This window comes from Uliginosibacterium sediminicola, from assembly GCF_039631295.1.
Classification (GTDB): Bacteria; Pseudomonadota; Gammaproteobacteria; order Burkholderiales; family Rhodocyclaceae; genus Viridibacterium; species Viridibacterium sediminicola.
Map to the genome: position 1 here is coordinate 285,028 of NZ_JBDIVE010000002.1, position 55,809 is coordinate 340,836.

Consider the following 55,809-nt stretch of genomic DNA (forward strand, 5'->3'; position numbering starts at 1 on the left):
TAAGATCCGCCCACCCCCTTCCAACGGGGCGAGAGGAACCGAGCGGGTTGGAAGACCGGACCAAGGAACCGGCAGGGCTCGCGCCCTCCCACTCGGCTCCTCCCATTGAGGCACAGCCGAGCGCACACAAAAAAGCCGCGACGTAACAACGGGCGCGGCTTATGCGCCTTGGATGTACGGGCTTCCAAACCCGTGCCGTCTTTGTTTCGACAGCCATAACAGGCTAGCTCAAAAATTTAGCCGTCGTCAAGGCCTTCTGTGTGGAACGATATTCACACACAGGAGATCCCTTGGTCAATACACAAGGGTAATTTCGCAAGCCATACGTGAATAACGGCCTCACTGCTGTGTGAGAAGCACCTGCTATCGAGCAGCCGGCGCATCCTGCGCCGCTCCAGCAGCATCCGACTGCTGGCTCAAGCGCTCAGCCTTGATCGCGTCCTCTTTTTCTTTTATCTGACGCTGGTAATCGCGCTCTCTTGCTTCGGCCTCTTCTTCAAGTTGCTCTTGGCGCGGGGTTTTGGGGTTCAGTTCAAAATAGACTGCCTCGAAAACGGGCATCAATTTTTCCTGACCCAAAACGGTCTTGTACTCCTGATTGGCGACGTAGCGCCCCACAATGCCGATGATGCTACCGACCTGGGCATTCGCAAACGCTGCCTTAAATTGCTCCGGTATTTTCGCGCTGAAGTACTCGATTCCGGGCTTCCCGGTATCTGCCGAATCCAGCCGGCCGCGCAGCTCTAGCTCCCCGGTGGGGCGATCCAGATAGGCATACACGAAATACATCCCGCCGTCTGCCTTTGTTTTTGGGGAGCCGATCAAGAAGGCGCCATCGTTCGAGTTGTATGCGGTCCTCGCCTCTTTCATGCTGGCAGGAACTTTCTCGACAGGCGCTGGCACTGCCTGCGCAATACTTTCTGGAGCAGGCGCGCTGACCTCCTCGCGTCTTTCGGCGACTTTTCCAGCGCCGTACAGGACAGCCAAAACCGCGATGAGCAATATGCCGACTACTGAAAATAGCTTTCTCATGATCTGATTTTATTTAAATGGGATCACAATCCTACACCGCAATTTAGCCGCCAGAAATACCGCCTGTGACGGCATGCGCAATTCCGCGATCAGACAAGTCTTGCCCAACCTCGTTAGATACCACCACGACCGGGCCGCCCTTGCCATCCGCGCTCGACGCCAGCGGCACGACCACGCGCGGCGCGTCCGATGCCACCGAGACCTGGGGCAAGCGGGGCAATGACGAGACAGGAACGGATGCAGCTGCAATCTCCTGCTCGTTGCGCGCGAGAAGGGTTGAGCGCTCATTCGCAGCTCGCCGTGCGGTACCCGCTCGCACGGCCTCAGAAGATCTGGCAAAAAGCCTGTCGTTGTTCGCCAGCTTGTAGCCCTGGATCGCGTCAATGATCTGCGCATCGGTCATGCTGGCTGCGTTCTTGCCGAGCGCCTTGCTGATCAGATCAGAGCCAGGCCCGAACTGTACCGCAGTGCTCCAGATTGCATCCTGCACCGCCGATCCGCGCCCAGACAGATCCAGTCCGGACGCCTTCAGCTTGGCCATCATCGGATCGTAGTGCGTAGCCTTGATGTAGTCGTGCTGTTTGTCAGCAAAGCCCGGATCAGAGGCCGCGATTTCCTTCCACTTCGCGTCAAAGGCCGGGGTACCCGGCTGTAGCCCGGCGAACTGGGCCGCGTAACCAGAACGCGAAATGAAGTCCTGCACGACACCCTTTTTGCTCGACAGCTGGTATGTGCCGTAGCTGGCGCCGCCGTTATCCCCCTTCCCGCCGGATACCGCGCCGGCGCCGGCCTTGCCCGACTCAAAGCGCTTGCTGGTGTCACCGAGCTGCCACGCCTCATCCCAGCGCCGCTTGATTTCAGTGATGCCTTTGCCAATCGTCGTGTTCTTGCCGAGCCAGTCCAGTGCCTTGCTGCCGGTCTCGCCGGCGGCGTTAGCGGCTCTGCCGGCCGTTTCGGTTACGGACGCCCTAGCATTCTCGTAGGTAGCTCCAGCATCAATCCCGGTCTTGTCTTTGATCCACTGATTCACGGCGCCGAGCGCAGAATCGAAGGCCGCAGTGACGCTCCTCCATGTCTCACCGACCTCTTTGCCCACGTCCTCGAAAACGCCGACTGCGACCGTCCACGCCGTCTCGATGTTGCGCTTGATGTCTTCAAATGCTGCGCCGACCTTTTCGCCGATGATCTGCCCGCCCTGGTCGCCCAGAAAGCCGCCAATCACGGCGCCCAGGGCTGTCCCCACGCCCGGCAGGATGGTGGTGCCAATGGCGGCCCCGAGCGCGGCGCCACCAATCGTGCCGGAAGCTCCACCGATGGCCCGGCCGTTTCGCGCATTCTTCTGTTGTCGCGTGAGCGAGTCACCGTTTTCAGAGTCGGCAATATCCAAACCGGCGCCGACGCTTGCAAGCAATGCGCCGAGCAGAGGGAGCCGCCGCAGAATCCCACCTCCGCCCCGCAGGAGCCTGCCAGCCCCACCCGCGAGCAACGATGAGCCACCACCAAACAGGCGGCCAACAAGCGGCAACCCGGAGAGCATGCGCGCGCCAGGCAGGCTCGCAAGCGGCCCGCCCTCCGACCGAACGGCGGCAGACGGGCGCTCCTCGATGTTCTTCAGGCTCTTGTTCGCTGCCTTGTTGAAGAGACTTTCATCGCGCCGGAACAGCCTCAGCTCGCCGAAGATCTTGCGAAACCAGCTCGACTCCGACGCGAGACGATCCCCGAGCACCACGCCCAAGCCGCGCTTGACTGGCCCAGCGACTTCACCAAGCGCTCGTGCAGTCGGATCTACTTCCTCAACCCCGGCTGCCACGCCACTCAGCGCCCCAAAACGCAGGCCGCCGCCAGGCCTGCCCGTGCCGCCACCGCCGCCACCGCCGCTACCGCCGCCACCGCTGCCACCGCTGCCACCGCTGCCACTGCCAGCCACAAAGCGACCTCGCGCATCTCGCTGCAGTGTTGTGGCCGGCGAACCGTTCGGCATCGCCCGACGTGGCGCAGCAGCCATCCTGCGCGAAATCGCCTTATCGGCAATAGCTGCGACCCCGGCCGCCAAGTTGGCGGCTGATCGGGCCGCTCCAGGCGCTCGCTCGCCCCCGGCCGATGACGCCTGACGAGCGCGAGGAGTGGCAACCGAAGATGAGACGCCGGGCCGCCGCGCAGCTTCGCGCCCGCGCTTCACAACTGCGTTTCGGATCGCGCGGACATCGGCGCGAATCTCTCTCACGTCGGCTGGAGTGCGGCGCAGCTCTGGAATAGATTGCCCGACCAAAAAACCCAGATCATCTGACTGCAGGGCCATCGTCAAACCTTCATGAAGGTATCGAGCTGGGCAAAGGTCAGCTGCAGCTCTTGGAATGCATCTTCTCGTCTGGACAGGCTGATTTCTTCATTGGCTGTTCTGAAATAACCCGCATCGTAATAAGCGCCGCCCATCTTCGCCGTTGAGTTCGTCCCGTGCACAATTTTAATTTTGATTGCATAGCCATTGCTGCCGCCCGGGACGCCAAAGGTTCCGTCCTGGTGCACGGTGCGCTTGGCGTGCGCATCAAACCACTTCTTGAGCGACCCCTGCTCGTCATCGAATGTCGTGATCCGCATCTCGACAGGCTCCGACGACTGCAGTGCTTCGCTAACGACGCCACCAATGCGGCGCCTGTCACCGGTGATCGTGTTCGGCGCGTACTCGACCTCGGAGGCCAGCAGATTAAATCGCAACTCCGGCTGATCACTCCCCAGCACATTGCTGGAGACTTCGAGGATCCAGAGGTTCTTTTTCGCTCTTCGCACGCCCACGGTATCCATGAACATCGCGCGCGCCTCAGCCGGCGTGAGCCCCCCGAACATAGGCGTCGGCGTTTTCCAGTAGCGCTCCTGAATCGCGATTCCGCGCAGGCCTGGCACTACCGCGTCTAGGAATCCGGACTCCATCAGGCGCTGCCCGGCGCCCGAGAAATTCCCCGACAACACATCACCCAGGGCGCGCGAACCCACATCCAGAGCGGCCAAAGAGCCAGGGGGGATAAATCCGTCAACGGTATTCGCGATGGCGTTCTGCGCCATCGTCGTGCCGCCTCGCGCGAGGGTGCCGAGCACGCCACCGCCTACAGTGCTGACGACTGCATCGGCAGCGCTGCCGAGCGCCAGCGACAGCGCTCCGCGCGCGCCACTGCTGCTCAGTGAAGCAGCAGTAGCTTCCGACGCGAGACGCGCCGATACGTCGTTAAACAAGCTCACTCGCCACCTTCATTGCCGAAGCCAGAACCGCCAAATCCCCCGGTCCCAACGCCACCAGCGCCTTCCGGCGGCTTCATGTCCACGAGCTTCGCGTAGATCTTCGCCTCCTCCTCGTCCATGTGCATCTGATTGGTCAAGAACGAAGTCATGATCGCCTTGTCAGCCCCCAGATCCTTGAGCTGTTGCATCGCCTGCACAGTCAGCGCCGCCGCATTCGTAGCGTCTGCGCGTGTGCGCTGGCGCTCCGCTTCGAGAGCCGAAATGCTGCCGAAGAAATTGATCTTCCAGGGGCGCTCTTTTTTGTCAAAAACGAACCCGTACTTCTTGAGGCAGTGGATATCGATGATCGAGTCAAAGAACTCGGACAGCGACACGCGAATGATCCGGGCATTCTCGGCAACCTGCGTCGATGTCCTGACAAAGCCGCCTTCGCCCAGCCCCCCTGACAGCTGATCAGCGAACCCGATCATCGACATATCGACGCCGATGGCACCGGAAAACATCTTTGCGTGAAGCATCACGTCTTCAACCGAAATGGTTTGCGACGTGGGGTCTTGAGGCGTCAGGCCGGTGATGAGCTGCTTCTCGTCCCACATCGGCAGAACGCTGGTAAGCGTCTCAGCGACCGCTTCGCCATTCGCAATCGCCTTGGTGATTACGTCCTTCACCTGCTTGTACATGTCGACCACGGACTTGGTGAAAACCCGTTGCTGGTCCTTGTTCATGTTGCGCAGATTCAGGCCGACGATCCGGTGGACGACAGAGTTTTTCCACCGCTGCGACACCAGCCCCAGCAACGTCGCCTTCAGCTTGTCGTAGGCGTCCTCTGCGGGGTACAGCAGCGATCCGCCCACCATGCTAGGCATGATCGGCAGCTGATCAATTTCGCTGGTCTCCACCGCCATACGCATGCTTTTCTCGACGACGCCTTGCTGAGGAATCCATTGCGTGCGTGGCATTTTCATGCGCGCGAGCTGCGTTGCATCCAGGCGCGCGACGTTCTTCGGGCCGATGTAGACCGTATAGCCAACGGTGCGCGATGCGCGCTCAAATGGCTGCACGAGCGCCGGCCTGTACATCTCGCCGATATCCAGATCGGACACGCCTGTTGCGTCAGAGAAGACCCTCGCGTAGCTGTCGCCGAACGCGGCACCTACATAGGCAACAGGGAATGCGACGCGATTAAACAGATCGCCCAGATCCTGCTCGATTTCGGCCGCGAATTTCTGCAAACGCTTGTCGGTTTTCGCTTTAGCCGATTGCTCGATGAAAACAAGCTGTCCGCTGGTCTCATGGCCACCGAGCGCGGCCGAGACCAGGATCTTGATAGCTGCCGACCCAATCGGGTCTGACTCCATCTCCTGCAGCTTCTGATAAATCTGGATGCGCGGCCTGGCTGCTTTGCTGCCACAACCGAGCAGCCCGGCGGATACCGTAGTGGCCCCCGCGCCGTACATGTAATTCTCGGCTTCGGTGATTTCATTCACTGGGCTGACATGCTGCGCATACCAGCGCTTGGCCTTCATCCCGAGCGTAGCGAAAACGCCGGCTTTCTGTTGCTCAGCAGGGGATTTGAGGTTTGAAGGCATGAGTGGATGAAGGCGCCATGAGCCGATGATTTAGCTGATGTTATGCGCCGCCTGCCCCCTCTCTTTCGGCCGATTTCCGTGTAAAAGCCCCCCCCCAGCACCGAGAAAACAAACCCCCTTGCAAAGCCTGAATTGATTTGTATAATTCAATTAAATATGACAACGCAGAGGGCGCAAATCATGATCGCCACCATTCCGGACTGGATCAATAACCTCACACCACAAGAACTTTCAGACGCGGCGATCAGGCTGCAGCTGGACGCCTCCTACCTCTACCGCTGGGCAGGCATATATCGCGACGGCCGCGCGCACTCAGTCGCCGTACGCGCGCAAATGGCCGCTCGACGCAGCTACGACCTCTCCAAGCTGTGTATCTACGCCGCCAGACAGCGCGGCGGGGTATGCTTGCCGAGAAAAGGAGATGGATGATTTTATGAAGGAAAAGGCGAGCACAGAGAAGGTCGATGGGCGCAAGAACAACGGCGGCCAGCGCGCAGGCGCAGGATCTCCGGCGAAACTCAAGACAAAGACATCCGGGACCACTCAGCTGGACCTGAGCCCGGAAGAGAGAAGGATTGCAGCGGCGCTCGGCGGCGGCAGAATCGTTGCAGGCGTCAGAAAAGCCTTGTATATCGCAGCCGAACATGAAGGAATCGCGGCAAAGCCTGACAAGGAATGAAACAGCCTCAGCGCATAATTTCAAAAATCACGAAAGGCCTCAGCCATGAAGATCATCCTCTATACGCCTGAACAGCTCGACGCAACCGTCACTGCGGGCTCTGCTACCTTCACCTCGCAAGGTCAGTGGGTCAGCAAGATGCGCTCGACCTTTGCCGGCATGGTCGGTCGAAATCCGCAGATCTATCGCTCGTTCGGCCCCTTCTGGTGGCCGCTCAAGCGCATGATGGTTGAAGCCGGCGATCTGGACGCCTCGCTACCTGACCCAGACGTGGAGGAGCAGGTTTCCACAGGTAGCGCAGCGCGAAACATCGCAGCGGCATTCATGTATCACGACCGGGCCACCGACGACATGACGGCCACGAACACCTGGCACACCGTTGACACGGACGAAGGCGACACAATCGAGTACCTTGTGATCGACGATGAGATGGAAGGGCGTTCTGCGCTCTCTGCGTCGCTCTCCTAAGTAACGCGCCACCGTGAAAAGGCCCGGTACTTGCCGGGCCTTTTTTGTCACGCGAGGATGCTGTAGAGCGTTTCCAGATCGGTTGTAGCCGGAACCACCCAGGTTCCACCATACTTTTCTGCACTCTGACGCACCTCCGGGCACCACTTGGCGCCGAAGCGCGCCTTGAGGATTTCCTTCGTGCCGTACAGGCGCCCATTTTTCGCGTTGCGGTCCTTCAGAAACAGGCTGCCGAAACGCTCATAGGTCTTCACGCCATACTTGCCTGGGGCGACCACATCTTCGTTGTTGATAACCGCCTGCAGGCCGATGGCCGCGAACTTCTGCACCCATTCAGGCGAGACCTCGCGGTAGTTCGGATCGCTCTTCAGCGCGGCTTCCTTCGCGCGCTGTTCGTCAGCCTTCATGACCTCAAGGCGCGACTGCAGCACCGCTTGTGCGGCGGTCATGGCGGCCGACACAGCCCCGGCAATTTCGCTCATGTTGACGTAGCCCTGCGACTCCATCCATACCCGCACGATGCCGTTGGCTGCATCCCGCACGCCGGCACCGTAGAAGCTAGAACCGCAGGCGCGAACCACATCCGCCAGCTCCGCCGCCGTTGCCTGCGGCATGTCTTCGATGCGACTTTGTACCGCCGCGCTGGCAACCGCAGTCAGATCCTCGCGGCTGGCGCGGTTCAGGTGTGCGCCCAGCACATCGCGCCAGTCAGGGCCGTAGATTGCCTGCCCGATAGAGGCCAAGCGTGTTGCCCCCAAGCCAGAACGGTACTGTCCAGTCTCTTGGTCCTTCAGGTACTCGGCCAGCTCCTTCTCAAGCGCCTTGTCGTCACGGTCAGGGAAGATCACGGTCTCGGCCTGCATGCCGGACATGTACGAAGCATCAAGCAGCCCGTCGCTGTTTCGCGTCAGGTAGTAGTCACCTTCAAGCCGGATTTCAGCGCGGTGCGCCTTGAAGAAATCGAGACCCAGCGCCTGCAGGCCGTTGTAGCGATAGCCCACGGACAGCTTGCGCAACACTTCCAGCTCTTCGTCGGTCGCCTTGACTTCAGTCGTTCCCTCGGTGAAGAGGTCGTCGGCCTTGAATCCGTCGTAGCTGTTCACCCAGCCGATCACCGCCTCAACATCCACCGTGCGCGTGCCCACATCCAACGCCGTGACACGCACGACCGTCGTGCGGTCGCCCGGCCTGTCCTTCGGCAGTTGGTAGCAGTGGCCGACAGCGACAACCATGCGGCTGGTCGTCACAAGGCAACGCTCCGGTGCGGACAGGATCGCTGCATCAAACGGAAGTTCGCCCTTGCTTGCCATGCCGTTGAGCATGGAAGCAGCCTGCTTGCGCTGGCTCTCCATGTCGGTGCGCTTCTTCTCCCACTCGGCCGGCACCTTCGCGGCGCGGAACTCTGCGCCCTTTACGGCCATTTCACGGCGACCGATGGTCTCAGCATCCGCGCCCTCTGCCTTCGCCTTATCCAGCGCGCGCCGGGCGGCCTCGATAGCGTCCTGAGCGCTCTTCTTCGCCGCCGCCAGATCGGAATCAAACGACGCGAGCCGTGAAGTCAGGCTTGAGAGCTTGGTTAGATTGACCTTGGCCGCGCTGTCGCGCTTGGCGCGGGCTTCCGCTTCCTTCTTCTCGCGCTGTGCATTGACCATCGCGAGAAATTCTTCCCGGTTGTCGGCCAGCAGCGCCGCCTGTTCGAGCGCGCCCATGGCGGCGCTGTTTTCGGCCTTGTCGTTGGTGTTGTTCTTGTCCATCAGCGCGGCAATCCAATTGCCTTTCGCCTTCAGCAGATCAAGGCGGTATTCATCAAAGCTGCCATGCGCCTGGTAGTAGTAGACCCGAACCTGCGCCGAAGTGTTGCCCTGGCGCACACCGCGACCATTCCGCTGCTGAATGCTGGCCGGATTCCACGGCAGCGTCATGTGGTGAATCGCGCTCGTACCCTTCTGCAGATTGACGCCGACCTCTGCCTTTTTATTGGCGATGATGATGCGGATGTCGCCACGATTGTAGGCATCCGAAATTTCCTGCAGGCGCTCGCCGCCAGCTGTGTCAGCGTTGATGATCGCAACCTGATCGGCGCTCACCGGCAGGTTGTTGATGATCAGGCGCAGCAGTTTGCCATGCTGGCTTTTCTCTTCCGTGAACACGATCTGCTTGCCCTTGCTGTCCAGCTCGGCCTGCATATTGTCGATCAGCTTTGCATACTTCGGCGTGAGCGGATGGCTGGCGTACTCGATCTTGAACTTCTTGAAGCGCGAGACAATCGCGTCCTCGTACACCTCATGAGCGATGTAGGTAATCGTGTCGCCATTGACTGCGTAGCCGGCCCTCTTCGGCACCTTCTGGTCGGCCTTCTCTCCAGTGTCCTCATCCGTGACGCGGGCTGTGAGCTCTTCGGGCAGAGAGGCGATCAGCGCATCCAGCTTGTCCTTGTCGGCCGCCTTGAAGATGAACGTCATCGTGCGGTTGTAGAGATCGATGTCCGTTGTCACACGATCCATGTCGCGGATCACGGCGAACATCGGCCGTGCCTCGCCGGACTTCACCGCCTTCGGGTTACCGGCCTTCTTTGCCTCTTCGCGCAACGCCGCATACAGGTCGCGCTGCTCGACCGACATAGTGACAGGCGTCATCATTTCGACTGCCTCGGGCAGCTTGAGCACGTTGCCGTCCGGATCCACATCATCCGCGTTCTTCATGATCGCGAATCGGTGGAACAGGCTGCGCAGCGAGTTCAGGTTTTTGAAGCCGGCCAGGCCGTCGGTTGTCACCACCTCGCCAGAAACGCGCACCTTTTCAACCGACTGAATCATGCCGAACTGGCGCACAAAGTCATCCGGCGTGTAAATCCCTAGTCGCTCAAACTCGGACTGATCAATGATCAGGCTGAGCATGTTGAAAATCTCAATCGGGCTGTTAGCAACGGGGGTAGCGGTCAGTGCGATGACGCCCTTTCCGTCGTACTTCTCACGCAGCCAGGCGGCTTTCATCGCCATGTCGCGGGCGCGCTGACTCGGAGCCGGGTTCGACAGATACGCCAGGCGCTCGGAATCGGACCCCATCGTGAATGAGTTCTTGAAGGCATGGCACTCATCAACGATCACGCGATCAAAGCCCATGTCCTCGAAGTACGGCAGCTCTGCCTTCTTGCGCGTTCCATCATCGGAGAACTCGGCCTTGAGGCGGTCGGTTTGCTGGGCCTCTTGATACGAACGCCCCTCCTTCCCGTCCGCGCCGATCTTCTTCAGATCTGCCATGCTCATCATGGACTTTTCGGCCCAGCTCTCGGCGTACTTCACGCGATTTTCCTCGCGCATCGGAATCGTGGCGTATTTCTCATACGTCATCACGACCAGCCCTACGTTGGACTGCGGAATGCTATGCATCTTCGCGAAGACCTCTTCCGGCATGTCCTCGATCAGAACGTCTTGATATTCCAGTTCGCCGGTGTGGGGGTTCTTCTTGTGATTGCCGTTTTCGTCCCACACCGGTTCCTGCACAATGGCTGCGGACTTGTCGCGCTTGGGCTCAAAGCCCACAAACAGCACGCCATCGTGGTTGCCGATCAGCTTCTTTGATTCCTGATACCAGTTGGCCAGTACGGCCTTCGGGACCACGATCAGGTGCTTGTTGGATCGCCCCATCTGGCGGTCGTAAAGGCTGAACATGATCGCGGTGTATGTCTTGCCCAGGCCCACGTCGAAGCCCAGGATGCCGGCGCCTTCCTCAGAGAGCTGGCGCACGCCTTGATTCTGATACCAATGGCCCTTGACCAGCCCCGAAACCCCCTTCAGCCCCAGATCTGACGCGTCGCGCTCGGGCGCAACATAGTTGTTGAAAGTGACGTTGTAGGTCCGCTCGATTTCAAGGAAATCATCGTGGCTCTGCATGAAGATGATGAACTGCTCTTCGAGATTGTTCACCAGCTCGCGGTAGCCTTCGATGCGCTCATCGGCCGACACCCCTCCCTTGTCTTTGACGTTGAAGCCAATCGAGCGCCCCTGCATGTAGTGCTCAAGCTGCCGGCCAAATCCGCCGTTCGCCTCCGCGCGACTTACCAGTCTGAACTCGCCGATCTGGCTGTCTGAATCGTTGCTGACAATGGTTCCTGTATAGGTCTCACCGGTATCTGCGGATGTCTTTTCGCCCTGCACCGCATAGACAAACTGGTAACCATGCTGATTAAGGAAGTCGATCTTGTAGCGGGCTTTGATCCAGCGATCCCGTAGACCAAACGAGATGTCCTCGATGCCCGTCTTCTTGACCTTGCTCATCATCAGGTCAATCTGCGCCTGGAATTGGGCTTTCACGCGAGGATCGGTCTCGCGCTCCATGGCGGCCATGAACTCGCCGGCCTTTTCATAGACCTTGCCGGCGCAATATCTCGCGCTGGTCGTGATTTCGCCGTTGGTGGTGATGCTTACCCCATCGACGCCGCACACGTCGGCCAGAGACTTGATTTCGCCGCCTTCGTAGACCGCCTTCACCGTATCAATGGACAGCACGCCGTCCGGCTTAACCTTTGCCAGAAACTCGACCACCGAACGCATGTTCTTCGGGTCATAGCCAATGGCCTCCGAGACGCCTCCGGCCAGATGGTCGGAGACCTGGCCAGACTCACTGACTGCGGACAGGTAGGAGCCGAAGTAGCGGGCCGCTTCGCCCTCCAGGTAGAAGCCCTTGACGCTGCGCGGATGCCCAAAGAGGGCGTACTCGCGCTCGACAATCTCCCGCACATGCTTTCGATGGTCGTCATCCGATTCGCCGATGTTGCTCTGTGCGACGTAGCGCGCGACGATGGAGCCGATCAGCGACCCTCGGAATGCCTGCTCGCGGCACGCATCCAGCGGCTGCGACTGCGCAAACTCAACAGCCATGCGCTGCTGAGCGTTCAATAGGTTCGGGAAGTCCTTGAACACGCGGAACGCCTGCGCGCTGCTCAGGCTCAGCATGCCCTCAAGGTCATTCGTGATCAGCCGCAGGGCGTCCAGGGTACCCGCGCCATACAAGGCCGCGTCGATAGCTCCCTCGGGCGCGTCGTACTGCACTTCGTTCCAGCGCGTCCCGTCAAACTCCATGTCGCGCCCATTGATGGCGCGGCGGTCGCCAGCTGCGTATGCAGGAATGACAGGCTCGGCCAGGTCAAGCATCTTCCAGTCGATGCGCGAGTCAAAGTGCACCGCCAGTGCGCGCTTCAGCGTATCGGGCGTCGCGCCATCGTCAGGGATAACCTGATCCATGCTGCGAACCTTCGACTTGTCCGCCGGGATGTACTGCCCGTGAATGTACTTGCGGCCTTCGCCTAGCCAATAGCCGCCGGAGATGAACTCATCCCACAGCACATTTGCCACTTGCAGGGTCTGGGCCGGCAAGTGCTTGATCTTGCCGGCAAGATCGGCAGGGTGCTTGCGAAGCACGATGACATCCGTCACGGTATCGGTACCCTGCGCGCCGAATGTCTTGCTGGGCAGCTTGTGCGCGCCAAGAAACTCTGCCTTGCGGCTGATCATCGCCCTGAACTTGCACCACGGCCCCGCCTTGTTGCCAATGATTCCAGTCGGCACAATCAGGGCGATCAACCCGCCCGGCCTGGTCTTGTCGATCACGCGCGATACAAAGTAGCGCTCGATCCGCTTTTCATCCTTGTGCTCAGGATCGAACTGCATGCCTTCGTTACGCGTGCCGAACGGAACATTGCCGATCACCGCATCAAACGAATCATCCGGCGCGCTCACTGCCAGCTTCTCGAATGGCTGATGCAAGATCCTGTCTTCAGGGTGAAGCGCTGCATTGACCGTTGCCGAAATCTTGTCGATTTCCGTACCGGTGATCACCATGCCGGCCGGCTTCGTGGCGCTAAAAACCCCCGCGCCGGTCGACGGCTCCAACACATTGCCACTGGTAAAACCCATGGCTCCAAACAAGTCCCACACGCCCTGCGCAACCGGCGCCGGCGTGTAGTATTCATTCTGGCTGTTGTCTGTGAGACCGCCCCTGCCTGAATACTCCCGGAACAGTGCCAGTTCGTCAGGCGTGAGGCTCTTCACGTTCCGCCCTGCCGCGATCTGTTCGACCAGGGCGCCGACCTTCGCATTGATTTTCTCGCGGTACTTCTTGCCGCTTTTCTTCAGACCGAACTCCTCGGTCTTGCCCCCTGCGCGCGCCTTGATGATGTCGGCCATGATCGGCAGCTTGGCAAGCGCGCTGACGGCCAGGCCAAGCGCCATGCGCAGGCCGGGCAGGATGCCGCCCTGGGCAGAATCCAGAACGGCGCGGCCGTCGAGCACGGCGATTGCTTTGCGAAAGCTGGCTGCAGAAGCCGCTTCAAGATCGGCTTGTTCCACATCGCCACGAGCGCGATTGATGGGTTCGTTTGTCTCGACAACTTCGAGTGCTTTTTGCAGCTCAAAACGGGCCAGCCCCGTTTCGTCAGCATCATAGTCAGCCGGCGCCGTGATCGTTATTCCGTCCTTCTGGCAGCACAGCATCAGCGTTTTCGGGTCAAGGTTTTGAAGCGACACCGGAACCCCGTTTGCGTTCTCGCACGCGCCCAGCAGGTCAGTAAAGCAAGAGACGGCCGCAGGCTGGCCGGACAGCTCGGCTCTCAGGTCAGTGTCTGTCAGCGGGAATCCGATTTCCACCACACCAAACGGTGTGCTCGCAGTAAAAATGTCATGGGTCTCGGGCGTAATCATTTTGCGTACTCGCTCAGGAAGGATTCGGACTGCATCTGGTGTTGATTCGGCGCGGTGCCGCGCCGTGTGTAAATCGCATACGCGGCTTTCGCCAAATCGACGTTGCGGCCGGGGTAGGTGTCCAGAACCTGGAAGAAAACTCGCCCACTTTCATTCGTGCCGGCCAGTGCAAGGATCAGCCCGGCGGCGCGCCGCTTTGTGTCCCAGTTTCTGACCCAGCCGCTCAGCAGCAAGGTGCTCTGCGCCCCCTCGCTGAACATTCCGACAAGCTTGTATCCATGTCGCTGCACGCTGTAGCGAACCCACTCAGGGAGGGCGCTGTCGTCATTGGTTTGCCTGATCGAGACGCCAGCAGCAAGCTGCTCAATGAGCGCATCCACAGATGCGCCTGCCTGCTCTTTGTCCTGCTCGACCGCGCCTCTCAGGGTCTCGCGCAGCGCCAGGAGCGCTTTGAGCATTGGGCTCGGCGGCGCCTTCAGAAAACCCGCCACAAACTCCAGCGTTTCGGGGTCTTGAGCCATGCGCTTGGCCAGGCGCTCGGGGTCACTAAAAGACTCCACGCCCATGCTGAAAACCTCGGTCGTGCCGTCCTGGTAAACCTTGCCGACATAGGGCGAAAAAAATCCGTCCTTGTACGCAACCTCATCAGATCGATATGCCTTGTTGCCGGTCAGGCTGCGCAGCGTGTACGACCGGCCACCGTTCTCTGCGCGGCGCCGAATCAGCCGACCGGCCGCCAGCTTCGCTACGGGATCTGCCTCAATGTGATGCCCAAGCTCGTGCCATAGCGTTTTCTTGTCGAAGTCGCCATCCAGGTTGATCGTTCCAACCTCTTCCAGGCTGTAGATATTCGTCGCGTTCGCGCGCCGGTCGCCTCTGGAATGCACTCGAATCGACATCAGACGCCCACCGGTCAGCCGGTAAAACTCGGCCATGTCCTTGCGCACCTGATCTGCCGGGTACCCGATCTTTTTCAAACGAGCGATAGCCGTAGGGGTAATTTCTTGGGCGTTCGCCCACGCCGTTGCAGCGTCTTCTGCAATCAACGAGGCCGCCAGCAAGTCATTGATCGCCTGCCTGCCGACCTCCACCCTTAGCGCTCTCGCCTCAGCCACAGCGCTCCCACGACGGGCCTGAATGGCGTCCTCGGCCGGGATCTTTTCTTCCAGCACAATGCGCCGATATTCTGCAAAAAGAGCGCCCCACTCCTGGCCCTCTGCCTCCGCGAGGACACCGGCGCAGAATTCACGCGCCCACTCGTCGCCCTGCTGTGCATCGCGCGCGTACCTTGCCCACAGCTCCAGGTTCGTGCCCACCAAGGGGCCGTACTGGTCTCGAACCGCAAGGCGCATCTCCATGAGCCGCGCCGCGATTGCGTCGTTCGTCGCTTGCAATTCAGGATCTACCTGAACAGAAAAAGCTTCGGGCTGCTCTGCCGCGCTCTTTGCTCTCGCTTTGAATTCTTCGGCGAACGCCCCCCGCTCGATCTGGGCGTTGACCAGAGGATCTGCGTCTCCAATCCACTCAGCGCAGATCTTCAGCAGCTCAGCATCATCCAGCTCGGACTGAATGCCAACCCTGCTTTCGGCCGCCTGAAAAACTCGCATCAGACCGTGGATCGCTTGGGCGCGCGCCGCAACCTCGAATCGCTCATAGTCAGTGCCGCCCCTGGCCGCCTCAAGCAGCTCACGCAGCGCCGCCATACCACCGGACGGCGACAACAGAACATCGGACAGATCGGCCGAGCGCCCGCGCAATGCCTTCCGGATTGCAGCCAGTCGCGTGCCACAGAGAATGCGGGTCGCACGCTGAGCGCTGGCCGGGGCCGCCGCAATGCGTTCGCGGATCTTGAGCGCGTCGGCACACAAAGCCAGTCGCCGACCGACATCCGCCGGATTAAACATCGGTACGCTCTTCGACTTCAGCCCAGTGCGTGATTGCCGCATTTGCGACATCCTCGGCATCACCTGTCAGCAGGCCGGCATCATTCAGGGCATGCACAGCCGTGGCAATTCGCCCGTACATCGCGCTCAGAGAATCGCCGTCGAACTTCCCTGCAGTGATTTCGCGCAGCGTCGCAATGTGATCGCCACCCGGCGTCGGAGCCGGATCATCCAGCGCCCCCAGTTGAATGCGTGTTGTCGTGATGACTCGCGCCAGCTTGATGCGCTTGACTGCTACCAGCGGCCCGCCGCCGGCCAGCGAATTTATCTCCGCGCGCGTCTGAACAAGGATTTTTGTCAGCTTCAGTTTTTCAATCAGATTCACGCGACATCCTCAACGGTCTTCGGGCAGTGAGTTGAATTCTCGCCTGCCGCCAGCACACGACAGTGGTGCGTTTTCTGCCTCTCGAAACTCCTTCTCTCAAAAAAAATCACTTATATGTATTGCCGTAAGCATTACTTGCGGGTATTGTTCCGTCCACTGACTTTCGAGAGACATGCGATGCAGAAAAACACAGCGACTCCGCACGATGGCAACGCCAAAACACCACCACCGCAAGGAGTGACGGCTGTGCTTATTGATCCGCATGGAGCAGTAATCGCCAGCGCCGCCAGCTTTCATGTTGACGTGCCGCAGGGATGTTCCAAGCGCGAAATTCAGGAAATCCTTGCGCGTCGCGATCTGGCCATTGATGCCGTATCGCGCTTGTCATCCAAGACATTGAGCGCGCATCTGAGCATCAATACGACCGCGCAGATCATGCGCGAAATGTGCTCAGCCGGCGGCTGCAAAGTTCTCATCGTGAGCATTGGTTACAGCGACTAAAGCACATCCCTGTAGCACAAACACAAACCGGAGAAGTCCATGCAACAACTTCAAATTCCGCCGCTCTCTGATGGCGAAATCTACATCGGCGCCATCGGCGACCAGAACGGTTCCGTGCACCACATCATCCTGCTGCCAGGCGACAACGACGATGCCACCTTCGCTGCCGCGCTTGCGTGGGCAAAGAGCATTGGCGGCGACCTGCCTACGCGTGTCGAGCAGGCCATGCTGTGGGAACGCCATCGCGACCAGCTCCAGGGCGACTGGTACTGGAGCAGCGAAACACATCACAGAGATGACAGTTCCGCCTGGTACCAGGGTTTCACCAGCGGCACCCAGGGCAACGACCACAAGACCAACACGCTCCGCGCTCGTGCCGTCCGCAGACTGCCCTTTGCGTAATCGCACACCTCTGGACAAGACCCACACAAAGTCATACAGCATGAAACGCGACAACTACACGCTTCAGCTAGACCTTGGCCACGAGCTAGTCGTCGACAACTTCGCCGGCGGCGGTGGCGCCAGCACGGGCATTGAAGATGCACTTGGCCGCCCGGTCGACATCGCGATCAATCATGATCCGGAAGCGCTGGCGATGCACGCGATAAACCATCCGTACACGCGCCATCTACTGCAGAGTGTTTGGGACGTCGACCCCATTGCCGTCACCGGCAATCAACCGCTCGGCCTTGTCTGGCTCAGCCCGGACTGCAAGCACTTCAGCAAAGCCAAAGGTGGCACACCGGTGTCAAAGCACATTCGCGGCCTGGCCTGGATCGGCATGCGCTGGGTTGCACTAACTCGCCCCCGTATCCTCATGCTGGAAAACGTCGAAGAATTCACCTCCTGGGGGCCGCTGGTCGTTGATGCGGACGGCAATGCGCGGCCCGACCCCAAGCGCAAAGGCAAGACGTTTGAGAGCTTCGTTCGCCAGCTGCGCCAGCACGGGTACGCAGTGGAATGGAAGGAGCGCAGAGCCTGCAACTCTGGCGCACCGACAATCAGGAAGCGCCTTTTCCTGATCGCCCGGCGCGATGGTTTGCCTATCGTGTGGCCCAAGCCGACGCACGGCGATCCGAAATCAACGGACGTAATTCATCGGCGAATGAAGCCCTGGCGCACAGCCGCAGAATGCATCGACTTCGACCTACCGGCCGAGAGCATTTTCGGGCGCAAGAAAGCGCTAGCAGAGAACACGATGCGGCGCGTAGCCAAAGGACTGTGGAGCCACGTACTGACGAACGCAGAACCGTTCATTGTCAACACCAGAAACGGCGAGCGAGAGGGACAACAGCCTCGCGTGCGGAACATCCACGAGCCGTACTGGACATGCACGGCGCAAGGATCGCAAGGAGCCGTGATTCAGCCGACGCTGACCCCATTCATCACCGAGCACGCCAACAGTAGCAACCAACGCACGATGCCTGCGGACTCGCCGCTGCGCACAGTCTGCGCTCAAGTAAAGGGCGGCCACTTCTCTATCGTTGCCCCGATGATGGCACCGCTCAGAGGGACTGATGAATCACGCGGGGGCCACCCGGTACAGCACCCGCTATCGACCATCTCTGCCGGCGGCACACACCACGCGCTTGTTTCAGCTTTTCTTGAGCAGGCCAACGGCGGGTTCTACGACGGCGACGGTCGCGCATTAAGCGAGCCGATGTCGACAGTTACGTCCACCGGCAGCCAGCAGCGCCTAGTGACGGCGTACCTTGTCAAATACTACTCGTGCGGCGGCCAGCACCAGAAGATCAGCGATCCGATGCACACGCTACCGACGAAAGCGCGCATGGGGCTGGTGCAGGTGATACACATCCCATCCGGGTTCCTGGCGCCGGAATTGCTGGCCCGCGCGCAGGCATGCGCCGCGTTGCTGCATCGCTACCTTCCTGAGCACTTTCCTGATCCTGCTGACGTAGTTCTGGTCGGCGACTACGTGCTGATCGACATCACGCTACGCATGCTCAAGCCGCGCGAACTCTACCGCGCCCAAGGATTTCCTGAGCGTTACATCATCGACGAAATCCCAGACCCCGCCCTACTTTTCAAAGACGGCGTACAGGCGACAGACCCGCTCAGCGTGCCGCGCATAAAGCTTTCCGCGACAGCTCAAGTGCGGATGTGCGGCAACAGCGTTTCGCCGCCAGAAGCAGAAGAACTTGTAAGAGCGAATTTCCGCCACGAACAACGGATTGCGGCATGAGCGCCGCACACGAAAGGACGACGCACAGCCATGAATGACTGGGAGATGAGATTACGCGCCGGGGTGCAAAGCCAGTGCGCCGGACACAAAGACATCGCGACCGCGCTGTCGGAGCTGGACAAGTATCGAGCATTAGCGAACAAGTCAGAGACCGGCATGACGCATGAGCAATTCGACTCGATCAACTGGAAGTGCGGCATGTCCGGAACGTACAAGGGCAACACCTACCGGATTGCCCAAGTTGATTTTGAAGAGCGACTGATCGGGCTGGATGGCCTGACGCTGGGCGCCGACGCACCAACAATGGTTCGCTGCGAGAACGTCACGCTCGCCGAATAGTGGCCGGGCAAACAACAACGGAGGATCGCGATGATCACACAAGAAACCTGCGCAGCAATTTATGCCATTCACCGAGAAATCAAGGCTGGCGAAAAGCTCTTGGCGGATCTGATGAAAGAGCGGGAACGCGCTGAGCGCAATGGCGACCACCAGTACGCGCCGAAACTGCCTGACCTCTTTGGGCGGCCGCGCGGGCTGACTCTGGGCGTCCCTTCTGGCGAGAACGGTCACCAGCTGTTCGATGTCAGTCCGATCCTGGCCGAGTCAGTGATTCGCGCTCACATCGAAAACAAGCGCGCCGAACTGGTTGCCGCCAACGAATTTGCCAGGATGGAACTCGACTCATGACTAATGAGACCCGGCCAGACGCCGCAAACACACCGCCGCCCGCCGAATCGGACAGCAGGGTTGAATTCCGCTTCATCGAGTTTAACGACGTGCGCGCGCTGCGGGGCAAGGAAGCGGCGCGCGTGGGGGTATCTGAAGAGGGAGGCGCAGAGCGCTGGCTGTGGATGAGCATATCCGACATCGAACGCAACATGAGCGAATTCGGCCGGCATCCTGAGCTGATAAAAGCAAGGGCCGCCTACAAGTTCTAACGTCGGCGCAAGTAGCAGCAGAAGCTGGAGAGAGAACAAAGATGGAAATTCAACAAGCTGTACTGGTGAGGGTCATGCCGACAAAGGTATGGATTGAAAGCGGAATCATGGGCGAGCGCGTAGTCGTTCTGCAGCACGAAGGCTGCGAGCCATTTGATTACGCCACGCTGAGCTATGACCACCGCTACACAAGCGTCAGCGCAACACTTGAGGCGGCCACCCAGATCGCCCTGGCGCTCGGTGCAACAAATCCGGTTGAGCACCGCGAGCGCAAATTTCCACCCACGCCGACCGCTGATGAAATTCGCGAGCAGATTGACATGCTGCAACAGCTGCTCGATGACCAGTCAGAGCCCAAACACCCCGAAGCCATAAAGCTGACTGATGAGAGCGAGTCATTTGAAGTGCGAATTGCCGGACCTGATGACGTTATCGTTTTCAGTGATGAGATTGAGGCGCTTCGGCGGGCAAACGAAGTGAACAAAACCTACCTCGAAGAGAGGTTACGCAACCCTGAAAGCGAAGTGCTATGCGTCGCCACGGTTCATGCAATCTGGGCCTGAAAGAAAACCATGTGCGACCGAATAAAACACCCCCTGGTAGAGATTTTGAGATCTGGACACGACGACGATATTCAGTCTGTGGTGCGGTGGTGCCCAGAGTGCGGAGCGGTCGTTGTAGATGCCGAGTTTGACGGCCGCGTTCGACCCGGCGGGGTTGTTCCGATGCGACTTGCTCGCGACAACAAACCTATCGATTTTGAGAGCTAAGGGCTGATGCCCGGAGAGGATGGAAATGAAAGTGACAAAGGAAGGAATTGCAAAGGTTCTGGAAGGACTCGTTTCAAGCCTCAACGCCGACATTCAACAAGCAACCCAGCAAGACCTTGAGAAGTACTGGCATTTCAACTGGGACGATTCCGCATCGCTGGAAAGCAACCTGTACGACTTCCACAAGAAGCTTGACCTGTACGGAAGCTTTTGCCGGCGCTGGGAAGAAACGCACAACGGTCACTGCTGCGTGGTTGAACGAGTGCGCGACACCTACCTCATGCCGAAGATTCGTGAATTTGCGGAGAAAGTCCGCCAAACACTGCTCCACCAGCAATAGGAGCAGCCCGGCCCCTTGGATCGAACGATAGGGCGTCGGCGCCCGAAGGAAAGAAAATGAACGCTTGCTTCTGCGACTACGAACCTGCTGAGTTTTATCAACAAGCGCGGCGCCGTGCAAAAAAGGAACACAGCTGCTCGGAGTGCGGACGCGCAATTGATCCTGGAGAGCTTTACGAACATGCCTCCGGGAAGTGGGACGGCGACGTGAGAGCGTTCAAAACATGCCCGCGCTGCCTAGCACTGAAGGACTGGGTGGATGCTCATGTGCCGTGTTCCTGCTGGGCGCACGGCAACATCATCGAAGACGCAATCGAAGCGGCCAGAGCATATTCGCACGAAGCCCCCGGCCTGCTCTTCGGTGCGTACCGGCGTCAAGTGGCCATAAACAGACAGCGTAGAGCGGCGACACGAAAGGAGAACTGAACGTGAAGAATGCAATTTGCGTGCTACTGGCAGCAGCCACAGCAACAACCGGCGCCATGGCAGCGGTGATTCCTGCGCGACCAGTGATCGTGCCATCGCGACCGGTGATCGTGCCATCGCGGCCGGCGTATGTGGCACCACGCCCACCTTCGCCGCCAGCCAGGCCGACAGCGAAGCCGCCAATCCCTGCGCCACGGCCGGCCAAAGTTAATCCGCCGCCCCGTGACGAGCCGGCGCTTTTGTGGTGGATGTTCTGGGCTCAGCCAAGCACGAACAGAGAATGCGACCACAAGAAGAACAAGGACTGCCGAGAGTAGGCCCGCCATCGAACAGCTGGATCCGGAAAGGTACTTATGCTTGACCAACACCATCAAGACCAAGCCGTAAGCAGGATTGATCACTACGCGCACATGGCGAAGGAATGCATCAGCCAGGCTGCATCTGAGTACATGCGACCAAGCGTGATCTACAAACCGAAGCTGAGCATCGACGGCAACAAGTGGTGCGCACTCTACGGCAACAACCTGCAAGAAGGCGTGGCCGGCTTCGGCGATTCGCCGATGCTGGCAATGTGCGACTTTGACGACAACTGGCACAAGAGGCTGCCCCCTGCATCAAGCGCAGCGGCGGCCTGCACGGGGGCGAACGGCGGGCAGGCCGACATTGCAACCACCTCACGCGAAGCGCTGATTCCGTGCCCTGTGTGCGGCACTGAAGCGATCCACAAAATGGATATTTTGGAGCGCATTCAGATCTTGCCGAAGCAAGCGAAGCAGCCCAACGATGGAGAGAAGAGATGAAAGCCAAACACCTTATCCGATCCGCCGAGAACCTGCGGCAAGCCGTGCAAACGATGCGCGATGCGTGCGACAGTGCCGAGCGCTACCTTGAAGCCGGGGACAGCAACGCCTGCCAGCGAGTATTGCACTGCTTCGCGTGGGGGTTCGCAAACGCCAGCAGCAGCATCAAAACCGCGATGGCACACATTGAAGACGCGCACGAGCTTGCTGCCTTGCACGACACCAATGAATTGCGCGCGGTGTTGCGCGAATTCCGAAAGATCGTCACCCCCGAATGGGAGAACGAGCACGGCCATAGCTTGGCGCCGCTGTGCGAGCGCGCAGACAAGCTGCTGACTCCTCACGTTTGACACGATGGGCGGCAGGAATGCAGCAAGTAACAATGCCTGGAATTCTCGACCCGCACGAAGCGCCACCTGGATATGTGGCGGTGCTGAAATCAGACGTTGCAACGCAACAGCTTGGGAACATTTGCCGTGCATGCGACTGGAGGCCAGATTGCAGCGGAGAGAAATATCGATGCATGCCGCATGAGCTGGCAAACGGGAAGAAGCGAAACGACGAGTGCAGCGTGGTGTTCAAGAAGCTCACGTCATTAGAGCTAAACAGGCGCAGCCCGGAACGGGTCGCATTGCCCGCTAGTTATGCAGCGCCTGATGGCGCACAAACCAAGGAGCGAAGATGAGCAAAATTGACCAGCCGGCTGGTATTGCCGTTGACCGAGGGGTTAGGCCGCTCGATGTGTTCTGCGTGGCCGAAGATGCCTTGACCTGCCACGAACGCACCGACGACCGCCACCAGGAGCACGGAGCCAGAAAGCCATTTGTAGGCGCTGATGAATTGCGTGAATGGCTCACGACGCAGGGGTTCCGGTGCGCTAACAACACGCTTCGCCACCAGGGAAACGGCTGCAATTGGTATGCCTACCGCCGCAGCAATCTCTCGGCGCGGACTTGCGAGTGCAACGACGATAAGCCCGGAATGCAGATCGTGGTGACACCGAGCGCGATGGTTCTGCACAACAGGCTGCACGAGAGCGTGGAAATTGAATTGTGCGGAGAGGCAAATGGAGTGTGGTGGAAGGTAACGGCATACAGCATAACTCCTTCCGACGTGCCGAAAAAACTGGCGGATGTTGAACGGGCGCTAATCTCGGCATGGAATGCGCTGACCCCGAACACATGAGCTGAATTGTTCGGCCTAGCCGAGAAAGGAAAGCTATGAACGCAATACCTCCAATGACAGACGAGCGAGGCCGGCACTGGAGACAGCCTAGTTGTGACAGGGTACTGATTGACGACACCCATGCAGTTGTGAGTAAGGCTGACTTTGACATGCTCAGCAACTACAGCACATCAAATCCGTCAGGAGTCTACCCGGGGAAGATGTGGCGCGCCGAATGGGCAGGCAAGCACTACCTGCGCTGGTTCGGTGACGGCGGACCAACTAAATGCACAAACAACCAGCGACTGCTGATTGTCGTGTGAGGCCATGATTGTTCGGCGGGATGCCGAGGAAAGAGAAAGCCATGAAAGTAGATGTGATCGGGATGATCCTTAGCAACGCAGGCATGGCGTGCTTCGATGGCATTTTGATCGATGACAGCGGAAAGCCTATGCCGGCTGTAGATTCGCTGCACACGCTGATGATGGAGTACGCCAAGGTGATGGATGGCGGCACCTCTGATCTTGTAGTGGCATCGCGCGAAGTGCTTTCGTCAGCACTAGCCGCCGCTGAGCCCGTCGCATGGCGCCGGAGAACAAAACACGGCTGGGACTACCGCACAAACCCACCAACTGAGCGCATGAGCAATCAGGGTTGGATACCCCTGCGCCCATGACGCCGAACACGGGCGTGAGCAGTGGCGGCACGCCTTAACAACAGCACCAGCTTTCCACCGTCGGCTCGGGAGGGTGGCGAGCAAAGGCACCAAAGGGCGAACACGATGCAACAACAAACAGCGATTGAAGACCCGGTAGCTGACGCCTTGGACGACATGGCAGCGCTTGGCCAGCACTGGGCGCGCAATCGTAAGCGCGGGCGCATGCCAAGTGGCATTCGTGCAGCCATGCTACTGGTGGCAAAAGAAGTGTTGCAACACGCAGACGCACAGGAACGCGCAATGCAGCAAGCAGCACAGGAGCCAGCCGCGCAAGTGAGTCAGAGCGCTTGAGGTAACAGGCGGCTGGCACAGGAGAAAGAACATGAACCAGATTTTGAAAAAAGCATGCAGGTACGTGAGGAACACAAATGGCGGCGCCACGTCTGGTGATTTTATTGACGATCACTCGCCAGTAGGGCACCAGATATGGCGCGACCTGACGGTGGCCGGGCTGGTGCGAGTAGACAATGCGGGTCGCATTTTCATTACCGATGCCGGCGCATCACTGCTTGAGGAGAAGACGATTGGCGACATGGATGACTGCCCTAGCTGCGGCGGCATGCGGCAATGACCGCCGGCGCTGAACTGTTTGCCGTGAAGCGGCCGGCACTGCGATACCACGGCGCCAAATTCCGACTGGCCCCGTGGGTGCTACGGCACTTCCCCGCGCACCGCACCTATGTGGAGCCGTTCGGCGGCGCGGCCGGCGTTCTGCTACAGAAACCACGCAGCTACGCCGAGGTTTACAACGACCTGGACGGCGAGATTGCGAACTTCTTCCGAGTGCTGCGCAATCCTGGCCAGCGTGCGGCGTTGGTGGAAGCGCTGGCGCTGACTCCCTACGCCCGCGACGAATTCGACCTAGCATGGGAGCCGGCCGAAGATCCCATTGAGCAGGCGCGCCGGCTGTGCGTGCGGGCGCAGATGGGCTTTGGCAGCGCAGGCGCGACAAAAGGCGTGACTGGATTCCGCATTGACACAAAGCGCGCGTACAACACGGCGCAGCACCTGTGGATGGAGTACCCGGACTCACTGGCCGCAGTTGGCGCCAGGTTCGCTGGCGTGTTGATCGAAAACCGCCCTGCGCTTGAGGTGATGCCGCAGCACGACGGCCCCGACACCTTGCACTTCGTAGATCCGCCTTACGTGCTGGGCGCTCGCGTGCTGCAGGGCAACGGGCGCGGGTACTACCGGCACGAGATGACCGACGATGACCACGCCGAACTGCTGGCCGCCCTGCGCGAGTTGAAGGGCATGGTCATCGTGACTGGCTACGCTAGCGACCTGTACGCTGACGCGCTGGCAGGCTGGCGCGTGGAATCAACGCCGTCGCGCATATCCGCTACGCGCGGGACGGCGCTGCGCACTGAAATGCTGTGGATGAACAAGGCCTGCGAGAAATCGCTAGAAAGCATGCATGGCGGGCTGTTCGACACGGCTAAAGCTTGAGCGCAGCGGATCGGCTCGACTGCAGAGTTAGAAGGCTATGGATTCACGGCAACGAATTTTGACGCGAAAAAATGGCTGTACGTTAACCACAAACCAGGGCGGTCCCTCTCGACGGAATTATTGGGCTGGCGAAACAAAAGGTAAACATGAAAACAAATGAACAGCTTGTTCGCGAGTGCAACGAACTCGCTGACACGTTTGCACAAATGCACAACCACATGTCACGGCCTGCGTTCAAATATTACGAGGCCACGCACCCGCAAGAGGCTGGGTTTTGGAACATGGCCGTGGCCGCCTACGATCATATTGAAGGCTCTGACGTTGAGGCTGCGCTAGACGAAATCTATGACATCTAACGCTGGCGTGAGGGGCGGCTGAAGTCCCGCTCGACGTAGAAGCCAGGGGGAATGAGAGCATGATCAAAAATGCCAAAAACATCATCTGGGTTTGCGGCTGGTTTCTGGCTGGGACTTATTTCGCAGTAGCGGCCATCGGTGGATCGCATACAGCCAGCGCAATGGCCCTGATTTGCGGCTACATCGCAGGACGGACGAACACATTACTTATACACCCCGACATGAGGGGCCGCAGCTTGTCTGCGGTCCCTCTCGACGGAATTGTCAGAGCACACTCAACCGAGATAAGGAAAAATATGGAATACAAGTTTGTATCAGAAGGAAGCGGCACGAAATTGGAAGAGTCCGTAAATGAACTTATGGCGACAGGATGGGCGCCCATCGGCGGTGTGTCAGTGGCAGTGCTGCGCAGCACTTGGAAGAATGACCGCAACGGCCATGAGGAGAGCGAAACCGAGTGGGTGTATGCGCAAGCGATGACGCGGACGCCCCGGCACCGCAGCCAGGAGCAATGAACATGGAAACGACCATGAAAGCATTTGAGCTTGACGATTGCGGAACCGTCTACGCAGCGGACTCTGCCGAAGATGCCGCCATGATTTATATCGAAGATACCGGCGAGCAGCCGCCGGAAGGCTTCCCTCGCGAATTGAGCGATGCAGAGCTTGACTATCCGCGACCGGAAATTGACGAGGGCGAAAGGCCTACGGGGCGCTTGACGACGTTGCGCGCCTGGCTTGCAGAAACGAAAACCAAGGGCCTACTGGCGTGCGAATACTGAAGACGACGCCGAACACCGCAAGCCAAGGAGACTGACCATGTGCCAATGCACGCCAGGAATAAAAAGCCCGTTCTGCGGCAAGCCAGGATGTGAGTGGCCGCAGCCGCCGCCGGCAACTGAAGAAGAAGCTGGGATCGAGCAAGCGAGGGCGAAAGCGCACGAACTTGCAACAGCAGCAGAGCGAGCTTGGTATGCGTACGCCGCGCTGCTCGTTGGACCCGATAGGACGCGGGCATTCGATGTGTACGAGAACCTGCGGAACGCCCGCCGGGTGTGACGCCGAACACCTCTATGAGCGGCGGCACTCCGTCCGCTTGATGAACTGTTGGGCGGCAGCCGCCCGGAGAGGACTGAGATGCCGATTTACCACTACCACGCAATAAAACAGGTCCGCATCGGCGAGGTGACAAACCTAGACGGGATCGCTGCGCTTCAAAGCCCGGTGCTGACGATGGAAGATTACAAGGCACTGAAGAAGTTGATTGCTGATGTTGATGGCGGTGGCATCGGCGGGCCTGACGGGCTGACCATTTGCAGCCTGACACTGCTTACGCCCAGCACCCAAGGTGAACAGCAATTTCTGAGAGGACAACCAACGCTGACAGACCAAGAACTGCAGAGTCTGCGCAACCTGGGCAACGAGGCCGAGGCTGCAGCGGATGAGATTGCGCGGTTGACGGCTGCGCTGAGGAAGGCAAACGAACAAGCCGAAAGGTTTGAGCGTGGCTGGTACTTGCGCGGCGATGTGCTGGAGCAGGCGCGCGGCGCGCTGCAGAAGACGATGGTTGTGTGGGGCGGAACCTGCGCATGGCACGCCGACGTGAAGGCTGCGATTGCGGCCATTGATGCAGGCTTGAAGGCCTAACGTCTAGCTTCAGCGGCGGCCATTGGCCGTCCGTTGCAAGCGCGGGTCAGGCATCAACTGACAGGAGCAGCGAATGCAAGTAGACACGAAAGCGGCGCGAGAGTTTTCCGAAGGCGGCGACCGCTACACGGGCGCAGAGGTGCGGCTGTTGGTGCATAACCTGTGCGACGAAGTGGACAGGCTGCGCGCACAACTTGAGGCGGTGGGCGTGCGCTACGTACACGCCAGTGAGGTGACGGGCGCCCAGCGCCTTGCGGTTCTAGGCAGCCCGCTTTACGCACTTGGCGACGCCGTGCTGGTGTGGGCCAATCAGGGCGACCTATGCGCGGTTGGGCTGGCCATGGAGCCACGACACCCCAGCATGGAGCCGTTTAAGTGCCCAATATGCGGCAGCTGTTATTTCGGGCCGCTGTGGGAAGGTGCTGAATACGTAGGCCGTTTCTGCAAAGGCTGGCCAAGCGGTTGGGACCGAAGCTACGACCCGTGCCGAGGAAAGTACGAAGAACTGTTCGGCCGGCCCAACGCGGAAGTGAGGGGCCGCCCTCACGACACTAAACAGGAGTGACGGACATGGATCAACAACCGAACACAGAAGCGCAGCAGGAGGCGGTCCCGCTCGATTGCAGAGTTGAGCGGCGGGCTCCGAAGCGCGCTGACGCGAGACCGCGCAAGTGGTTCGTCAACGAATACTTTGGGCGCATCACGCAGCGCGCGGTGAACGGCTGGGATGAGATTCACCAGCGGACTTCAGGAACGCATTACTTTGACACATGGGAGCAAGCATACGCCCAACTGAAGGAAAGGACGGCCAAGAGGCTGAAGCGGGCCAAAGCCGAACTGCCGGCCGCGAAGCGTGCTGTTGAGAGGGTGGCGAACCTGAAGCCGCCCAACACGTGACGTGAGGGGCCGCCGGAGCGCGTAGCGCGGAGGGAACCCACAAGCACAGCTTGTGGGCGGTCCTTCTCGACGGAATTGTTAGAACGGATTACAAGGAGAGATTTATGCAATGGACTGTAGCTAGATTCCCGGCTGGAAACTGGACAACAGGCGGGAAGCCGACAGACCCAGAATACGCTGAATGCGAGGTTTTCGTGGTTGAGGCACCAAACCGCGACGCGGCGACAAAGAAGGCGCAAGCAAAACGCTACAGGACGCGTCGTGCTGCTGGACTGTTGCCGGATAAATGCAGCAAGTTCTAACGTGGAAGAGAGGGGCAGATGAGCGAAGCGAATGAACCGAAAGCGCAGCTTGAGGCTGTCCCGCTCGACTGCAAAGTTAGGGACGGGTTTATCCCTGTGTCCGACAAGTGGCCCGGTTACTCCGAAGAAGTTCTTTTTCTCTTGGTGGATGGAACGCAGTCAATCGGTGCGTCGGGTGACAACGGGGTTTACTTTGTAGAGTGGGGCGGGAAGTGTGAGCCTCACGCGAGTGTTGTTGCGTGGAAGAGCCTGACGCCTAACAACATTTCGCAATCGAATTGACGAATAAACCCGGATCTACGCTGTGCGTGAAAGCCCCCTCGCCGACTCCGGCACTGGGGCTCTCTCATCCGTCAGGCAACGGCCAGACTATCGGTCGATTTCATGGCAGAACTCGTATAGGCATTCACGGCGCGCTCGAACAGGGATTCCAGCTCTGCGTCGCCCGCAATCCGTGCGTACGCGGCCTCCAGCTGGTCAGCCAGCTCCGGCGCCAACATGTCGGGTACCGTGCCATCAATGACGGACTGAAACAGGGCGCGGTCGACGGCGTGCGGGTCGGTTGCAGAGCCTTCCACGCGCCCATCGTTCACCGGCTGCGGCACGGGCTGCGGCTCTACAGGCTGCGTATTTGCACGCTCGGCCCACAGCCTTGAAAGCTCCGCTGCATGGGACTCTGCTTCGCCCGTGTTTTCGCTCAAGTACCGAAGTACCGCCGGGGAGCGAGACTCAGCAACCGAATCGGGCGAGAAGTCACCCTGAGAAACCCATGTCTTTTCGTCATCAAGCTGACGCCGAATTGCCTCCATCTTCTCATCATCGTCGCCTTGATCGCCCTCGCTGCCATTGATTTCAGCCAGCGTTTTCGGTGTCCAGTGCAGATCCAGCTCGGCGCCAGCAGCCACAATCTCAGCGATGCTGATGTAGCCCAGTTTCGCCACCTGGATCTTCGCCAGGCCAAAGGCTTGCTCTGTTCCGTCCCCCTCGGAATCGAGCTCGGTAATCCAGAAGTCCGAACCGCCGGTGAAGTAGTGCAGGTAGGCCAGGGCCTGATCGCCCTTGCCGTCCTGTCCATAGGATCGGGGCATGGTCTTGATCAGCTCGGCCAGCTCAACAAACTTGTCCTTGAACCACTGCCCTTCTTCGCCGCGCGTGGCGGTGCCCATCACGCTCATCTGCGCCTTGCTCAGGAAGGGGCGAAGCGCCTTGATCGCGGCGAGCACATCATCTTGATTGGCGGGCTGCTTGCCCTCCGGGTTCAGCTCGGCAATCAGCGCCAGCAGCTTTTCGGCCTCGCCATCCTCAAAGCCCGGATCAACCTTGATTTCCTGGATCATGCCATTGCCGACGACGCCGGCCTTCTCGCGGATGAAGTCGGCGTAGCGCTCAAACTGGGCGCTCGGCACGGCGGGCGCCGGCGACTCATCATCAAGAACCTCGGGTGCCTCTCCTTCGATGAACAGATTGAACACCATCGGCCCCTCATCTGCGGAATCGAACACATTGACAGACTCGTCTTGCTGTCCTACATTCAGATCGCCGGGATTCTTGGAATTGTCATTCAAGGGCGATGACGGCACTTCAGCGGCGCTTGAGGAATCAAGCGCCGTTGTCCTTTCTGCTGCCGCATCCCGGTTAATCATGAAGTCGTAGTACAGCGTGCCGTCCCGATCCTCTGCGATCACCACAGACACGCGCAGCGGGGCCGCCTCAAGCATCACCGTCGTGGCCAACCGGTAGTAAGTCGCGACGCCGGGCTTTTTGTCCAGCTTGTGATTGTCCTCGCGGTACTCCAACACGGCCGAGCCGATCATTTCCTTGATCGCCGGAATCAGCTTCAGCTTGCGCGGGTCTGCCGAAAACGCCAGCGTCTCCTTGATGCTGCGGCGGCGAATTTCGACCTCGCGGCCGATTGCCGGGCACGGAACCATATCGCCACGCATTCCGTACAGCAGCGCCTTGGCGGCCTCACGCAGCGCCTTCTTCCCCTCGGGCGTATCAGGGAAGTCGCCGAGTTCAGTGCCAGTCAGCGACGCAATAGGCGCGGAGGTGTCGCTAATCATCTGATCCCGCTTGCCGATAAGCCACTCAGCGTAGTCCATACCCACCTTGCCGACCTTCTTTTCCTCAAGCATGTAGCCCTCGGAGTTTTCCAGAGTGCGGCGGCCTCCGTACTCACCAATGAAGCGACCTTCCGCAACCAAGTCAGCCACCAACTCGTACATGCGCTTCCCGCTTGCGTACATCGTCATCAGTGCAGCGCGGGCTTTTTCTGCAACGGCAGGGCTGTAGCCCTTATAGGCCACGAACTCAGCGAACCGCTCGACAATCGCTGCCTTCGCGGCCCTGTCAGCTTCTTCGGCAGCGTCCGCTTCGGCAATGCGCTTTTTTCGCTCTTCGTCTTGGCGGATCAGGAATTCAGCCTCATTGATCGCAGCCTCACGGCTATCCACGATTGAATCCCCGCCAATCTGGCGCTCACCGCGCTGCTCGCGCTCCATGTTCTCCGGCGTCTGCACCGTCCAGCGGGTTTTTACCGTGCCATCAGCATCCTTGACATTGCGGATACTGATCTGCAGGCCCATGTGACGGAATGGAGATTGATCTTCTGCCACGGCAGGCGGAGCAACCAGATCCTTGATTGCCTGCGCGATCTGCACCGGGTCGCTGGGAGCCGATTCCTCCCTGCCACCACCGGCCATGATCAGCACATTGCCGGCCTGATCGACGCGAATGCTCAAGGCGCTGCCTGAGTAGTTGGCCGCGATCAGCTCGAAACCTTCGGTCGCGCCGACCTGCCATTCCTCGCGGGTCGCGCCCAGTTCAGACAGGGCGGTTTCAACCGCCACCTTGGCAGCGTCGGCAAGGGTCGGCTGCGCGTCTTTCCATGCGCGATAGGCGGCAATGCCCTTGTCCGTCCATTCGACCTGCGAAGTGGAAGGGCGGCGCACCCAGCCCTGTACAGCAGCTTGATTGATGGTCGCGTTGATTGCTTCATCGCTCCACCACGCTGACCAGCCGCGAGTCTTGTCCATTGCGGCGGCGACTTCCTCAATGCTGACTTCAGCTGCGGCCTTGTCCTTGGCAGCCTGGCGGTCGACCGCCTCCTGCTGAGCAACTTCCAGCTCATGCTGCGCGCTGGCCAGCTCTGTTTCCAGTGCGGCAACCTCGCTTTTCAGGCTAGCGATGTTCTCCATGCGCGCGGCGCGGTTCGCGTTCGCGCGAGCAAAAGCGGCGCTGTTCTTCTCTGCCAGCTTCAGCACTCGGCGCGCGACTTCGCGGACATTGAGCTCTTGCCCGCGCTCCGGCGCTACGACGATGGTCACGTCCTTCTTGTTCAGCAGCCACTTCCAGGAAATCAGCTCATCGCCGGGCGCCATTTTCTTCGGGGTCACGTCGGGATTGTGGAAGTAGATCGAAAGCGTCTGGCCGTCCGACAGCTCGAAAATCGCCGCCACGTTTGCCACGCCGCGTTGGGTGAAGGGTTCCGTGACCTGCAAGCCCAGCGGCTTCACCGCGCCGGGCGTGCGCTCCATGACCTTCTTGAGGATTTCCATCTGGCGCGGCAGGCGGGCGAACTGAACGACCATGGCGTCCAGCACCAGGATGCCGCCGTCTGCATCGGCGATGATGTCGGCGGCCGTGCACGCGTCGAGCAGCAGGCCGTCGCTGCCGTCGTCACGGCGAACGTCATACAGCAGGCGATCCAGTGTGGTATTGATCGGCTCGGCCTGGCTGTTCCAGAAAGTGCGATTCATGGTTTGCCCTTCGTGTGGCAGTTGGTTCGCGGTAAGCGGCCGGCTCATGTCGCCACGGCGCAGCCACCACTTGAGTTGAGGGATTGAGACCGGCGTGAGGCTATCCAGGCCCGGCCAGCCGCGCTCATAGCTCGCGAGGTACGCGGCACGCGCGGCAGCCTCATCGACAAACGCCAGCATGACCTTGTGCTCATCGAATTGGCCGTCGACGTATTGGTTGATCACGTATGCGGTATCCGCCAGAGGCCATGTGCCGACAAACACGTCCACCGGATCACCATCGGCGCCGCGCGTGCCCTCGATGTCGCCGTAGTGCGCGCCCATGCGCGATTCCCAGGCCTGGCCGTTCTTGTCGGTTCCGCGCCGGATGCTGTTGCGCGGCTGCTCAATGGCGAGCGGCAGGCCGTAGAGCCGGAGCCGGCCCTTTTTGTAGTTGCCTGCCTCGCACATAGCGGGCGTCGGCGTGCGGCGGTCGTTGTCCCCGAAGTCACCTTCATGGGCCGCGCGCTCGATCATGGCGAGAAGTTCGGCATGGTTGCTCATGCCTCAGATTGTCAGCGCGTGCCCGCGATCAGGCCGCGCCGGTTTTCCGCAGCAAACTACTCTTTGGGATTCCCGTTTCTTGGCCGCTACTCAGCCCACGAAGAGAGAGCTATCGGTCGTTGATGATAATTGCGCCGCCGATGTGCAGAGCATGTCCGTTGGCCTGAAAGCCGCTAGCGTTCGCTTCTACGCACCGGATGACGTGCGTTTCGCCAGGGCCTACGTGCGCCTACGCGGCCTCGCCTTGCACTGCCACGCCGACCAGCTCAGGATTCGCCGAATCACCAGCATTCAGCGCATCATCCATGACCGGCTCCGGCGGCGCGTCGCGCAGCGCGCTGATCTTCTCGCGCACATCAGCAATGGCCTCCTTGAGCGAATCGCGCTTCGCGGTAAGCACAGCCTCAATCTTCGGCGCGGTACTGCGCACACCGGCAGGCGTCACGACCTTGGCTGCCGCCAGCTTTTTCTGATAGGCCGCGCGACCTTTCGCCATGGCGCCGGCGAGCTCGGCGAACGCTTCTTCGTGGTCGTCCTGGTTCTTGATCGGGAACGGCTTGCCATTGAGAAGCGCTTGAAAAATATCGCCGGTCTCTTTGATGCGCAGAACAACCACTTGCGAATCGGCGAACGTCAGCGTCATTTCACGATAGGCCACGCCTGACGTTTTTTTGATCGTGCTCGATACGTCCTGCGCGACGACTGCGGCGCCGGCTTTTGCGAAAAACTTGGCTGCCAATTTCGCAGCCCGGTCCTTCGTGGACAGATCGGCGAATGAAAAGAGTAGATGCTTTGCCATAATAACTCCGGGTTATGAACCAGTCCGTGGAGGGCTCGTGATGCCTCCGCCGCTGCCGTGCTCTTCGTGATCGTGATTTCGCAGACTGACATCGCCCGCCACTACGTCGCCATCCTCCACCACGACCCCGCCCTCGCTGATCTTCATGCTGCCCACCACATCCATGGCGGCCTGACCATCAGCAGCACCTTCGCCGGATACGCTCAGCACGCCAGCTACCTGCAGATTGCCAGTGCAGTTCGTGAGGGGCGCATCGTTTGTGATTTCAGGCGCCTTTATGGTTACGTGCGTGAGAGATTCCGCGTAAATGTCCTCGGCTGCGTAGATCTTCACTGTCGCGGTTTTTGACCTGATCACGATGTCCTCGCCTGCGATCATGTTCATCAGCATCTCAGCGAGCAGCTCCATGTTCGTGTGGTGCCAGCGCCGCCAATCAACGGAGTTTCCGCTCTGCGGGTTACGGTAGCCGGTAATGATCGGGTACCGTGGATCGCCGCCGATGAAGGACACCCACACCGGATCGTCCGAAAGGATCTCGATTTCGGTCTGAAAGCGCCCATTGCGTGACTTGTCACCAATCGGGTACTCAATTTCGGCCAACGGCAGCACATCGGCACCGTCGGTGATGCCCGGGATCTCGACACGGCACATGCGAGTATCCTGCTCGTACGACTTCACCACGGCAGGCCAGCGCCCCGGATACAGCTCTACGCTCACGAGAGCCCTCCCAGCCAGAAGCGGCTATACAACTCTCGACCATGGCCATCGGAGCCCGATTTGAAGACGTGCGCGGCGGTGATCACCGCCAGTGGCACGCCGCCCACGAAGTCAATCACATCGCCCGCGCAAACATGGCTCGAAAACGCTGCGCGCGGCACCACCTTCCTGACGAGCAGTGGATCACTCATATTGCGCAGCCGCAGGGCATTCGTGAACGGCGAGAACCGCACGCTACGCGCGGTTTCTCTTGCGCCATAAATCAGGCTGCCGCTCTCGTCGAGAGAGAAAAACCACGGCACCTCGTGACGCTCCAGGAATTCGCTCTTCACGTCCTGGGCATCGATGTTTGGCAAAGCCATAACCGATGACTGCTTGAATAGATCGACAAGACGGAAGAACTGCAGCCGGCCCTTCTTCCAGCGCACAACCCCACCCTCTTCCTGCAGCACCTGTGCGATGTGGAAAGAGGGGGTACCGCCGACCAGGCACGAGAATCGCGGCACGGCGAAATCACCATCGACGTTCACCTTCGCGCCGGCGGCTCGGTAGATGGCCCCCAGGGTCGCGCGCTCTTTGATGAGCGCACGGTCGCGACGATAGCTCACGCGCTTGCAATCATCGAGCATTGCCGTGATTTGGACGGCGCTCACCGGCGTATCGCCCTGCGCCGCCACGGCCGATATTGTCGGTACGGTCTTGGCGATGTGCATGACATCGCCAAGACCGGTCGTGACCGTGCGGCCCTCTGCCAGCATACTGGACAGGTCATCAGTGCCGGTCGTGCGGATAACCGCCTCTAGCGTCACCGGTACAGGAGCCAGATCGCTGCGCAGCACGGCCGATTCGATCAGATCGCCGGGGATCTGCCCGCCGCCTTCAAGCGTCAGAATCATGGCCTATACCGTGATGATCGGCTGGCAGAAAGCGCGCATCGGAAGATCTGTTTCGAGCGCGGTAATATCGGCTGCCACTTCGCCGCTTGATCGACCGAACGCCTCAATGCCCATCATGCGGGAGCCTTCAGCTTGCAGAACTGATTCGCGCTCGACGTAGAGAACGAACAAGGGGCGGATGATCGCCCACTCGTCATCGGTCACATCGATATCGGCCGTCACAGTGAGCGCAGGGTCGGCCAGCTGAGCAAATGCGCCATAGAAGCGAGTAGCCGCAACGGCCTGGGCGAGCACCGTAGGGGCATCCAGCAGGATGCCCACAGGTCGCTCACCCTCGCTGAAGCGAGTTACATGCTCAGACAGCTTCATCAGCGGTAGTCAGTGCTGTTGCCCGGCAGATCGTCGCCGAAGTAGTGGAAGAACAGCGAGCCCGAAAAAGTCAGCGGCTGCGAGCGGTTTTCCCAGTCGCGATCAGCATTGTCCAGCTGCAAGAAGCACTCACGCAGCTTCTTGACGCGCAGGTATTTCAGAGGCGTGCCCTCATACACGCGAGCATTGAACTGACCGCCGTTCGCGAGCAGCGACACAAGCATGGCATCAATGCTGCCCGAAGTGGTCTCGACGAATGACACCTGCCCCTGCAAAGCGATCTTGGCTTGTTGAGGCTGATAGATGATCGTGCCGAGCGGCCCGGGCATTTCAATTTCGCCCTGCGGCGTCAAAACCGGCCACGGCGCTTGCTTGGCCAGCAGCCAAGTGCTCTCGAAGCCCTCGATTTCAAGCGCGAAATCGCTGTTGATGGCTTTGGCGCCAAACGCCTGAGTCAGGCCAAAATTGCTCTGCAGGATTTTTCCGGTACTGACCGTCATATAAGGCCCCCAAGTTCGTTCATTCAGTGGAATCAGAGCCCGAATTTACGGCCGCCCTATCGTCGCTATCGGTCTTGTTTTCCGCTGGGCCATAGATGCGCTGATACCCGCGAACTACTTCTTGGAGTCGCCCGTAGTTGATGGCGAGGGCGTCTGCGTCGGCTGCGATTCCGAAAAGATCTGCAGCAATCGCTGGCGGAAGGTCGGTTTCACTTCGTCCATCAGTTCCGCAGGCGGCGCGGGGAGTCTCGGCGACTGCACCACCAGTGGCGCCGGGCTGGAGTCCGACTCGGGCGGATTTGTAGGACAGCCGGATAGAACCAGCGCGCAGGCCAGCAATAGTCCGATCAGCAGCATCTTTTTCACGTTGCAGCTCCTTTCGATGGTCTTCATCAACCTGCGCCTGCCTGGCCGCAGCTTCCTGCTCTGTCCTGCGCGCATCCGCCTGAGCCTTCTCGGCGGCCAGATGCGACTGCAGAACCTGCCTGTCGTAGTTCGTCTTGATGCTCGAAATTTCGACTCCGGCCCTGGCCGACTCGACGCTGATTCCGTGCCGGTACCCGCCCCAGTAAAGCCCCGCCAGCAGAGCAATCACCGCGATGTCAAACAAGGTTACTTTCATGGCTTCTTCCTCTCTTCCGCATCGGCGGCCTTGCATGCCGACCGGTACTTCTCTCCCTCGGCGAAGCGTCGAATAATCAGGCCCTTCAACGGCTTGAGGCTCCCCGTTGTGTATTGCCGGATCGGGTCACCAGGGGCCAGCAAGACGCGCCCCTTGCTGTCAGTGATCGGCTTGCCCGCGTAGATGTTCGGTGCCCGCTTGAGGCACTTTTTCGAGTCAGGATCTCGAACCAAGCAAAGCTCTTGGATCGGCGCCTTGATGTAGAAAGCGTCCGCGATTTCGTCACAGGACTTGCCGGCGTTGATCGCGGCCACCGGTGCCGATCTGCACGCGGCGCCGGTGTTGAAATTGAAGTCGACCAGAGCCTCGAATTCGTCGCGCGCCAGCGGCCGCCTGATGCAGTTCGCCAGCGGCTTTGCCGCCTCTTCCAGATCTGCTTTCAGATACGCATCGCACTGCTCCGGCGTAGCCGTATCACCCCGGCGCACGCCGCGCGTGTGGCCAACACAAATCGTCGGCAGCTCCCAGCCCATACCTGGGTCCGGGTAAGCCTTCAGCTCGCTCCCTTCCATACTGCGGGCAAAGTAGATGGCGCCTGCAGAGGCCCCGCCAGCGACTAGCAGCGTCGCCAAGGCCCGTTTGAGATGTTCAAACACGGCTGCCGCCCCTAATCGTTGATCGAGAGCGGGGTTCGCGGGTCACGCAGCCGGCGCTTCTTCAGCCGGTGAAGCTCGCGCTCTTCCAGGCGCCGAGAGAGCGCGCAATAACCCTGAATCAGCAGCCCCAAAATGCCAACCGCCATGCCGACGTAAATCCCAGCATCGGAAAGCGCGAATGACTGCGCAGAACTCGCCAGCGCGGGGACATGCGCAGCGGCTTGTGATGATGCGGAAGCAGCGCCGCACCCCGCAGCGGTCGCGCCACCGCAATAGGTCATCCATGTTCCGATGCGCTCTCTCATGCATACGCCTCGAAACGACCGCTGCATCCCTGATCAATCACCACCGCAACCCCCTGAGCGTTTTATCTGCGCCGGCCGATTCCGGCCGTCACTTTCGCCACAACACCAAGGGCCTGGATGACAGAGTTCAGACGTTCTGCAATGCCGCTCTGCATTCGGTTCTCTAATTCGCGGGCCTTGCTCCAGTCAGCAAACGCCCGCCCCTCAAAGAACTCTCGCGCATCGCTCTCTGTCACATCAAACGCTTGGTGAAGCGGTGTGTGTGAATATAAAGAGAGGCTATGCGCAAGCCCTTTAAGGTTTTCCGCCCAGTCGTAGCGTCGCCTCGGAGAGACAGGCGCGTACTGGAAATCGCGCGGGCGGCAGGTTTTCTGCAGCCCCCTCCTTTTCTGCGGGGAGAATCAGGATCCCGCCGTCTGCCGCAAATTCGTAGCGAAAGAGATGATGCTGCGCCTCGCGCGCCAGGTAGTACCCGTTCAGCAGGGCCGTGAATGCGCTTTCGGGGAGAGTCAGCAGAGTTGCGATTCTGCCAGTCAGGTATTTGTCATACGCGCCAGCATTGAGCGTGTCCGGCGTTTCTTCACCATCTCTGACCAGCTGCGCGGCCATAGCCCCGGTCAGCCAATGGATGCGTCCGGTAACAGGCTGGCCATCATCCAGAACATCACCCTCTGTGCGCTCGATGGCCTCGACCATCGCCCCAGTGAGGTGCCGCAGAAACCAGCGATCACCGCCCACATCACCCACCTCGACATGATCGGACCCTTCCGGGTAGTCGGCGGTGGCATCCAGGTAATCCGAGAGTTTCCCGTTGTCGCCGAGCGCGAAGTCCGCGCCAGTCTCTGATACGACAGCAAGATAGTGGGCGACCGCCAGAACTCGCTCTTGGACAGTCCATTCAAGTGGATTGCTTGGCCCCTTCGAGACATGCACTACGGCAGACAGAAAAGCCGTTTCTGCCTCCTCGACGTGCCCCTCCTGAATCCCTGCGACACGCAGGCCTTTGCCCATCGGAATCTCGGACATCTGGGCGACAATGCGGCGCGTGATGAACGGGGGAAAAACAATCATGAGTTGCCACCTTTTTGAATACTTGCCCAATCTCGCCGGTCAATGGCGGTCAGCGAGCAGATCGTGAGCGGGACAGCGAGCTCCACATACTTGCCGTCCTCGTTGACGCCTGAGCTGATCGGCACGCCGACGGACTCGATCACCAGCGGGCTGTAGGTGCGCCCCTTGTACAGAATGCCGACCTTTGTCGGCGCGATAGACGGCATCAACGCCTCGCGAATCAAAGCGTCGCCGCGAGCAGCACGCAGCGTGCTCACGATCAATGTGCCGTCCGGTGATAGTTCTTCGGGCAGAGCCCAGGCCATGAGCTGATTGAACGGGTCTTCAACCTCGCGCTGCGGATCCGACCACGCGCGAAACAGCGCTGTGATTGAGAATTTGAGCGGAGGCATGCCGCTGAACATCTGCGTGCTGTTGAGCTTCGTAATGCTCGTGCGACCAGCAAACTGCGCCATGAACGCATTGGATTTGCGCTGAGCCTCAGCGGCAGTGGACGAACTACGACCGAGCCGGCCGCCGCTGATCTTCGACAGCAACTCGGTCGACGTGGTCTGCGTCTCATCAATCAGGGGCTGCAAAGCCCCCGACTGCAGCATCGCCATCAGCGTCGGCGCCTTTGAGTCCGCCCCGGTGTTCTCAAATGGGCTTTGCCAGCTCAGCGTGATATCGAGGTTCGCCCCATCAGCCAGGGGAGCGGCCACAACCTTGCCATCTTTCACCTTTGCCCAGCGCGACTTGCCCGTGCTTTCATCGCTCAGCTCTTCAACCTCGTAGATCTGCGCAATGAGCTGCTTGGATAGGCCACCCCATAGGCTGGTGAGCACGTCCTTTTCAACAACATCCGCCATCGCAGCACCTTGAAAAACGGCGGCAGCCGCCCTGAGCAGCGCCGCCGTGTTTGCTTCAGGCCAGAATAATTACAGGCCGACCTTCGCGCGAATCCGGTTGGATTTTGCGCGACGCATCTTGGCCGTGGCCGAGTGCGCTTTCAGTCCAGCCTTGCGGATGGCGACTTTCTGCTTTGCGCTCAGGTGGACGTGGCCGCTGATGCGCTTGTTGATGCGCAGTTTCTTGCCGTGACGCACCGCGAAGACCTTCTTGTAGGCGGCATCGAACACCGCGCTCTGATCGTCGTCACCGAACGCGAATGCCTCGATGTCATCGAGCGCGGCGCCGTCGTCTGTCGGCAGAACGCCAGACAGCAGATCTTTGACGCGATCAGCTGCAGCAGTGTCCCAGTCGTTCAGCACCGCGCTCGCATCTTCCTCGCTCACGCCGTTCTTGACGAGATAATCAAAAGCGGCATTGAGCACAGCTTCAGCGACGCCTTGCTCATCATCCGAAAGCTCCCCGTCGACGTTCGCATCCGCCGAGCCGACTACGAGCGCCAGCAGGCGATCAGCATAGGTCTCGCCGTCGTCCAGATCGTCGGCCGGCGTAGCAGCCCATTGCTGGACCACCCCGGCTGCGGTCAGCGCCGTGTCCGTCAGGAAGTGATCGCTGGGAGTGGAGCCAGAAGCATCATCCGCACTGTCGAGAACTGCCGTCACAGCCGGCTTGGCTGCTGCTGCGCTCTTGCGGGTGTTCAGCGCCGCACGCATCTTGTCTTGAAAATCCATGATCCACTGTGCTCCTATCGCGTGAGGGTTTGAGTGACAAAGGTTTGACGGTTGGTGCCGTCGTAGCGCAGCCAGTAATTGACGATCTTCGTGTCATACGGCCGCACTTGGCTGGCAACCACCTCGAAGCGGAACGACTTGCCTTCCATTGCCGGATCATCGGATGGCTTCAGCCAGCCGGAGTCTTCAGCGTCCTGGAACAGCTTTTCGAGGTAGCGATTGTCGCGGCGAATCGACTCCTCCATGGGCAGCTGCAGTGAGTCCTTGCAAAACGTGGTCACAGCCAGGTCGATACTGCTGCTCATGTCAGCGACGGAAATCAGCGCCTTCAGGCTGACATCGACCTTCGCCGACGTGAGGGAGTCGTAGAACACATAACGGCCGCCGCCGGTGTACTCCTGGTGGATCACAGGATTGATCTTGGCCTTGGCCAGGTCCGACAGCTCGTCCTCCTCGCAGTCATAGGTCTGCGTGACGTTTCCGCGATTGATCGGCCACTCGCGGCCCGCAATCGGGTAGTTCTTCGGTGCGAAGCCCTTGGCGTTCTTGACCGCATTGCGCGCGCAGGCATAGGCGATATTCAGCGTCGCCACACCGAAATAACCCTTCGGATTGATACTGGTCGGGTCGGATGTCTTGAGCGGAGCCCAGTAGACGTGGACCAATTGCGCCGTCTGACTCGCGCCGACATTCAGCTGCTCGACAAACGCGGCAGCGGCCTGCGGAGTCAGACTGCCCGGCACGTCAAACCGGAATTGACGATTGGTGTCATACGCCAGCTGCACAAGCTGACCGATCAAGCCCGGCGCCATCGAGCCGCCAGACGAGATGAAGCCATAGGCCAGCGGAGTGCGCTGAAGGCGCGTACGCGCGGTGGTGTAGTCGTCGACGGAGTAAGCCGAGCCGCCTTCAACGAAGCACAGCAGCACATCGGACTTCACCCACTTCTGCGCGCCAGCAGAGTTGACGCCATAGGCAGCAGATGCAGGCTGAATCACGGCTTCGTCGCCGCTCACACCGACGAGAACAACGAGACCTTCTGTGCGCTCGGCGATCACATCAGGCAGGAAAAGCGATTCGCCATAATCATCGGTCGCATCCGACTGCAGCGAACCGGTGTATTCGTGCAGCACGGCGCCGTCGCGATCAGACAAGCGCACGGTGATCATCGAGGTGGGCTGCAGCAGCCCGCCAGACCGCACGGAATCTGCATGATAGGACAGCACGATGCCGTCGTTGAAGCAGTCCAGGTGATGGAAGGCCAGCAGAAAATCCGACTCGGGCGCTGTGTCCACCACCGAGAACGAGGTGCCATCCTTGGAAAGAACCGCCCATTTGATCACCGCAGCGCTCGTAGTGAGGCGATGCACAACGGCAGCGGCGGCGCCGTTGTTCAGGGCTTCATTGACGTGTACCCAGGCTTCATTGAGGGCAGACACACGCATCTGCTCGCCCTTGCCAAGCTTGGATTTGACGTTGGCGCGAGTCACGACAAACGGCTTGTCGATGCGGCCTCGCGTGGCGCGCATGGCAATTGCAAAAACCTGATCGGAGTTAGTGCCTGATGGGATCTCGGAAGCATCACGAAGGGGATTCAGCTGAACCCCGCTTTGCTTGTCGAGCTGGCGAACAAACGGGACGTTGCTCATCGATGAAGCTCCTTACTTCTTGGACGACTTGTTGCGAGTGGCGACCTCGGCAGCAGCAGCCGTTGCCGTTGCCGTTGCCGAGTCTTGCCCGCTGGTTTTCGTGGCATCTTCAGCAGCCTTCGCAGAATCGGTCTCGGCGGGAGCACTCGATTGGCCGCCCGAAGCGTCGTTGCCGGCAGCATCACCCTGCGGGTCTTGCTGCAGCTGCGTCGAATCGGTAGCGCTGCCGGTTGCGGTGGGGCTCTCATCAACCTCCACTTCGCCCAGATCGATCATCAGCGTCATGCAGTTACCGCCGTAGCGGTTGATCGCAGCGATGGTCTCGATGCTGGTGATCGCGCGAGCGAACGCCTCCTTGTCAGCGGTAGTGCTGCCCTTGTTGCCGCTGGGCGTATTCCCGTCAAGCAAGAACAGACCGAGTTCCGGCAGCGAAATATGGCGCGGCATGTGGTTCTCGACCGACACGGTAAACTTCTGAGGAAGCGTATCCAGCACGCTCGACAGTTCTTTGAGTGCGCCGCCAGCGGCCTTGATGATCAAGGGGAAAAAAGCTTGTTTCAGAGACATGGGCTCTCCTTTGAAAAAGGGGCTGCAAGCCCCTTTCCCTTGGCTGAATCGCGATTACTTCAAACCGCTGACGTTGATGAATGCGGCGCCCTGTGCCGACGGCGCGTGCGGATTGACTGACGTGAAGTTGCGGGCATAAAAACCCGAGCCCTGCTTCAGGTTTTGCGACATGCCCAGGGCCTGCACGGTCGGAGCAACCGCGTCACCCAGAACAATCGGGCTGCGCGTCACGTCTGCTGACTGACCGATGCACAGCACCTGAGCGGAAGTGCCGTCCGCCGACTCGTACACGCCCTTGGGCGTGAAGTAGACGTCGTAGATGCCCAGGAAACGCCCGATGCGATAGATGCCGGCACGCTCGGGCAGACCCGACGGCTCGAACATCTCGCGCGGCAGCGCACGGAACTGCGCAGAGAGTTCCTTGCCGACGTAAAAATATTTGACGCCGAAAGCCATCGTGGCGATTGCCATCTTCAAGCTGACTTTGCCGACCACTGCGCCGAAGTCGTTCCAGATCTGCGAGCGGTTCATCTGCAGGCTGCGACCGGACCAGTTGTACTCGAAATCCTCTTGGTTGTTGGCAGCGATGCGCGCCAGCTTGTGGATCGCTTCGTAGTGGCGCTCGTTGCCGAATTGGTTCTGGATTGCGAGCACGCCCTCGCTGAATGCATCCAGACCCAGTTCATTGCCGATCTGGGTGCGGGCGTCGATGCCGATCTGCGTGTAGGCGTGCCAGGGCTTCGCATACAGCGAGAACGTGTCTGCCGACGTGATGATGCGCGGAATCAGCGAGTCGTCGCGTTCATAGTCGATGAAGCCTTCGACGACAACCTGATTGGTCGTCGGCAGCTTCGGGTTGGTGGTCAGCGCAATGGCGCCGGTATCGGTATTGATGGAGCCGGCGATGGCGTAGTTCGTTTCGCCGAGCGTGATGGAGCCCGAGATAGCCGAGCCACCCGAGCCAGCCTGAGAAACTTCACGCGCGGCGATAAAGCCATTCACGTAGACAACCGAACGGCCACGCATGAGCTTCAGGTCGCCGGCGGCCGGGTCGCAAGTCTCGTCACTGAGCTGGATCTTGGTCAGCTTGCCCGTCACCGTGCCGTCGGCGTCCGAAATAGCGCACTTGTGGATGCGCGCAGACGTGATGAAAGCGTTTCCGCCTGCAACGCCATCCATCAGATCACCCTGGGCGTAGCCGCCGAAGGTACTGCCAGCGGTGTGCGACAGGATCGCGAGACGCGCTTCGTTGGAGCCGATGTCAGCCGGCAGATAGTGCGCGAACGGGATCGGCTCGGCGAACATATTCAGGATCGCCACAACAGCACGATTCGGCTGCAGCGAGAGATTGTCGGCGTGATCGGAGTTGGCCGAATCGAACAGCTTGCGCGCTTCCATGGTCGTGCTGTAGGCAGCATGGATCGACGACTCGATCACGTCAGCGGGGACAGCTTCACCCGTGGCGGCTTCGTAGTTCTGGATGCCGTCGTAGATGGCGCGAACGATCACGCCAGAGTTTTCGCCGGCCTCGTCCAGAACCTTCTGCAGTTCCTCGGGGAGCGCGCTACCCGAGCGACTTACCTGCTCGCCGATGAAGGTTTCTGCGGCGGCAGAGTCGAAGATGGCCGTGCTCGACGAAGTGGCCGCAGACACCAGAGTGTCAGCAAATGCGGCGGCTTGCTGCGTCGACTTCTTGTTGTACTGCAACTTGCGATGTTTGGGCATGTCGTGGTCCTCTTGCGGAAAAGTCAAAGCACTGGATTTGCCGGACTTCGCCGGACTGGTGCTTATTGTTTTCCCCACGACAAGGCGCCCTTAGCGCCGTTTTCCGTGTCCGCTATGCTGTTGCCGCTCTATGCAAATCGTCTCGCCGGTTGCACACATAGCGCGGGGCGTATGGCGGAATGGAACTCATGGCCTCGACGTCCACGACTTCAAACGCCAGCTTCGCGCCGGTCTCCGGATCGCCGAGCAGGATGTAGAAAACATCCGTCCGCCTCGGCGTGAAAAACTCGGGATGTTCGGCTTCTTCCTCGGGCTCGATCAGAAATCGCATTTCCGTCGGCTGAGCGCCGATTACCGCGTCGCCGTGGTCTGCGACAGATGCGGGTGAAAACGTGTCTGCAGGCAGCGCGTACCCGTTGCCGATCCACTCGTAATCAAATTCGTCTTCGTCGTCCGTGTTGAGCATGCGAACGCCATCTGCGAGCGTTCCTTCGTTCGACTGCGGACGCGTGACGGTCTTGCGGTAGACCTGAATGTTGTACGAGTTCGGGTGATGAATCACGACGTTGCGCGCCATCTTTGCAACGGCAGTTGGCACATTGGAGAGCATCGCAATCAACCTTTCTTCGCTGCTTCGAGCAGCGCAATAACTTGTTCAGCGGTCAAGCCGAATTGCTTTGCGAGAGCGCCTGCGCTGCGCAACGTCGCCCGCCCTGTTGCTGACGTTGGCTTCTTCGGCTTTTTCGCTTTCTTGGCCGCAGATTCGAGCGCTCGCCGCTCCCGGGCCGCTGTGTTCCGGGCGTCTCTATCGGCAGACGTGAGGATGCCACGCTTCCCGGCGGCCTGCTTTGCCGCCGCCTTCTCGGCCTCATCTTGCTTGTGCTGTAGCCGCGCCTTGTTGTCTGCCGACTGCAGAACTTTTTCCATCACCTTGGTCAAGAAGTTCAGCACAGCAGTCGAAGAATCAATCTCAGACATGACACGCAGGACGTGCTTGCACGCGATGCCTCGCAGACCAGGATTGCGGATCTTCGGGAATCCATGTTCATCGCGGCCAGCGTTGAACCCGCCAATCGTCGCGATGTAGCGCAAGAAATAGCGATGCCTGCCGCAGTCGCAGTCGAACGCCAGCCGGCCGTGCCGGATCCGGTTTGCCGCCTGTTTCGGCGTCAGCGCCGCCGGCGCGCGGGCACCGTCAGTCGCTGTAGCCATCATCGCCCGGGCAGACTCATCGAACGCCAGGAACTTCACGAGAACATGATGCCGGTGCACATCCGAATCCGGCCCCGCGTTGGTGATGAATCGGACATCGAGCGTCTTGTTTGCCGCGACATTGGCGCTCGCGGCGACACCGGTGTGAATCTGCTTTCGAGCACGCTCAAGATCCGTCATCCCATCGCCACCGGAGGGCAACGGGTGAGACTTGGCCAGGTCAATTACCTGCCTCGCCGTGACGCCCTTCTTGAGGCGCTTCTGTACCTGCCTGATGTTTTGCCGAAACGTCGCCAGGTCGTCAGTCGTGATAACCCTGTTCTGTCCGCCGAGCGTGGTGTAGAGCAAGCGGCCAATGTCGTACTCGCCCTGCACGTCCTGCTTGCCCAGGATGATCGACCCGGGCCGTTTCTCTGCGTCCTTGCGCTGCAGCTGGTCGGCGCGCGCGCGCTCAGTCGCTTCGGCCGCGTGCCCGCGAATCTTGCCGATGTCCGCCATGTCTATGCCCAGGTCGGAGCGCCATCTGCGCGAAGCCGCGCGATGCTCTCGAAGCCCGTTTCGCGCTTGATCCGCGCAAGCTGCTGCTCGTTGGGCAGCACAAGCGTCGTCTGCTCCAGAGGCTGATCAAAGCTGCTCAAGCCGGCGGCAGCCATCACCGCCAGGAACTCATCGCGCCGGCCGTACACGCGCGCCGAGACCCGCGACAAATCGAATCGCTCATCCGGCATGACTGAGTAGAAGACAGCCGTCTCCCATGGGCGTGTCCGCTCAGAAAACGCCCGCACTTCGCGATAAAAGTTCTTCGCCGCGCGCGGATCTGCATCGATGCTCATACCGTGATCACCGCGCCAGCTTCAAATTGCCGGAACATTTCGGCCATCTCGACCACATCGCTGATGGAGTCGGCATTAACCGCATACAGGCACGTCGCGAGAACCGCCGCTTGGATGTTGGTCAGGTCTGGCGAAATGCGATAGCGAGGGCCGTTTGCGTCAAGCCCATCCTGCTCGATGGCGTTTTCTGGGTTCGCGCGCGAAGCGTCATTGTCGAACGACAAGCGCCTGGATCTGCTATCGCTCGCAACACCGCCGCGCAGCGCGTAAAACGCTTTGATGGCGTCATTGAACTGCTCGACACCGAAGAGGCTTTCGTTGTCCAAGTCCTTGTTGTTCGTGATGACGAGGCACGATCTGAAGCGGTCCTTTTTGTAGCCGACGGCCTTTGACACCACCAGGATCTTGCTGTCCTGGTCGTAGCCAGAGAAGACCGTTCCGGGTTCGCCGCCGAAACCAGAGATGGTTGCCTGAATCGCAATGACGTTGCTCATGCTTGCTCCACGAAGTTTGTCACCACATCGGACACCAGCGGGTAGCCGGCCGGGTCGCTCGTGCCGGGCACACCCTTTCCATCGTTTGGCTCGCCGGCCGCCGGAGCCATGAAAAGCGGGACCGTCGCCTTCAGCGTCAAGTCGCCGGCAAGTAGATGCAGATTCTTCGCATCGGTCTGCACCCGCACAAACGGAACGTCTGCAGTCTCGATTTCAACGGGCCAATCGGTATCGACCCCAGCAAAGCGGTGGACGCTGTTGAAGTAGCGATTCGGGGCTGCATCGAGGTAGAGCAGGAATTGCGCTGCGAGCGAGCGCGCGGTCGGCTCGTTCTGAGCAGCGATCACCACCTGGGCGCGCAGATCGTTGCTCGCAGTCCGCATCTTGAATGCGCGTTCCTTCGGATCACCGGGAATCGTCACCCATTCAGGCGCCGCCAGCTGCCGTAGGTAGTCTCGCCCCGTCGGAATGACGTCGACGGCCATGGCCAGCAGGATCACAGGGAGCCTGGCCGGCGCCGTGGCCGTGTGATGCTCATCGCGCAGATAGGCAGCCAACATCTCCTCAGCCTGATCGACCATGCGGCCGGAGGCCATCGCCACCGAATCAAAGAGCCCGCGCGCCGCGAACTCTGCCAGGGCCGGAGTAGTGGGCTGAACCTGCGCGTAGAACGCGGCCACAAACTGCCGAAAACCAGCTTTCACGGGCTCAAACATTCGTGCCCCTTAAACGTAGCGCAGGAGCCGGCTTGCGAATGCCGCAGCCCCCGCTTCTGCTTCCTTCTGGTCATCGTCTCGCGGCAATGCTTGCAGCGGAGGGAGCGAAGCCATGCGGAACTCAGCCGCGTCCATCAGAATGCGCTGAGCAAGCGCGGACGATTGCGCTCTCGGGAGCACGAAGCCGGCGGCCGAGTCGAAAACCGGCGGCGACTTCCCGAGCTTGGCCAGCATGTCAATGAGCTGCGCATTCTCGATCTGTAGCCGATCAACAACGGCAAGCGACTCCTCATAGGCCTTTGCTGCAGAATCGAGCAGCATGATGACGCCCTGATCGTGCTCGCGCTGAGCCTCTTCGATGATCTGCTCAGGCGTCATCGTGCCCGCATCATCGAAGATAACGCCGCCGCTTGCGTCGTCGAACACGTAGCCGCGATTGCTGCTGTAGTTGGGGTTGTTGACGTAGTCGAAGCCGAAGAACTCAGGCTTGCCCGTACGCGCATTGAGCGTCAGCGCGGAGCTGAAGCCACCCACTTTGCTCGCGTACATGCGCTGCGCAACCTGGCCGGGCAGCGTGTCAAGAAACTCCTCCTGATGCTCCACGGTGCCATCAGGGAACGCCTTGAGATAGGTCGTCACAAGGGCCGGCTCGATGTCGACCACCTTGCCAGCCTTGACGCCGCCTTCCTGGGGGCGCATGCCAAACGCCATGCGCGCCCAGTGGCCGCGATAGCCCTGCATGTCGCGATTTGCAACCCACTCCTGAGTCTCCGGGCTGTTGATCGCATCGCACACCGCGCGCACGTCCAGAAAGTCGCGCCCAAGCCCCGTGTGCTGCCTGCAGCGGTCCTTGAGGTTGTAACGAATGATCGGCGTCTTCTGGCCCATGGCGCTCTTCCTGCATTTGACAAGAGCCTCATGATGCTGCAACGAATTTGGCGAATCGCCGCCGATTTTCCAGCCAGATCAGCCTGCGTTGGCCACAACGATTGATTTCAGCCGTGGGTATTCGTCGGCTTTGATCGCACCGGAAAAGAAAACGATCCTCGCCGGCGCGCGGGCGCCCGCAGCCGCACCAATAGACATCAGATGCTGAGCATGTCGCACGCCGTCTGCAGCGCCGAGCAGCTGCACCGCCAGGCCGCCTCTGATGCCGTAGAGAAAGTCCTGATCTGAGCCTGAGTAGTCGTCAGCGAGTCGGCGCCATACCTCACCCATGGACCCCACGACCGCCCCCTGCAGAGACCCGTTGATCGAGACGCTTTGCGAGCAGCCGGCCGCCATGCTGAGCCCGTCAAACGCTGCGCACTTGGCGATCACCGGAGACAGGTCGCGCAGGATCACTGAATCCAGATCGAAATTCAGCATGTACCGCCCTGCGTATTGCGGCATGAAGCCCGGATCGTACATCTTGAGGCGCCGCAGACATCGCCCGCCCAGGTGCGGCTTTGCCGAGTCCTCCTGCGGCGAGTAGACGACATTGTCGACGCCCGGCCGCGATATCGGCTCGTCCGAAACGATCAACAAGTCCGCCTCGGGCGCATATCGCCGCATCGACGATACCCACTCGTCGACGCGGCCAATACCGTAGCCATTGAAGTACCAGCACGAGCAAACTGGCCGCATCAGCTGACTTTGCGCAACACCATCGTCGTGTGTTCGGGCGCAAGCGATGACATCTTGAACACGCTCGTGCCGTCGGTCGCTGCAGATCCACGTTGCAACCCATAGAAGAGGTTCGGCGCATCGCGAGCGGACGTCCACCGGTCGTAAACGAGCGGGTAGACGGGCGGGTGATCGGTCGGCCACACCACATCCCTGCCCACCTTGATCTGATGCGCGACCAGCCCTTGAGCATCGGTGGACGCCCGGCCTGCACTCGTCAGGACATCACCAACCAGGATCCAGCCGCTGAAGTCACCGGTCGTAGCATCACCGAAGTCATTCTCCAGCGCTGCGTTGGAGTTAAGCGGCGCCGTGGTCAGATTGGTAATCGAGTACACGCCCCCCGCGTATTCCACCGCGTCGACTCGCATCTCCTCGCCGAGCGCATAGACGCAGTAGAACAAATCGCCCGATCCTGTCAGCGAAAACGAAACGTTCGACGACAGAGCAGACAAGGCAGCGGAAAACTGCGAAGTAACGTCTTGCACTACGCCGCCGGCCACGATCCGCAGAGCCTGAGCGGCGGCTGAGCTACCGGACGGGACCGGCACCAGCAACAAAACAGAGCCGTCATCGTGCACATGGATCTGAGCGAGGTTTCTACCGCTGTCAGGATGGGTCTGCGCGGTATGCAGTAGCGTTGGTACCCATGTAGTCACATCCACTTTGATGACATCGAGCGCATTGCCAACCTGCGGCTTGACCGCCATGTACAGCGCGCCATCCATGTACTTCATATCGCCAAGCCCCTCACTCCAAGGAGCGGGATCGAAATAGCTAGGGAACCCTGACATGGCCGCATAAAAATCGTGCTCCACCAGCTCAAAAGTCTGCATATCCACAGAGCAAACATGCGAACGAAACTCTGTCGTGAAATAAAGCACGCCATCACCAATCGCGCTGCGACTCACATACGGCAAGTGCCAAGACGTGATACCTGGATCAAACTCATGCACATCGTCAACCCTTCCGCGCAAGCCGTCATAGAACACACCGCCGCCGCCAAGGCTGTCGTCTCCAGACGCCTGATCAATGTCGATGCCGGACGCCAGGCCGCCCAGCGTGAACGAGTAGTAATTGCCCTGAACAAGATCGTCGCTGACGAACGCAAGACTGGCGTACCGCGCATCTACGGAATCCGGCGTGCCGCTGCCGTTGTAATCGCGCGTATCAGCAACGACCACCCCCCCAGTCACCGGAGCGCCGTCAGGGCCACGGGCATTCATCCAGAACGAGTCATAGCGAATCTCTTGATCCGCAGGGGTTGCCGCGATTGAATTGTCGTTTGCGCGGAATGAAAGCTGCCCAACAAAAGCGCCCGTCAGGTTATAGAAAGGGTTTAGAACTCGCGTCGACTTGTCGACGAGCAGCGCCGGCGAGACGGGGGCGGGCGATACATTGCTCACAGAGGCCAGCTTTGTGACCACAGCGCCGCCGTTGCCGAACAACATCTGCATTGAGAACGAGTCGTACACGCTCTGATCGACAAGATCCCTGGCCGGCAAATCCGCCTGAAAGTCGAGCGTCAACGGATAGCTGGTACCCGCTTTCAGGAATACCGGGCCGAGCTCAAACTCAAGCTCGGTATAGCCCGCCACGGGCAAGAGCTGGTCGCCAGACGACAGCGCCCGGCCGCCGCCGGAGAGCGACAGAGAATCGATACTCCCCCAGAGAGTGGCCACGCACTTGAACTGCAACGGCTTCAGGCTGCCGTCGGCGAGCGTGCGCACTCGCGAGCGCTTCACACGCGCGCTGAACACGACGGCAAGCGAGTACCAGCCGTCAGCCGTCACAGAGAACTCAGAGACTCCATACACCCAGTTGTCACCAGGGGTCTGATCGTACGGATCAGCAATCGAGACGCTCACATCTGACGACGCGAATTGACAAAAACCGCCGTCGGCCGCATCAAGCAATAGTGGCATCTGCGCCGAAGACGCCTGCGGGTTAACCGTCAGCCGCTCCAGCTCGCTGGAGAGCGCGATAAAGACAGACGGATCAGACCCCCCGGCCGCCGGCGCCCCCGTGCTGTCGCTCGGCGAATACACGACTTGCCCATTCGCATAAAACTTACCCGCCAAAAACGTCGTAACAGGGACAGGCAAATTGCCGACAGAAAACACTCCCTCCTGGTACGCAACATAGCGCTCGCGAAAATAATCACGAAGCCCATTGATGACATCGCTGAGCGCAGTTTCGATCATCGACAGCAAGCTCACCGTGCCAGCGAACAACCCTTTCTGAGTCGAATACTTGACGGTGTAGATCACCTCGGGTTCGCTCGTCGGCGGCACTGACACATCATCGGTGATCGTGATCGCCGGCGACACATCAAGCACATCAATGATCGCTTCAATGTCGCTCGCCAGACGCTGCAGCGCCTCATAGCCATCCAGCTTTATCACCGCCGTGCGCGCTGCTTCGTTCGCAACTTCTTTGAGCACCACGCCGGCCGACGGCAAAGCAAACACGCGCGGCATGTAGTTCGTCAGCCGAAGCAGCAGCGGATACGTGGCGCCGCTGAATAGCGATAGCATTTGCGCAGTTGCATTTCCCGGATCGCCGTCCGCGTCAAAAGTAAATGACTTTGACATTCAAAAACCCCGATATATTAAACGCTATGCAGCGCAAACAAACCGCGCGCGATGAACAGCGCGAGCTGAGTCTCGCGGAACGAATACAGCTCGCCCGCCGAACGGGTTTCTACGCGCCGGTATCGCACGTCGACTGTCTCCATGAGCGGCACCGGATGCATGAGGGGGTTGTCTGCATCGTCGAGCACTGGCGAGCCCGATTCATCGACCACGGGCCGCAGCTCGGTGATCGGCACTTGCACGTCGCGCACGCCCGACTTGCGAACTGGTACGCCGTCGATTATTTGTATCTCACTATACGGCTGTTGCTCGGTGCGCGTCGCTTGACGTTCGACAGGCCGCACGATGTCGCCGCTCGCGTCTTCGACTTCGGTGTATTCCGCGCCCCACGCGTCATAACAAATAAACCCGTAGCGCAGCGGGTCGAGACCGTGCGATTCCATGATCGCGATTGCGCTCTGCACTGTCATCCCAACGTGCAACCGCGCAGCGTCGGCCCCTTTTTTTGCGACCGCATCGAGGTACTGATAGATGCCGACATTACCGACGAGATCAATTGCAGCAGCGATTTCGTCGGCCGTGACGCTGCGCGGATCGGTTTTGACACGCGCGTCTGATGTTGTGATGACTGAGCCTGTGAAGACTGTGTTCCAGCGCTGCGCAGGCCGACCACAGTTTGCACCTGTGTCATTGCTCGGATAGATGTCTGCGCACGCAGTCGGCTTATATAGCTCGTTTTGGGCGTAGCCGAATTTTGCAAACAGCACGCCGGCTGACAACATATCTTCAATGTTGTTTACCCAGAGCACAGATCCGTCATCATCCCCGCCATTCTTGCCGCTAATAATCCACTCGGCAGTCCCCGAAAGGTTGAAAAACAACTGGCCGGCCGGCTGCCAGGCCGCGCCCAGTTTTACAGCGTTGTATGAACTGTCGTGTCGCATTGACGATAAGATGCCGACACTGCCGCCATTTGCCCAGATCGTCGCCTGCTTAACCCGCACGTGAGACACGTCAGATGGTTTCGGAACCTGACCCGCCGAGACGAGCACGTCATCGCTCGCGGATAGATTTTTTGCAAAATACGTGTGCTGATTAACGTTCGACGAGAGCATCCCGTCCCACACCAGCGTGCCCGTTATCTGAGCAGGATCAACAAGCTCACCAGCGGACGGAAAAACCTGACTTGAAAAAAAACGATTCGCCATTACTGAGCAAAACGACAGACCCAAGTACAGATAGACATCGACTGAGCCGTCGGGCTGCAGATACGCACGCACCGGCGCTACAGCGGAGCTCGACTGCGCTTTTACCTGCAGCTCACCGCGATTTGTCATGACAACGACAAACGGAGAGCTAACAATCGTCCACTGCCCCCATATACCATCAAGCACCATGCGATCAAATGTACCGGCCGTGCTGACCGGCAGTCGCCCCATGTACATGTGCTTGTCTTTGTCGTCATAGCCTACAACGAGATCAAAAGGTCGCGACTGCGCCCAACCCGTCGTTGCTACACGATTGTCGCGCGCGGATAGAGGGAGCAGGCCTACAGAGCTCAGCCCGTGAAACTCGCCAGCCCCCGGCACGACAACATTGCCGTCGGCGTCCACAGCGAGTCGCTCGTGGTTTTGCAAATCCACGGCAGCCCGCGCCGCCGGTTTGTCTGCCGCAGTGAGCACAGCGCGGCCAACAGCTGATGCATCATCGATATCGGCCGCTTTGTGGGTGTGCTGCGCCGCTGCTTTGTTGTTGATCTGCGCTTGCAGCTTCGCGAGCGCGACCAGCACCGTGTCTGTTGCGTCGATTGCTCCGGCGACGACAGCAGAGAGGCCCGACAGCGCAACGCCGAGCACGCGCTGCGCTCTGAAATACAAGTTGTTTGCGCCTTCTACAACATCGTCGGTGCTGCCCGGCGACGACGGAATCAACACATAGCCGGACCCGCTCCAGCGGTATTGCTTTGTCGGATTAGCCGGATCTTCGCCGCCATTGATTGCGACATAGATTTTCCCCGACTCGCCTGGCTGCGGAAAATCTGCCGCGCTCGGCGCTTCAATCACATCGTCCATATAGCTCGGCAGCTGAATCGCCGGCACCTTGCCGCCGACAAGATCTGCTTTGTCAGCATGCGTGTGCGCGGTCGGGGGGCGTGCATCGCTGAGACGTGGATCGTCACCAGCAGTGACCGTACCGGGGCCGGCACCAACATTACGTGTTGCAGCATCGCCTAAGCCGAGATTTACGCGGGCGGCGACGGCGTTTGTGATCTCGGACAGCGCATTGCTCGCGAGCATGTCGCCACCAGTCTGCCAGCCGAGATCCTGCGGGCTGAGCGGCTGCCCAGTTTTAGGGTTGTTGATTTGTATTTCGCCTGTATCCGGGTCTTTTTTTGCGACCAAAAACCCGTACGCGCTGCGCAGCAGCGTTGCAATTCCGGCGATATTCATTGCTGTTTTACCCATGCAGAGATTTTGGAGACCTTGCCATCCGTATAGGTGAAGGTCTGCCGGTATGTCGCGCCGTTGAAGACGACTTCAATGTAGTTGAGCGTTCCGTCCGCGTTGTAGACCAGGCTCTGCTCCAGCGAGTCAATAGGCAGCGCTACGCGTCGCGAGCTATCCAAAACAGCGCTCATGACAATCCCCTTCAAACCATTTTGATGCTGCTAATTTTTACGGGGTCGATGTCAATGGTTCTGCTGCGTTTTCCGGGCTCGGCTCGTCATCCACGACTTCATCGAACATGCTGGACACTTTGCCGACAACTCCACCGCCCGCTTGCTCGATGTAGCTGTTATCGGCCGCGACGTATGTGCAGCCCTCAAGGAAAGCGAACGACATGGCATCAATCAGGTCTGGCGAGCTGATACCCTCCTTGCGCATGTCCTCTTTCTTCATCATCTGGTAGTGCAGGCCACCCGCTTCGCTGAAGTGGTAGGGCAATCGCGAGCCCTGGTCGATGATTTTCTCGATCATCTTCTGAGAGAGCCCCTGCGGCAGCACCACGCGTCCGGATTTGATCGCATCGCGGAAGCGCACCATTGCGCACGCGCGCAGGTTGTAGAAGCGCGCCTTGTACTCGTTTTTGAAGCAGGGCAGCCCCCAGTTCACGCGCACGACTGTCCCGCCGCTGCGCTCGATCAGCTTGCAAACCGTTGCGCCCACGCCACCGGCGTCAACGTACAGCGTCGCATTTGACAGCTTCCCCACGTAGTTCACTAGATCGCCAGCAAGATCGATTTCGTTTTTGTCGTCGCTGCACAAAGGAATGCTGATGTACTCCACGCGCCGTGCGTCCGGCCCGTGGTCAGCGCTGCCGATGATTTTCGCGAGCACGATCACAGAATCGTCTCGGTACTCGCCGAGCGCCACATCGGAGAGCACGACCAGGCCGTAGGGCTCATCGTCGCCGATGATCTTGCGCGGCTTGAATGCGGCTTCGAGATCTTCGCGCGTCATCAAGACGTTGCCGCTCGACTGAGCGAACTGGCCACGCACGCGAATGCGGTACTCGATAGAATCCCGGCCGCCGCTCTCCTCTTCGCGCGCCTTCAGCCACTCGGTACTCACGAACGGCGAGTTCTCCGAGCTGAAGCACAGCGCCAGCCAGTCGCCACCCTTGCGCCGACTCAAACGATGATGCGTGTCGTAGAAGTAGCCGGTGTTGCGCGCGCCCTGAGACGCCAGCAGCGTGCGATTGCCCGGCTGGGTCTGAGTGCCGTTGATCACGTCGTAATGCTCATCAGAGACGCCGGCCGCCTCATCGATGATGATCATCTGCCAGTACCGGTGCTTACCGGCAATGCTGATGCTCTCGCCCTTGGGCATCGCGACCTGGCTGATGAACCACTGCTGCGAATACCCGTTCATGGAGACGCGGGTTTTCGTGATGGTGAAGTAGTCGCACAGCCACGCGAACGGGCCGCTGGCCATCGCCGTGCGCGCGTCTGTCATCTCCTTCCAGACGCCATCTGCAACCTGCTTCACGACCGGGGCGCCGATGTAGGTATTGCTGCCTAT

At 59.8% G+C, this 55,809-nt stretch carries 59 protein-coding genes (1 of these 59 only partly in view); 25 read left to right on the forward strand and 34 right to left on the reverse strand.

Annotation, left to right across the window (positions count from 1 at the left end; genetic code table 11):
* Window positions 1-363: 363 nt before the first annotated feature.
* From ABDB84_RS05110 to ABDB84_RS05130, 5 genes are all read right to left on the reverse strand, one after another.
* Window positions 364-1,032 (reverse strand): hypothetical protein, encoded by a 669-nt coding sequence (locus tag ABDB84_RS05110; protein WP_345918614.1) that lies wholly within the window; start codon window positions 1,030-1,032, stop codon window positions 364-366.
* Window positions 1,033-1,075: 43 nt separating this feature from the next.
* The gene (locus ABDB84_RS05115; protein ID WP_345918990.1) at window positions 1,076-2,761 is read right to left on the reverse strand and encodes a VgrG-related protein; all 1,686 of its coding nucleotides are present in this window, start codon (window positions 2,759-2,761) and stop codon (window positions 1,076-1,078) included.
* Window positions 2,762-2,847: 86 nt separating this feature from the next.
* On the reverse strand, window positions 2,848-2,976 hold the full coding sequence (locus tag ABDB84_RS05120; RefSeq protein WP_345918615.1) for a hypothetical protein: 129 nt from the start codon (window positions 2,974-2,976) through the stop codon (window positions 2,848-2,850).
* Between the two features lie 357 nt (window positions 2,977-3,333).
* Window positions 3,334-4,266 (reverse strand): hypothetical protein, encoded by a 933-nt coding sequence (locus ABDB84_RS05125; protein ID WP_345918616.1) that lies wholly within the window; start codon window positions 4,264-4,266, stop codon window positions 3,334-3,336.
* A complete protein-coding gene (locus ABDB84_RS05130; RefSeq protein WP_345918617.1) occupies window positions 4,263-5,855 on the reverse strand; it encodes a hypothetical protein in 1,593 nt (530 codons plus the stop codon). The genes ABDB84_RS05125 and ABDB84_RS05130 overlap by 4 nt, the downstream gene beginning before the upstream one ends.
* Window positions 5,856-6,035: 180 nt before the next feature.
* On the opposite strand from ABDB84_RS05130, the gene ABDB84_RS05135 reads away from it, so the two are divergent.
* Genes ABDB84_RS05135 through ABDB84_RS05145 form a run of 3 tightly spaced genes read left to right on the forward strand, consistent with a single transcriptional unit; the run spans window position 6,036 to window position 7,002 of the window.
* Entirely contained in the window at window positions 6,036-6,284 is a 249-nt protein-coding gene (locus tag ABDB84_RS05135; RefSeq protein WP_345918618.1) for a hypothetical protein, read from the forward strand.
* Complete coding sequence (locus ABDB84_RS05140) at window positions 6,277-6,534, forward strand: hypothetical protein (RefSeq protein ID WP_345918619.1); 258 nt, start codon at window positions 6,277-6,279, stop codon at window positions 6,532-6,534. The genes ABDB84_RS05135 and ABDB84_RS05140 overlap by 8 nt, the downstream gene beginning before the upstream one ends.
* A gap of 45 nt (window positions 6,535-6,579) precedes the next feature.
* Window positions 6,580-7,002: a hypothetical protein gene (locus ABDB84_RS05145; RefSeq protein ID WP_345918620.1), complete on the forward strand. Its 423-nt coding sequence runs from the start codon at window positions 6,580-6,582 to the stop codon at window positions 7,000-7,002.
* 47 nt (window positions 7,003-7,049) lie between these two features.
* Here the strand turns inward: ABDB84_RS05145 and ABDB84_RS05150 are convergent, their stop codons facing one another.
* Genes ABDB84_RS05150 through ABDB84_RS05160 form a run of 3 tightly spaced genes read right to left on the reverse strand, consistent with a single transcriptional unit; the run spans window position 7,050 to window position 15,968 of the window.
* Window positions 7,050-13,700 carry an SNF2-related protein gene (locus ABDB84_RS05150; protein WP_345918621.1) on the reverse strand — a complete coding sequence of 2,217 codons (6,651 nt, stop codon included), beginning with the start codon at window positions 13,698-13,700 and terminating at the stop codon, window positions 7,050-7,052.
* The gene (locus tag ABDB84_RS05155; RefSeq protein ID WP_345918622.1) at window positions 13,697-15,604 is read right to left on the reverse strand and encodes a hypothetical protein; all 1,908 of its coding nucleotides are present in this window, start codon (window positions 15,602-15,604) and stop codon (window positions 13,697-13,699) included. Before ABDB84_RS05155 ends, ABDB84_RS05150 begins: the two co-directional genes overlap by 4 nt.
* Window positions 15,597-15,968 (reverse strand): hypothetical protein, encoded by a 372-nt coding sequence (locus tag ABDB84_RS05160; protein WP_345918623.1) that lies wholly within the window; start codon window positions 15,966-15,968, stop codon window positions 15,597-15,599. Before ABDB84_RS05160 ends, ABDB84_RS05155 begins: the two co-directional genes overlap by 8 nt.
* A gap of 177 nt (window positions 15,969-16,145) precedes the next feature.
* Here ABDB84_RS05160 and ABDB84_RS05165 point away from each other — a divergent pair, with 177 nt between their 5' ends.
* The 22 genes from ABDB84_RS05165 to ABDB84_RS05270 all read left to right on the forward strand — a co-directional run bounded on the left by ABDB84_RS05165 (window position 16,146) and on the right by ABDB84_RS05270 (window position 28,175).
* Entirely contained in the window at window positions 16,146-16,469 is a 324-nt protein-coding gene (locus ABDB84_RS05165) for a hypothetical protein (protein WP_345918624.1), read from the forward strand.
* Window positions 16,470-16,508: 39 nt separating this feature from the next.
* A complete protein-coding gene (locus ABDB84_RS05170) occupies window positions 16,509-16,871 on the forward strand; it encodes an Lcl C-terminal domain-containing protein (RefSeq protein ID WP_345918625.1) in 363 nt (120 codons plus the stop codon).
* 40 nt (window positions 16,872-16,911) lie between these two features.
* Window positions 16,912-18,672, forward strand: coding sequence for a DNA cytosine methyltransferase (locus ABDB84_RS05175; RefSeq protein ID WP_345918626.1), 1,761 nt, complete (start codon window positions 16,912-16,914; stop codon window positions 18,670-18,672).
* A gap of 30 nt (window positions 18,673-18,702) precedes the next feature.
* Window positions 18,703-19,011, forward strand: a complete 309-nt coding sequence (locus tag ABDB84_RS05180) for a hypothetical protein (RefSeq protein ID WP_345918627.1) — start codon at window positions 18,703-18,705, stop codon at window positions 19,009-19,011.
* Between the two features lie 30 nt (window positions 19,012-19,041).
* Window positions 19,042-19,359 carry a hypothetical protein gene (locus tag ABDB84_RS05185; protein ID WP_345918628.1) on the forward strand — a complete coding sequence of 106 codons (318 nt, stop codon included), beginning with the start codon at window positions 19,042-19,044 and terminating at the stop codon, window positions 19,357-19,359.
* A complete protein-coding gene (locus ABDB84_RS05190; RefSeq protein WP_345918629.1) occupies window positions 19,356-19,610 on the forward strand; it encodes a hypothetical protein in 255 nt (84 codons plus the stop codon). Before ABDB84_RS05185 ends, ABDB84_RS05190 begins: the two co-directional genes overlap by 4 nt.
* Before the next feature lie 41 nt (window positions 19,611-19,651).
* Window positions 19,652-20,173 carry a hypothetical protein gene (locus ABDB84_RS05195; protein ID WP_345918630.1) on the forward strand — a complete coding sequence of 174 codons (522 nt, stop codon included), beginning with the start codon at window positions 19,652-19,654 and terminating at the stop codon, window positions 20,171-20,173.
* Window positions 20,174-20,405: 232 nt separating this feature from the next.
* A complete protein-coding gene (locus ABDB84_RS05200; protein ID WP_345918631.1) occupies window positions 20,406-20,720 on the forward strand; it encodes a hypothetical protein in 315 nt (104 codons plus the stop codon).
* 441 nt (window positions 20,721-21,161) lie between these two features.
* Window positions 21,162-21,356 (forward strand): hypothetical protein, encoded by a 195-nt coding sequence (locus ABDB84_RS05205; RefSeq protein WP_345918632.1) that lies wholly within the window; start codon window positions 21,162-21,164, stop codon window positions 21,354-21,356.
* 142 nt (window positions 21,357-21,498) lie between these two features.
* Window positions 21,499-21,945: a hypothetical protein gene (locus tag ABDB84_RS05210; protein ID WP_345918633.1), complete on the forward strand. Its 447-nt coding sequence runs from the start codon at window positions 21,499-21,501 to the stop codon at window positions 21,943-21,945.
* On the forward strand, window positions 21,942-22,295 hold the full coding sequence (locus tag ABDB84_RS05215; protein ID WP_345918634.1) for a hypothetical protein: 354 nt from the start codon (window positions 21,942-21,944) through the stop codon (window positions 22,293-22,295). The genes ABDB84_RS05210 and ABDB84_RS05215 overlap by 4 nt, the downstream gene beginning before the upstream one ends.
* Window positions 22,296-22,626: 331 nt before the next feature.
* Window positions 22,627-23,130: a hypothetical protein gene (locus ABDB84_RS05220; RefSeq protein WP_345918635.1), complete on the forward strand. Its 504-nt coding sequence runs from the start codon at window positions 22,627-22,629 to the stop codon at window positions 23,128-23,130.
* Between the two features lie 343 nt (window positions 23,131-23,473).
* Window positions 23,474-23,785: a hypothetical protein gene (locus tag ABDB84_RS05225; protein WP_345918636.1), complete on the forward strand. Its 312-nt coding sequence runs from the start codon at window positions 23,474-23,476 to the stop codon at window positions 23,783-23,785.
* Window positions 23,786-23,890: 105 nt separating this feature from the next.
* A complete protein-coding gene (locus ABDB84_RS05230; RefSeq protein WP_345918637.1) occupies window positions 23,891-24,118 on the forward strand; it encodes a hypothetical protein in 228 nt (75 codons plus the stop codon).
* 31 nt (window positions 24,119-24,149) lie between these two features.
* Window positions 24,150-24,398: a hypothetical protein gene (locus ABDB84_RS05235; RefSeq protein ID WP_345918638.1), complete on the forward strand. Its 249-nt coding sequence runs from the start codon at window positions 24,150-24,152 to the stop codon at window positions 24,396-24,398.
* Window positions 24,395-25,276, forward strand: coding sequence for a DNA adenine methylase (locus ABDB84_RS05240; protein WP_345918639.1), 882 nt, complete (start codon window positions 24,395-24,397; stop codon window positions 25,274-25,276). Before ABDB84_RS05235 ends, ABDB84_RS05240 begins: the two co-directional genes overlap by 4 nt.
* A 146-nt stretch (window positions 25,277-25,422) precedes the next feature.
* Window positions 25,423-25,632 carry a hypothetical protein gene (locus ABDB84_RS05245; protein ID WP_345918640.1) on the forward strand — a complete coding sequence of 70 codons (210 nt, stop codon included), beginning with the start codon at window positions 25,423-25,425 and terminating at the stop codon, window positions 25,630-25,632.
* A gap of 59 nt (window positions 25,633-25,691) precedes the next feature.
* The gene (locus tag ABDB84_RS05250; protein ID WP_345918641.1) at window positions 25,692-26,147 is read left to right on the forward strand and encodes a hypothetical protein; all 456 of its coding nucleotides are present in this window, start codon (window positions 25,692-25,694) and stop codon (window positions 26,145-26,147) included.
* A 2-nt stretch (window positions 26,148-26,149) separates the two neighbouring features.
* Complete coding sequence (locus ABDB84_RS05255; protein WP_345918642.1) at window positions 26,150-26,413, forward strand: hypothetical protein; 264 nt, start codon at window positions 26,150-26,152, stop codon at window positions 26,411-26,413.
* 355 nt (window positions 26,414-26,768) lie between these two features.
* A complete protein-coding gene (locus ABDB84_RS05260; RefSeq protein ID WP_345918643.1) occupies window positions 26,769-27,278 on the forward strand; it encodes a hypothetical protein in 510 nt (169 codons plus the stop codon).
* A gap of 73 nt (window positions 27,279-27,351) precedes the next feature.
* Window positions 27,352-27,843 carry a hypothetical protein gene (locus tag ABDB84_RS05265; protein WP_345918644.1) on the forward strand — a complete coding sequence of 164 codons (492 nt, stop codon included), beginning with the start codon at window positions 27,352-27,354 and terminating at the stop codon, window positions 27,841-27,843.
* A gap of 5 nt (window positions 27,844-27,848) precedes the next feature.
* Window positions 27,849-28,175 (forward strand): hypothetical protein, encoded by a 327-nt coding sequence (locus tag ABDB84_RS05270; protein WP_345918645.1) that lies wholly within the window; start codon window positions 27,849-27,851, stop codon window positions 28,173-28,175.
* Between the two features lie 655 nt (window positions 28,176-28,830).
* On the opposite strand, the gene ABDB84_RS05275 is transcribed toward ABDB84_RS05270, so the two are convergent.
* The 26 genes from ABDB84_RS05275 to ABDB84_RS05400 all read right to left on the reverse strand — a co-directional run.
* On the reverse strand, window positions 28,831-32,778 hold the full coding sequence (locus ABDB84_RS05275) for a defense against restriction DarA-related protein (RefSeq protein ID WP_345918646.1): 3,948 nt from the start codon (window positions 32,776-32,778) through the stop codon (window positions 28,831-28,833).
* 229 nt (window positions 32,779-33,007) lie between these two features.
* The gene (locus ABDB84_RS05280; protein ID WP_345918647.1) at window positions 33,008-33,577 is read right to left on the reverse strand and encodes a defense against restriction DarA-related protein; all 570 of its coding nucleotides are present in this window, start codon (window positions 33,575-33,577) and stop codon (window positions 33,008-33,010) included.
* A gap of 12 nt (window positions 33,578-33,589) precedes the next feature.
* Entirely contained in the window at window positions 33,590-34,294 is a 705-nt protein-coding gene (locus ABDB84_RS05285; protein ID WP_345918648.1) for a hypothetical protein, read from the reverse strand.
* Window positions 34,291-35,190, reverse strand: coding sequence for a hypothetical protein (locus ABDB84_RS05290; protein ID WP_345918649.1), 900 nt, complete (start codon window positions 35,188-35,190; stop codon window positions 34,291-34,293). Before ABDB84_RS05290 ends, ABDB84_RS05285 begins: the two co-directional genes overlap by 4 nt.
* A gap of 3 nt (window positions 35,191-35,193) precedes the next feature.
* Window positions 35,194-35,559 (reverse strand): hypothetical protein, encoded by a 366-nt coding sequence (locus ABDB84_RS05295; RefSeq protein ID WP_345918650.1) that lies wholly within the window; start codon window positions 35,557-35,559, stop codon window positions 35,194-35,196.
* A complete protein-coding gene (locus ABDB84_RS05300) occupies window positions 35,559-36,059 on the reverse strand; it encodes a hypothetical protein (RefSeq protein WP_345918651.1) in 501 nt (166 codons plus the stop codon). Before ABDB84_RS05300 ends, ABDB84_RS05295 begins: the two co-directional genes overlap by 1 nt.
* 19 nt (window positions 36,060-36,078) lie before the next feature.
* Window positions 36,079-36,681 (reverse strand): lysis system spanin subunit, encoded by a 603-nt coding sequence (locus tag ABDB84_RS05305; RefSeq protein ID WP_345918652.1) that lies wholly within the window; start codon window positions 36,679-36,681, stop codon window positions 36,079-36,081.
* Window positions 36,678-37,337: a lysozyme gene (locus ABDB84_RS05310; RefSeq protein ID WP_345918653.1), complete on the reverse strand. Its 660-nt coding sequence runs from the start codon at window positions 37,335-37,337 to the stop codon at window positions 36,678-36,680. Before ABDB84_RS05310 ends, ABDB84_RS05305 begins: the two co-directional genes overlap by 4 nt.
* A gap of 11 nt (window positions 37,338-37,348) precedes the next feature.
* Window positions 37,349-37,642: a hypothetical protein gene (locus ABDB84_RS05315; protein WP_345918654.1), complete on the reverse strand. Its 294-nt coding sequence runs from the start codon at window positions 37,640-37,642 to the stop codon at window positions 37,349-37,351.
* Between the two features lie 294 nt (window positions 37,643-37,936).
* The gene (locus tag ABDB84_RS05320; RefSeq protein WP_345918655.1) at window positions 37,937-38,713 is read right to left on the reverse strand and encodes a hypothetical protein; all 777 of its coding nucleotides are present in this window, start codon (window positions 38,711-38,713) and stop codon (window positions 37,937-37,939) included.
* Window positions 38,710-39,561 (reverse strand): hypothetical protein, encoded by an 852-nt coding sequence (locus tag ABDB84_RS05325; protein WP_345918656.1) that lies wholly within the window; start codon window positions 39,559-39,561, stop codon window positions 38,710-38,712. Before ABDB84_RS05325 ends, ABDB84_RS05320 begins: the two co-directional genes overlap by 4 nt.
* Window positions 39,562-39,630: 69 nt before the next feature.
* Entirely contained in the window at window positions 39,631-40,332 is a 702-nt protein-coding gene (locus tag ABDB84_RS05330; protein WP_345918657.1) for a hypothetical protein, read from the reverse strand.
* A gap of 14 nt (window positions 40,333-40,346) precedes the next feature.
* Window positions 40,347-41,981: a type 1 periplasmic-binding domain-containing protein gene (locus ABDB84_RS05335; protein WP_345918658.1), complete on the reverse strand. Its 1,635-nt coding sequence runs from the start codon at window positions 41,979-41,981 to the stop codon at window positions 40,347-40,349.
* 12 nt (window positions 41,982-41,993) lie between these two features.
* Window positions 41,994-42,548, reverse strand: coding sequence for a hypothetical protein (locus tag ABDB84_RS05340; protein ID WP_345918659.1), 555 nt, complete (start codon window positions 42,546-42,548; stop codon window positions 41,994-41,996).
* Window positions 42,549-42,602: 54 nt separating this feature from the next.
* The gene (locus tag ABDB84_RS05345; RefSeq protein ID WP_345918660.1) at window positions 42,603-44,273 is read right to left on the reverse strand and encodes a hypothetical protein; all 1,671 of its coding nucleotides are present in this window, start codon (window positions 44,271-44,273) and stop codon (window positions 42,603-42,605) included.
* 112 nt (window positions 44,274-44,385) lie between these two features.
* Entirely contained in the window at window positions 44,386-44,883 is a 498-nt protein-coding gene (locus ABDB84_RS05350) for a hypothetical protein (RefSeq protein WP_345918661.1), read from the reverse strand.
* Window positions 44,884-44,888: 5 nt separating this feature from the next.
* A complete protein-coding gene (locus tag ABDB84_RS05355; protein ID WP_345918662.1) occupies window positions 44,889-45,983 on the reverse strand; it encodes a hypothetical protein in 1,095 nt (364 codons plus the stop codon).
* A 2-nt stretch (window positions 45,984-45,985) separates the two neighbouring features.
* Window positions 45,986-46,318 (reverse strand): hypothetical protein, encoded by a 333-nt coding sequence (locus tag ABDB84_RS05360; protein ID WP_345918663.1) that lies wholly within the window; start codon window positions 46,316-46,318, stop codon window positions 45,986-45,988.
* Window positions 46,315-46,812 (reverse strand): hypothetical protein, encoded by a 498-nt coding sequence (locus ABDB84_RS05365; protein ID WP_345918664.1) that lies wholly within the window; start codon window positions 46,810-46,812, stop codon window positions 46,315-46,317. Before ABDB84_RS05365 ends, ABDB84_RS05360 begins: the two co-directional genes overlap by 4 nt.
* Window positions 46,809-47,528, reverse strand: a complete 720-nt coding sequence (locus tag ABDB84_RS05370) for a hypothetical protein (protein WP_345918665.1) — start codon at window positions 47,526-47,528, stop codon at window positions 46,809-46,811. The genes ABDB84_RS05365 and ABDB84_RS05370 overlap by 4 nt, the downstream gene beginning before the upstream one ends.
* Before the next feature lie 9 nt (window positions 47,529-47,537).
* A complete protein-coding gene (locus ABDB84_RS05375) occupies window positions 47,538-48,416 on the reverse strand; it encodes a hypothetical protein (RefSeq protein WP_345918666.1) in 879 nt (292 codons plus the stop codon).
* Window positions 48,417-48,494: 78 nt separating this feature from the next.
* Window positions 48,495-49,055, reverse strand: coding sequence for a hypothetical protein (locus tag ABDB84_RS05380; RefSeq protein ID WP_345918667.1), 561 nt, complete (start codon window positions 49,053-49,055; stop codon window positions 48,495-48,497).
* Window positions 49,056-49,153: 98 nt separating this feature from the next.
* Entirely contained in the window at window positions 49,154-51,787 is a 2,634-nt protein-coding gene (locus ABDB84_RS05385; RefSeq protein ID WP_345918668.1) for a hypothetical protein, read from the reverse strand.
* Between the two features lie 17 nt (window positions 51,788-51,804).
* On the reverse strand, window positions 51,805-54,252 hold the full coding sequence (locus tag ABDB84_RS05390) for a tail fiber domain-containing protein (RefSeq protein ID WP_345918669.1): 2,448 nt from the start codon (window positions 54,250-54,252) through the stop codon (window positions 51,805-51,807).
* Complete coding sequence (locus tag ABDB84_RS05395; RefSeq protein WP_345918670.1) at window positions 54,234-54,425, reverse strand: hypothetical protein; 192 nt, start codon at window positions 54,423-54,425, stop codon at window positions 54,234-54,236. Before ABDB84_RS05395 ends, ABDB84_RS05390 begins: the two co-directional genes overlap by 19 nt.
* A gap of 37 nt (window positions 54,426-54,462) precedes the next feature.
* Window positions 54,463-55,809: the 3' portion of a hypothetical protein gene (locus ABDB84_RS05400; RefSeq protein WP_345918671.1), read on the reverse strand. 282 nt of this gene lie beyond the right edge of the window; only the last 1,347 of its 1,629 coding nucleotides appear in the window; its start codon lies beyond the right edge, outside the window; it ends in the stop codon at window positions 54,463-54,465.

Excerpts from the sequence above, each read along its gene's own strand:
- ABDB84_RS05110 (WP_345918614.1), bottom strand. The coding sequence starts at position 1,032 with ATGAGAAAGCTATTTTCAGTAGTCGGCATATTGCTCATCGCGGTTTTG.
- ABDB84_RS05120 (WP_345918615.1), bottom strand. The coding sequence starts at position 2,976 with ATGCGCGAGGTCGCTTTGTGGCTGGCAGTGGCAGCGGTGGCAGCGGTG.
- ABDB84_RS05130 (WP_345918617.1), bottom strand. The coding sequence starts at position 5,855 with ATGCCTTCAAACCTCAAATCCCCTGCTGAGCAACAGAAAGCCGGCGTT.
- ABDB84_RS05135 (WP_345918618.1), top strand. The coding sequence starts at position 6,036 with ATGATCGCCACCATTCCGGACTGGATCAATAACCTCACACCACAAGAA.
- ABDB84_RS05140 (WP_345918619.1), top strand. The coding sequence starts at position 6,277 with ATGGATGATTTTATGAAGGAAAAGGCGAGCACAGAGAAGGTCGATGGG.
- ABDB84_RS05145 (WP_345918620.1), top strand. The coding sequence starts at position 6,580 with ATGAAGATCATCCTCTATACGCCTGAACAGCTCGACGCAACCGTCACT.
- ABDB84_RS05150 (WP_345918621.1), bottom strand. The coding sequence starts at position 13,700 with ATGATTACGCCCGAGACCCATGACATTTTTACTGCGAGCACACCGTTT.
- ABDB84_RS05155 (WP_345918622.1), bottom strand. The coding sequence starts at position 15,604 with ATGTTTAATCCGGCGGATGTCGGTCGGCGACTGGCTTTGTGTGCCGAC.
- ABDB84_RS05165 (WP_345918624.1), top strand. The coding sequence starts at position 16,146 with ATGCAGAAAAACACAGCGACTCCGCACGATGGCAACGCCAAAACACCA.
- ABDB84_RS05170 (WP_345918625.1), top strand. The coding sequence starts at position 16,509 with ATGCAACAACTTCAAATTCCGCCGCTCTCTGATGGCGAAATCTACATC.
- ABDB84_RS05175 (WP_345918626.1), top strand. The coding sequence starts at position 16,912 with ATGAAACGCGACAACTACACGCTTCAGCTAGACCTTGGCCACGAGCTA.
- ABDB84_RS05180 (WP_345918627.1), top strand. The coding sequence starts at position 18,703 with ATGAATGACTGGGAGATGAGATTACGCGCCGGGGTGCAAAGCCAGTGC.
- ABDB84_RS05185 (WP_345918628.1), top strand. The coding sequence starts at position 19,042 with ATGATCACACAAGAAACCTGCGCAGCAATTTATGCCATTCACCGAGAA.
- ABDB84_RS05190 (WP_345918629.1), top strand. The coding sequence starts at position 19,356 with ATGACTAATGAGACCCGGCCAGACGCCGCAAACACACCGCCGCCCGCC.
- ABDB84_RS05195 (WP_345918630.1), top strand. The coding sequence starts at position 19,652 with ATGGAAATTCAACAAGCTGTACTGGTGAGGGTCATGCCGACAAAGGTA.
- ABDB84_RS05200 (WP_345918631.1), top strand. The coding sequence starts at position 20,406 with ATGAAAGTGACAAAGGAAGGAATTGCAAAGGTTCTGGAAGGACTCGTT.
- ABDB84_RS05210 (WP_345918633.1), top strand. The coding sequence starts at position 21,499 with ATGCTTGACCAACACCATCAAGACCAAGCCGTAAGCAGGATTGATCAC.
- ABDB84_RS05215 (WP_345918634.1), top strand. The coding sequence starts at position 21,942 with ATGAAAGCCAAACACCTTATCCGATCCGCCGAGAACCTGCGGCAAGCC.
- ABDB84_RS05220 (WP_345918635.1), top strand. The coding sequence starts at position 22,627 with ATGAGCAAAATTGACCAGCCGGCTGGTATTGCCGTTGACCGAGGGGTT.
- ABDB84_RS05225 (WP_345918636.1), top strand. The coding sequence starts at position 23,474 with ATGAAAGTAGATGTGATCGGGATGATCCTTAGCAACGCAGGCATGGCG.
- ABDB84_RS05230 (WP_345918637.1), top strand. The coding sequence starts at position 23,891 with ATGCAACAACAAACAGCGATTGAAGACCCGGTAGCTGACGCCTTGGAC.
- ABDB84_RS05235 (WP_345918638.1), top strand. The coding sequence starts at position 24,150 with ATGAACCAGATTTTGAAAAAAGCATGCAGGTACGTGAGGAACACAAAT.
- ABDB84_RS05240 (WP_345918639.1), top strand. The coding sequence starts at position 24,395 with ATGACCGCCGGCGCTGAACTGTTTGCCGTGAAGCGGCCGGCACTGCGA.
- ABDB84_RS05245 (WP_345918640.1), top strand. The coding sequence starts at position 25,423 with ATGAAAACAAATGAACAGCTTGTTCGCGAGTGCAACGAACTCGCTGAC.
- ABDB84_RS05250 (WP_345918641.1), top strand. The coding sequence starts at position 25,692 with ATGATCAAAAATGCCAAAAACATCATCTGGGTTTGCGGCTGGTTTCTG.
- ABDB84_RS05255 (WP_345918642.1), top strand. The coding sequence starts at position 26,150 with ATGGAAACGACCATGAAAGCATTTGAGCTTGACGATTGCGGAACCGTC.
- ABDB84_RS05260 (WP_345918643.1), top strand. The coding sequence starts at position 26,769 with ATGCCGATTTACCACTACCACGCAATAAAACAGGTCCGCATCGGCGAG.
- ABDB84_RS05265 (WP_345918644.1), top strand. The coding sequence starts at position 27,352 with ATGCAAGTAGACACGAAAGCGGCGCGAGAGTTTTCCGAAGGCGGCGAC.
- ABDB84_RS05270 (WP_345918645.1), top strand. The coding sequence starts at position 27,849 with ATGGATCAACAACCGAACACAGAAGCGCAGCAGGAGGCGGTCCCGCTC.
- ABDB84_RS05275 (WP_345918646.1), bottom strand. The coding sequence starts at position 32,778 with ATGAGCAACCATGCCGAACTTCTCGCCATGATCGAGCGCGCGGCCCAT.
- ABDB84_RS05280 (WP_345918647.1), bottom strand. The coding sequence starts at position 33,577 with ATGGCAAAGCATCTACTCTTTTCATTCGCCGATCTGTCCACGAAGGAC.
- ABDB84_RS05290 (WP_345918649.1), bottom strand. The coding sequence starts at position 35,190 with ATGATTCTGACGCTTGAAGGCGGCGGGCAGATCCCCGGCGATCTGATC.
- ABDB84_RS05295 (WP_345918650.1), bottom strand. The coding sequence starts at position 35,559 with ATGAAGCTGTCTGAGCATGTAACTCGCTTCAGCGAGGGTGAGCGACCT.
- ABDB84_RS05300 (WP_345918651.1), bottom strand. The coding sequence starts at position 36,059 with ATGACGGTCAGTACCGGAAAAATCCTGCAGAGCAATTTTGGCCTGACT.
- ABDB84_RS05305 (WP_345918652.1), bottom strand. The coding sequence starts at position 36,681 with ATGAAAGTAACCTTGTTTGACATCGCGGTGATTGCTCTGCTGGCGGGG.
- ABDB84_RS05315 (WP_345918654.1), bottom strand. The coding sequence starts at position 37,642 with ATGAGAGAGCGCATCGGAACATGGATGACCTATTGCGGTGGCGCGACC.
- ABDB84_RS05320 (WP_345918655.1), bottom strand. The coding sequence starts at position 38,713 with ATGATTGTTTTTCCCCCGTTCATCACGCGCCGCATTGTCGCCCAGATG.
- ABDB84_RS05325 (WP_345918656.1), bottom strand. The coding sequence starts at position 39,561 with ATGGCGGATGTTGTTGAAAAGGACGTGCTCACCAGCCTATGGGGTGGC.
- ABDB84_RS05330 (WP_345918657.1), bottom strand. The coding sequence starts at position 40,332 with ATGGATTTTCAAGACAAGATGCGTGCGGCGCTGAACACCCGCAAGAGC.
- ABDB84_RS05335 (WP_345918658.1), bottom strand. The coding sequence starts at position 41,981 with ATGAGCAACGTCCCGTTTGTTCGCCAGCTCGACAAGCAAAGCGGGGTT.
- ABDB84_RS05340 (WP_345918659.1), bottom strand. The coding sequence starts at position 42,548 with ATGTCTCTGAAACAAGCTTTTTTCCCCTTGATCATCAAGGCCGCTGGC.
- ABDB84_RS05345 (WP_345918660.1), bottom strand. The coding sequence starts at position 44,273 with ATGCCCAAACATCGCAAGTTGCAGTACAACAAGAAGTCGACGCAGCAA.
- ABDB84_RS05350 (WP_345918661.1), bottom strand. The coding sequence starts at position 44,883 with ATGCTCTCCAATGTGCCAACTGCCGTTGCAAAGATGGCGCGCAACGTC.
- ABDB84_RS05355 (WP_345918662.1), bottom strand. The coding sequence starts at position 45,983 with ATGGCGGACATCGGCAAGATTCGCGGGCACGCGGCCGAAGCGACTGAG.
- ABDB84_RS05360 (WP_345918663.1), bottom strand. The coding sequence starts at position 46,318 with ATGAGCATCGATGCAGATCCGCGCGCGGCGAAGAACTTTTATCGCGAA.
- ABDB84_RS05365 (WP_345918664.1), bottom strand. The coding sequence starts at position 46,812 with ATGAGCAACGTCATTGCGATTCAGGCAACCATCTCTGGTTTCGGCGGC.
- ABDB84_RS05370 (WP_345918665.1), bottom strand. The coding sequence starts at position 47,528 with ATGTTTGAGCCCGTGAAAGCTGGTTTTCGGCAGTTTGTGGCCGCGTTC.
- ABDB84_RS05375 (WP_345918666.1), bottom strand. The coding sequence starts at position 48,416 with ATGGGCCAGAAGACGCCGATCATTCGTTACAACCTCAAGGACCGCTGC.
- ABDB84_RS05385 (WP_345918668.1), bottom strand. The coding sequence starts at position 51,787 with ATGTCAAAGTCATTTACTTTTGACGCGGACGGCGATCCGGGAAATGCA.
- ABDB84_RS05390 (WP_345918669.1), bottom strand. The coding sequence starts at position 54,252 with ATGGGTAAAACAGCAATGAATATCGCCGGAATTGCAACGCTGCTGCGC.
- ABDB84_RS05395 (WP_345918670.1), bottom strand. The coding sequence starts at position 54,425 with ATGAGCGCTGTTTTGGATAGCTCGCGACGCGTAGCGCTGCCTATTGAC.